Genomic DNA, 54441 nt, shown 5'->3' with positions numbered 1-54441 from the left:
GCCACTGCCGTTACCGTGTGCGCCAGTCCTGCCACCCGAGGCGATTCAGCTGCTGCGGCAGGGCCCGTCACAGGGTCGGGGGGTCGACGGGATGGTTGCACCGGACAGCCGGTCCGCCACGCGGGAGCGCGGCCGCGCGACCGATGTCGCCGGCGTTGTCGTCCTCAGCGGGTGCGCCGTGTGGTCGCTGATCAGCGCGACCGGACGCGAGGCACGGCCCGAGGGCGTCCTGCTCGCTGTGTTCGCCGTCGCCGCCGGCTATGCCTGCGGCCGTATCTGCGGCACGCTCCTGCCGGTGGCGGCCGCCTCGGCCGCCGCGCTGGCCGCGCTCGGCCTGGCGATCGCCTCACGCCAGGGTGTGCCCGGCGCGATCGCCGGGACGTCCATCCAGCCGGGGCACACGGGTGCGGCTGCGGCGCTGCTGGTCCTCGGTGCCGGTGCAGCCTGCTGCGCCGCCGCGGCAGCCCGTCCGGCCGCGCTGCGCCTCGCGCTGCGGATGCTCGCTCTCGCCGTCGCCTGCACCGCGGCGGCGATCGGTTCCGTCGCCGGGGCCGCGGCGGCCGTCGGCATACTGCTCTGCTCCCTCGCAGCGGTCCGGATGCGTCATCGGACAGTGGCGCTCGCCGGCCTCGCCCTTGCCACCGGTCTGGTGGTTGCCGCCTCATGGGGCGTGGCCGAGGACACCCTTCCGGACGGGCTGTCGGTCTCGCTGCAGGGCCAGCTCACCCAGAACCGGGTGGCTCTGTGGCGGGACGCGATCACTCTCGCCGAGGACGATCCGGTACGGGGTGTGGGCCCCGGCCGGTTCGGCAAGCTCAGCGCCACCGCGTACGAGTCGCTGGGGTCCGACGGCAAGCCGCACTCGGCATCGCTGCAGCAGGCGGCCGAGCAGGGCGCGGTGGGCGTGGCCCTGCTCGGTGCGGCGTTCGGCTGGATGCTGTACGGCTTGTGGCGCTCGCCGCGCTCCACCCAGGTCGTGCTGAGCGCGGGAGCCGCGCTCACGGCGCTGGCGGTCCTGGCGAGCGTCGGCAACGCGCTGAGCTTCACGCCTGTTACTGCGGGCGCAGGGCTGCTCGCGGGACTGGCGACGGCGCGTGCGGCGGGAGAGGGCTCGACAGAGCGCGGTGCGCACACAGACCGGTGGGCGGACACGGCGAACAGCCGGTAGGCGTGCCCCGGAGGGAACGCCGGCTCAGAGGGCCGGAGGGAACGGTGGCTCAGAGGGAACGGTGGCTCAGATCCCGACGGTCTTATTGCTCCCCGCGAGTCCGAGCCGACCGCGGATGGCTCGTACGGCGGCCTCCGCGTCGTCCACGGTCACGGTGAAGGTCCTGCCGTCGCCCAGCGTGACGACGATGCCCTCACCCCGGCGCACGACAACGGCTGTGCCTCGCTCCGGACGCCAGCGGTAGCCCCAGCCGCCCCACTGTCGCGGGGTGACCTTCGGAGCGAACTCGGCGCCCACCACATGGTCGAGCGGGATACGCCGGCGCGGCAGACCGATATGACCGCAGCGCACCTCGACCGCGTCGCTGTCGACCCTGACCGCCACATGGACGAAGGCGAGGGTCCCGAAGAGGATCAGCAGGCCGGCTGCCACGCAGCCGATCACCGACATCAGCAGCGGAGCGATGCCCGAGGTCCAGGCGGAGTCGACGGCGAGCTCGATGCCGAGCGCCAGGCAAGCGGCGCCCACAGCGGCGAGCAGCCACTGAGCACGGTTGGTCGCCCGGCCGGTCCAGACGGCGGGAAGGGGCTCTGCGGCGTGCCCCTCGACGCGGAAGTGGTCCCTCATGGCTAGCAGCGTACTCACGTTCCGCCTGCTGGGTATGGTCCCGGCCACAAGGATCAACCGTAGGGATCGTGCCTGCCGCCGGGTCCGCCGACCGGGCGTGGCAGGGGCTGGAGCCGCTCAGAGCGCCGGGCTGACAGCCTGGAGCAGGCGGCCTTCGGCATAGCTGAGGGCCTGATCGGGCAGAGCGGAATCACGGCCGCTGAGCAGCACCGTGAGCCGGGGGCTCGGCTCGGCGTCGGGGGCGGGCAGCTCGCCGATACGGCGCAGCGCCTGGGCGGCGACCGCCCCGGCCGAACCGTGCAGCACCACCGGTGGCAGACCGGGCGGCTGCACTGCGGCGCGGATACGTTCGGCGACCAGCTCGTAATGGGTGCAGCCCAGGACAACGGCCCTTACATCGTGTGGTGTGAGGGCGGCCGCCGCGGCCAGGGCACGGTCGATGGCAGCCTCGTCGGCCTGCTGAACGGCGTCCGCGAGACCGGGGCAGGGAACCTCGGTGACGGCGACCGAGTCGGCGAAGTCCCGGATGAGGCCGCGCTGGTAGGGGCTGCCGGTGGTGGCGGGAGTGGCCCAGATGGCGACGGGCCCGCCGCCGGCCGAGGCCGGTTTGATCGCGGGGACCGTACCTATGACCGCGAGACCGGGCTCCAGCTCCGCACGGAGCGTGGCCAGCGCGTGCACCGATGCGGTGTTGCAGGCGACGATCAGCGCGTCGGGGCGGTGCGCGGCGGCCGCGCGGGCGGCGGCGAGCGCGCGGGCGGTGACATCGTCCGGCGTACGCGGCCCCCACGGCATGCCGTCGGGGTCGGAGGAGAGAACGAGATCCGCGTCCGGCCGCAGCCGACGTACCGCGGCGGCCGCCGCCAGCAGGCCGATTCCGGAGTCCATGAGCGCGATCTTCACCCGGTCACCATAGTCGACTGCCCTTGCGGTACCGGTGCGGTGGGGCAGACTGCGGCGAATGAGCGCCCTTGCCTGGATCGCCCTCGGATCGCTGGCCGCATGGGGATGGCTGCTGCTGGGACAGGGCTTCTTCTGGCGTACGGACCAGCGGCTGCCCCGGCGTGAAGCTCCCTCGAAGTGGCCGGATGTGGCCATTGTCGTGCCCGCCAGGGACGAGGCCGAGGTACTGCCGGTCAGCCTGCCCTCGCTGCTTGCGCAGGACTATCCGGGCCGGGCGGAGATCGTGCTCGTCGACGACGGCAGCAGCGACGGCACGGCAGAGCTGGCGCGTGCACTGGCCGCACGGCACGGTGGGCTGCCGCTTCGGGTGGTCTCCCCCGGCGAGCCGGAGCCCGGCTGGACCGGAAAGCTGTGGGCGCTGCGGCACGGCGTCGCGCTCGCCCGGGCGCGCGGGCCGGAGTATCTGCTGCTGACCGACGCCGACATCGCGCACAAGCCGGACAGCCTGCGCGAGTTGGTGGCCGCGGCCCGCACCAACGGGCTGGACCTTGTCTCACAAATGGCGCGGCTGCGGGTCGTCGGCGGCTGGGAGCGGCTGGTCGTGCCGGCGTTCGTCTACTTCTTCTCGCAGCTCTACCCCTTCCGGTGGGTCAACCGGCCGGCGGCACGCACGGCGGCCGCGGCGGGCGGCTGTGTGCTGCTGCACGCGGAGGCCGCCGAGCGGGCGGGCGTACCGGAGTCGATCCGAGAGGCAGTGATCGATGATGTGTCACTGGCGCGCGCGGTGCAGCGGACCGGCGGCAGGATCTGGCTGGGGCTGGCGGAGCGGGTGGACAGTGTGCGTCCGTATCCACGACTGGCGGACCTGTGGCGGATGGTGTCGCGCAGTGCGTACGCGCAGCTGCTGCACAGTCCTCTGCTGCTCGCCGGCACGGTAATGGGGCTCTCGCTGGTGTATCTCGCGCCGCCCGCCACGCTGTGCGCCGGTGTGCTGACCCAGGACACGGCCGCCGCCTGGGCCGGAGGTCTGGCATGGGCGGTGATGACCGGGACGTATCTGCCCATGCTGCGCTACTACCGGCAGCCGCCGCTCCTCGCGCCCCTGTTGCCGTTCACCGCTCTCCTCTATCTCTTGATGACGGTCGATTCGGCGGTGCAGCACTACCGCGGCCGCGGCGCGGCGTGGAAGGGGCGTACGTACGCCCGTCCGGAGGCCGCGCCGGACCGCTGACGTCATCGCCGGGGACGTCCACCCGGGATGCGGCCAGGGACGTCACTTCCTGCCAGGTGTCCAGTTCATGCCCCAGCCGTAGGCATAGTCGACGGTGCGCTGCGGGCTCACGCCGCGCTCGGGCACGAGGAAACGGGCCTCGCGCTGGACGACGAGGTCGGAGCCGGTGTTGGTGATCAGCGCCAGCGCGCAGACGGTGGACGGCACAGTGCACTCACCGAGCGAGAAGTCGATGGCGGCGCCGTGCTGCGGCTGCAGGGTGACGGTCGCGTCCAGGTCGGCAAAACTGCGCGCGCCTTCGTAGATGGTGACGAAGATGACGACCCGGCGAATCCGGTCCTTGTGGTCCAGGTTGATGGAGAGGTTCTCGCCGGATGTTCCACCGGTGCGGTCGTCGCCGTCCAGGTGGATGTACGGGGGCTGCTGGAGCGCGCCGAAAGCGTTGCCGAGTGCCTGGACGACCCCCTTGCGGCCGTCGGTGAGTTCGTAGAGCGCGCACAGGTCGAGATCGAGGTCACCGTGCATGGCGACGGCGCGGCCCAGTTTGGCGCCCCAGCCCTGGAACTGCTTGCGCACCTGCCAGCTGAGGTTGACGCGCATGGCACCGGAGGTGCCGCCCTGCTTGCTGAGGGAGACGGACGGGGTGTCCTTCGTCAGCGTCACCTTGGTGAGGCGCACGGGCGCGGACGGCGCGGCCGTGGGGCGGGGCGGGGGCGCCGAGGGCGTCATGAGCACGGCAGCGGCCGGAGCGGATACGGGGGCCGGTGGGGCGGCCTGTACCGGGGCCGGCTTCTGCGGTTCGTCGACTGTGATGCCGAAGTCCGTCGCGAGGCCCCCGAGTCCGGTGCTGTAGCCCTGCCCCACCGCCCGGAACTTCCAGGCGCCCTGGCGCCGGTAGAGCTCGCCGAGCACGAAGGCCGTCTCGACCGTCGCGTCCTGGCTCTCGTACCGGGCGATCTCCGCTCCGGACGCCGCGTCGAGCACGCTGATGTACAGCCCCGGTACCTGCCCGAAGCTGCCTGCGTCCGCCGACGCGGCCAGCACGATCCGCTCGATCGCGGGCTCCACGCGCGCGAGGTCGACCGAAACCTCGTCCGTCACGCCGCCCGCCGCTGTCCGCTTGCCTTCGTGGCGTACCGCGCCCGAGGCGTGCGCCGGCTGGTTGTAGAAGACGAAGTCCGCGTCGGAGCGGACCTTTCCTGATGCCAGGAGGAGCGCCGAGGCGTCGACATCCGGCACCCCGGGGCCTGAACGCCATCCCAACTCGACGCGCACCTGCCGCGCCGGCACCGGAGTATTGGCTCCTTTAAGCATGGACATGCTCGCCCCCATCGCGAGTCGGGGTGCCCTGAAAGTTCACCGTGCGGCCAACCTAATCCTCCGGAAGCCTCCGGCGCCCTGGCCGACCCGTCGGTAACCCGCTCTCAGCTTGCCCTTTACCGGATCTGAACGCTGCGCGGCGACCGTTTTCCCCAGATTCGCTCACATTGGGGATCCGTGGTCACTCGCATCTCCCGAAACAACCCTCTTATCGGGCTCCCCAACCAGCACATCGTGGGCTTAACTTATGTGCCATGACCTCCCCCCGCGCCACCTACGGCGGCGGTTACTACTCCGCTCCGTCGTTCCCCGACACCCCTATCTACGACTCCCTGGTCGCGGAGCGGGGCACGCCTCAGATCGCTCCGATCCGAGTGCCTTCCGCGTATGACACCGGCAGCAGCTACGGCGGCAGCTACACCGCCAACAGCTACCTGCCGGCGCTCCCCGCGGCACTGCCCGCACTGCCGGCAGCTCCCTCGCAGTCCGGCCCTTCCTACGGAAACCCCTCCTACGGAAATCCCTCCTACGGCTACCCGCAGCAGATGCAGCAGCCCATGCCGCTGCAGCACGCGCCCGCGCCGTACATCCCGCAGCAGACCGCCGTGCCGCGCGGCTACCCGGGCCCTCAGCCCCAGGCCCAGCCGCAGCGTCCGGTTGCCACCGGCTACGAGGCGATGCGCCCCGCGGCGGCACGTCCCGCGCCTGCGCCCGCCGCGTACGAGGACCCGTACAACCGCCCGTACCAGAGCCGGGGGTACTGAAAGGCCGGATGTCATCGGTGGCTGGCACTATGGCTTCATGCCAAACCCAGTTCTCCGTTCCATCCATGTCCACCCGGTCAAATCGGTGGCGGGGTATGCACCCGGCGAGGTGGCTGTGGAGCCGTGGGGGCTTGCCGGGGACCGTCGGTGGACACTGATCGACTCCTCGGCCAAGGTGGTCACACAACGCCAGCAGCCACGGCTGGCGTTGGCGCGCGCCGAGACACTGCCGGACGGCGCGATCCGGCTCACCACGCCCGGGCGTGAGCCACAGAGTGTCGCCGTCCCGGAGCCGGTGAGCACCACGCCGGTGGAGATCTTCCGGGACAAGATCGAGGCGGTGCCCGTCGACGGGCCCGTGAACGCCTGGTTCAGCGACTACCTCGGCGCCGACGTGCGGCTCGTCCATCTCGACGACCCGGCCCACCGGCGCCCCATCGACCCGGATCACGCGCTCCCCGGAGAGACCGTCAATCTCGGCGACGGCTTTCCGCTGCTCGTCACCACCCTCGCCTCGCTGGACGCACTGAACTCCCTCATCGCGCAGGGCGATCATGCCGACGAGGGCCCGCTGCCCATGACCCGGTTCCGGCCGAATGTCGTCGTGGACGGCGCGGCTCCCTGGGCCGAGGACGACTGGAAGCGGATCGCGATCGGCGAAGCCACCTTTCGGGTGGCCAAGCCCTGCGGGCGCTGTGTCATCACCACCACCGACCAGCGCACCGCCGAGCGCGGCAAGGAGCCGCTGCGCACCCTCGCCCGTCATCGCCGCTTCGGCGACCAGCTGGTGTTCGGTCAGTACCTCGTGCCGGAGCGGACCGGCTTCATCCGGGTCGGCGACGCCGTGACCGTCGTCGAGTAGCCGGGACCGTCGTCGAATAGCCGGGACCGTCGTCGAGCAGCCGGGACTGTCGTCGAGCAGCCGGGGCCGGACAGGATCCGCCCGTTCGTCCTTCTCCACCGGGAACCTGGCGTGCCCGCAGGCGCGTTGGACAGATCACCGGGGTGCACGGCGGAGCGAATGGCGGGCGAATGGCAGGAGTGGCGTTCCTCTCTCTTCGTGCCACCCGCGCTCATGCCGTGCCGTACAGGGCTATGACGGACGCGGAAGGGGGTGCGGGAAAGTGCGAGCAGCCAAAGGAGTCTGGCGCTGGCGCCACAATCCCCTGCGCCGTGCGACCGATCTCTTCGAGGCCTGGGTGGCGCTCGTCGCCGCGCTCCTCCTCGTCACCGCCGCGCCGGCCGTGGGCTGGGCAGCCGGCACCCTGACCGACGAGTCGTTGCGAGCGGCGGTGCGCATCCAGCGCCAGCAGCGCCATCCGGTCACCGCGACGGTGCTCGAACCGGCTCCGGCGCCGAAGCCCGCCCCGTACGATCCCGAGTCCTCGGCCGCCCATGACAAACGCCGGCCGGTCGTCGCGAGATGGACCGCGGTGGACGGCAGTCGGCACACCGGCACGGTCTCCACCGTGCGGCGGACCACGCGCGCCGGGGACCCCATCACCATCTGGACCGACCGTGCCGGCCGGGTCGTCAGCCACCCCTTGGACGCGGCGACCGCCCGGGTGCACGCCGTCCTCGCGGGCATCGGCGCCGCACTCACCGCGGCGGGACTCATCACCTGCGCCAGACGGCTGGTCGTCCGGCGCCTCGTACGACGCAGATACGCGCGTCTGGACGAGGCCTGGGCCGCGGCCGGTCCCGACTGGGGACGTACGGGCGCGGGCAGCTGACCGGTCTCGTCCCGTCAACGTGCGGCGCTCGCTCGCGCTACGGTGGTGCGACTCCCCCGGGGGTCAGGGGGCGTCCCCCGCAGAGGCGCGGCGGAACAGAATCACGAGGTGGGGGCAGAGCAGCACGATGGCACAGGGCACGGTCCAGGTGACGCACACCGGCACGTCGCGGTGGCGGCGCCGCACAGGCGAGTATCCCTCCCTCGCCGCAGCCCTGGAGGCCGCAGGCGACGGCGACATCCTCACGGTCGCTCCGGGGACGTACCGCGAGAACCTCATCGTCCAGCGGGCGGTCACCCTGCGCGGCGCGGAGGGCGCGGTCGGCTCGGTGCGCATCGCGCCCGCCGACGGTGTGCCGCTCACCGTGCGCGCCTCGGCCACCGTCCAGGACCTCCATGTGGAGGGCCAGGACACGGCCGCTCCCGCTCTCCTGGTCGAGGACGGGACTCCCGAGCTGATCGATCTGCGGATCGTCACGCGCTCCGCGGCCGGTCTGGAGGTGCGCGGTGCGGCCCGTCCCACCGTCCGCCGCTGCACCGTCGACAATCCGGCGGGCGTCGGAATCGCCGTACTGGACGGCGCCGGCGGCGTGTTCGAGGAGTGTGAGGTGGTGGCGGCGGGCCAGTCGGGCGTCTCCGTCCGCGGCGGCGGCCATCCGCGGCTGGAACGCTGCCGGGTGCACCACGCCTCGGGCGCGGGCCTGTCCGTCACCGGCGAGGGCAGTGGCCTCGAGGCCATCGGCTGCGAGGTGTACGAGATCAAGGGCGCCGGTGTGCAGATCGCCGCGCGCGCCTCGGCGCATCTCTCCGACTCCACCGTGCACCGCACTTCGGCGGACGGCATCACCCTCGACACCGACGCGGTGCTGACCCTCTCCGACTGCGACATCTACGAGATCCCCGAGAACGCGGTCGATCTGCGCTCACGGTCCGTACTGACCCTCACCCGGTCCACGGTGCGCCGCTTCGGGCGCAATGGCCTGTCCGTCTGGGACCCGGGCACGCGCGTGGACGCCAACCAGTGCGAGATCCACGACAGTACGGGCGACTATCCGGCCGTGTGGGTCAGCGACGGAGCGACCGCCGTCCTCGACTCGTGCCGCGTCCACGACGTCCCGGACGCGCTCTTCGTCCTCGACCGCGGCTCCCGCGTCGATGTCGTCGACAGCGATCTCTCCCAGGTCCGCAACACCGCGGTGTCGGTGAGCGACGGCGCGACGGCGCAGCTCGACGACTGCCGGATCCGGGAAGCCTCCACCGGCGCCTGGTTCCGCGACCACGGCAGTGGCGGCACGCTGAACGGCTGCACCATCGACGCCGCGCAGACCGGAGTGATCGTCACCAAGGGCGCCGATCCGGTGATCGAGCGCTGCACGGTCACTTCGCCGGCCGAGGCCGGTTTCTACGTCTCGGCGGAGGGCCGGGGCACCTTCCGCGGCTGCCGGGTCACGGGCAGCGGCGGCTACGGCTTCCACGTGATGGACGGCTGCCGTACGACACTGAGCCGCTGCCGGACCGAGCGCTGTGCGCGTGGCGGCTACGAGTTGGGCGAGGACAACGGTCCGGTCGTCGAGGACTGCACCAGTGACGAGAGCGGCGTACGGCCCAAGGGCGAGCGGACCGCGGCCGTACTGACCGCGGCCCAGTCCCCCGGGCTGCTCTCCGCGGTCCCCGGACAGCGCCCCGCCGAAGCCGGGCCGGCCTCCGCCGCGGAGCCCGTACGCACCTCCGTCGCCGTCCTCGGTGAACTGGACGCGCTGGTCGGCCTGGACAGCGTCAAACGCGAGGTCCGCACGCTCACCAACATGATCGAGGTCGGCAGGCGCCGCCAGGAGGCGGGCCTGAAGGCCGCCTCCGCCCGCCGCCATCTGGTCTTCACCGGCTCACCCGGCACCGGCAAGACGACCGTGGCCCGGCTCTACGGCGAGATCCTCGCCTCCCTCGGAGTTCTGGAGCGCGGCCATCTCGTCGAGGTCTCCCGGGTGGACCTGGTCGGCGAGCACATCGGCTCCACCGCGATCCGCACCCAGGAGGCCTTCGACCGGGCGCGCGGCGGGGTGCTCTTCATCGACGAGGCCTATGCCCTGTCCCCCGAGGATTCCGGCCGGGACTTCGGCAAGGAGGCCATCGACACACTGGTGAAGCTGATGGAGGACCACCGGGAGGCGGTGGTGGTGATCGTCGCCGGCTACACCGCGGAGATGGAGCGGTTCCTTTCGGTCAACCCCGGTGTGGCGTCCCGTTTCTCACGGACCATCACCTTCAGTGACTATGTGCCCGAGGAACTGCTGCGGATCGTGGAGCAGCAGGCCGATGACCATGAGTACCGGCTGGGCACGGGCACGGGTGAGGCACTGCTGAAGTACTTCACCGCGCTGCCGAAGGGACCCGCGTTCGGCAACGGCCGTACCGCTCGCCAGACTTTCGAGTCGATGGTCGAGCGGCACGCGGGCCGCGTCGCGGAGCTCACCGAGACGAACACCGACGACCTGACACTGCTGTACCCGGACGATCTGCCGGATCTGCCCTGACCCGGGCCGGACCGCCCGGACTCGCGCCGCACCTGACCCGGGCCGACTGGACCGCCCTGAACCGGACCGGACCGCTCGGTACCACCCGTACCCCGCGCTTACCCCGAACTGCCCCGCACCTGCCGCGGAACGGCCGGGCTGAGCCGGTCGAGGAGTTCCCTGCGTTCCGTGGCGAAGGCCGGGTCGGCCTGGTAATCGGAGTGCCCGAGGATCGGTTCCGGCAGCGGGTGGCGCCCCGAACGTCCGTACACCACAGGGTCTTTGAGCGCGTCCCGGTCCACCTCTGGATGGTCCCCCTCGGCGGGGATCAGCACCGGCCCGCCGATCGGATCGGTACGCCGCCACAGATTGCGCCAGCAGTGCACCTCGCTGCGGAGTTCGCTCAGGGCGACGGGCCCGAAGTACCCGGGGAACCACCGCCCGTACAGCCGCTCCAGCGGGGATCCGTACGTCAGGAGCGCCACGCGGCGACGGGTGGCCGCCGGCAGCTGCCAGACGGCGGCCGCGGCCAGCACACTGCCCTGCGAGTGACCCGAGATGACGAGCCGCCGCCCGGGGGTCTCCGCGGTCCAGGTGCACATCCGCCAGGTCAGATCGGGGACGGCACGCTCCGCGTAACAAGGAGGCGCGAAGGGATGCGCGGCGCGCGGCCAGAAAGTGCCGACGTCCCAGAGGATGCCGATGGTGCGCCGGGCCGAGGCGTCGCGGTAGGCGCGGCGGCCCCAGGTGACGAAGAGTATGAAACCTAAGCCGATCAGCCAGGAGCCGATCCCCTGCGCTGTCTCCGCAGCGGACGCGACGAAGTCATGGCTGTCGCCGAACGCCTCGCCCGGTACCTCACCGCTCGCCCACGCGCCCGCGACCGCGCCGGCACCGAGGACAAGGGTGGCGCCGGAGACGATGCCGACGATCCAGGGAGCGACATCGGTGAGGGCGGCGCGGGCCCGAGTGCCCGCTATGCGCCTCGTACGGACGGAATCCGGGCGCCCCTCCGCGTAGTCCGCCTCGACCGGTTCCGCGAGCCGGCGGGTGGCCAGCCAGGTCCGTACGGCAAGGACGACGGCCGGGCCCAACAGGACGATCAGCAGCACCGGAATGACGGAGGCCTGCCAGCTCAGCAGCACCGGGGGCCCCGGAATGGAGCCTTCGCCGTCCATGCCCGGAGTGCCGGGGCCGTCGAGCCAGTCGGCAACGCGCTGGGCCACACCGCCGGTCATCACCCCTCCCAGGGCGCAGGCGAGCATCGCGACGGCGGGCCCGCCGAGGCCCGCCAGAGCCGTACGCACATGGGGCGCACGACGGTGGAGCAGGCACGCGGCGACGGCGAGTGCGATGACCAGGGCGCCCTGGGCGAGTGCGATGACGCGGAAGGTGACATCGCCGGGGAGGGTGGCGGTGGAGACCCAGTCGGGGCGGGACCAGGAGGCGTAGAGCATCGAGAGGCCGAGCAGCGCGAGCGCGGCGCCGGGCAGACAGCGGACGGCCGCACGGTCGAGGCGGGCGTCGATCCGCTGCTCGCTGCGGCCCCTGCGGTAGACCACCCACACCACGGCTGAGCCGCCCGCGAGGAGTGATACCTCGAGGAGCCGGCCGCAGATCTCCAGCGGGGCGCTGGTGGCGCCCCGGTCGTGACGGGCGGCGGCCCCGGCGACCGCGGCGGCGACGGTCAGGAAACCGGCCGCCGTGTGTGCGGCACGAAGCCGGGCGACGAGCCGGCGGCCGTACCAGAAGCCCGGCCTGCCGAGGGCGGGCCGCACGGTCTGCTTCTTCGGACCTTCGGTCTCCTCCTCGTCGTCCTCGGTGGCCCCGTCCCCCTCCGGCCCGTCCGCGCCGGTCGGCGGCCGCTGGGACTCGTACGCGCTCCAGGTGCGGTTGGAGAGGTACCAGAGCAGGCCGACGAGCGCGGCCGGCACCACCGCGGCGAGCGAAAGGCGTCGGCCGGGCTGCGACCACCAGCCGTGCTGAGCGCTCGACATGAAGCCGAGCCAGGACCTGTCCCGGGTGCATGCGGGCGAGCCGGCGCACTGCCATGCCACCAGGTCGAGCGCGACCTCGCAGGCGGCGGCCGTCAGCAGCACGGTGAGGCTGAGTGCGACGAGCCGCACCAGCACTCCGTACAGCCGGGTGGTCCCTGAGCGGCCCTTGGCCCGGGGACGCATCCAGTGCGCGAGGTTGACGACCATGAAGGGGAGGAGCAGCAGCCACAGGGCCCGTGCGCCGTTGCCCGAGGTGAGGTTGGACCAGCAGTACGCCTCCGGAATGGGCCGGTCCTGATAGCGCTCGGGGTGGAGTTCCGCCTCCGCGTCCTCGGTGCGGCGGAACACCGCGGCCTTCTCGTCACCGGTGATCCGGACCGTTCTGGGGTCGCCGAGCATGTCCTGCGGGGTGGCTCCGCCGACGCCGTGGACGAGCAGCTCGAGCGCGGGTCCTCCGCTCTGCGGGACCGGTGTGCCAGGGGACACTTCAGTGGCTTTCTCTCGATGGGAGGATCGGTCGGCGCGGGGTCGCGCGGCGGTGCAGGACCAGAATCCCGGATCAAGGCTGTCCGCCGCACGGCTCTCACGGAATCTCCTCGAGCCGTGTTCCGCCGGGCCCGTGCGAGGATGAGAAACCCTTGGTGGCAGGCGGTGTACGACGACGGTGGACGACGACATGGAAGGACCGGCCCCGGCAGTGAGCGACAACCAGAACCTGCTCGCGGAGCAGCGGCGTGCCCTGATCCTCGACGAGGTGCGCAGGCGCGGCGGAGTGCGGGTCAATGAGCTCACCCGCAAGCTCAATGTCTCCGATATGACCGTGCGCCGGGATCTGGACGCCCTGGCCCGGCAGGGGGTCGTCGAGAAGGTCCACGGCGGCGCCGTGCCGGTGGTCGAGGCGAGCACGCACGAGCCGGGGTTCGAGGCCAAGTCGGCGCTGGAGCTGAGCGCCAAGGAGGACATCGCACGGGCGGCGGCGCGTATGGCGGTGCCCGGCAGCGCGATCGCGCTCTCCGGCGGGACCACGACCTATGCTCTGGCACACCATCTGCTGGAGGTGCCGGATCTGACGGTGGTCACCAACTCGGTGCGGGTCGCGGATGTTTTCCACGCGGCGCAGCGGGCGGGTGCGGCGGGCAGTCAGCGTCCGGGTGCGGCCACGGTGGTCCTGACCGGCGGGGTGCGTACTCCGTCCGACTCGCTGGTCGGACCGGTGGCCGACCAGGCGATCCGGTCGTTGCACTTCGATGTGCTCTTCCTCGGCGTGCACGGAATCTCGGTGGAGGCCGGGCTCTCCACTCCGAATCTGGCGGAGGCCGAGACGAACCGCCGGTTTGTGCAGGCCGCGCGCCGGGTGGTGGTGGTCGCCGACCACACCAAGTGGGGGACGGTTGGCCTCAGTTCCTTCGCGCGGCTGGCCGAGGTCGACACTCTGGTGACGGACGCGGGGCTCTCGGCGGAGGCACGCGAGCAGATCGCGGAACATCTGCCGGGGCTGGTCGTGGCGGGCGGTCCGGAAAACGCCGGCGGGCAGGACGGCTGACGCCGGGTGGCCGTCATCCGGATCACGCGGGCAGTCCCGCGGCCCGCCGAGGAGGTCTGGCCGCGCGTCACCGACTGGCCCGCGCATGCCGCGCAGGTGCCGCTGACGTCGATCACTGTGGTCACGCCGTCTCCCGCGGGCGTGGGGACGGTGTTCGTCGCGCGGACCGGGCTGGGCCGCGTCGGCTTCGACGATCCGATGGAGGTGGTCCGCTGGGAGCCGCCCGTGGAGGGCGGGACCGGACGCCTTCGACTGGAGAAGCGCGGCCGGGTCATCAGGGGCTGGGCCGAGATCGAGGTGCGCCCGGAAGGCTCGGGCTCCGTGGTGGTCTGGGTGGAGGAGCTGCGGATCCGCCTGCTGCCGCGGCTGTTCGATCCGCTCGTCCGCCGGGTGGGCCGGCTGGTGTTCGGCCGTGCGCTGGACGGACTCCTCGCGGGGCGCACGAGAAAGCGGTGAAACCGGAGGCGGCTACGGACAACTGACGGCACGCCAGCTATGGTGTGCGGGCCCCGCTCCACCCCTCCCAGCCGGAGGTACGGTCCCATGGCACGCCGACTGAGCCCTGTGGAGCTCGATTTCGTCGAGTCCGCCCCGCTGCGTCTGGTCTTCTCGGCCGAGGTGACGGCCTCCCCGGGGGCGGTGTACCGGGCGCTAGCCGAGGATGTGGCGGGCTGGCCCAGCTGGTTCACCGCCGTCACCTCGGCCACGTCCACCGGCGGGGGCGCGGGCCGCGAGATCAGGCTCAGGGGCGGCATCTTCTTCACCGAGAAGATCATGGCGGCCGAGCCGGACGAGCGCTTCGCCTACCGTGCCGATGAGACCAACGCCCCCGGTCTGCGGGCCCTGTTGGAGGAGTGGCGCCTGACGCCCACCGCTACCGGCACCCGGGTGCGGTGGACCTTCGCGGCGGACACCCCCGCGCCCATGCGTATTGCTCTGCGGCTGGGCCGGGCGGGCCTGGGCGCCTCGTTCCGGGGCGCGGTGCGCCATCTGGACCGCCGGCTCGCGCGGTCCGGCGCGCAGTAGAGCTCGCGCGGTCCGCCGCGCAGTGGCGCTCGCGCGTTCCGTGCCCGCCCGGTCCGCGGTCGTGCTCGCAGGTCCGCCGTGCAGTGGTGGTCAGCCGGGCCAGACGCCGTTGGTGAGGAACTCCTCGATCGTCGCGCTGTACGGGGCGATGTCGAGGCCCTGCTCGTCCAGCCACGCGTCGGAGTAGTACTTGTCGAGATAGCGGTCCCCCGGGTCGCAGATCAGAGTGACGACGCTGCCCTTCTGCCCGTTGGCCACCATCTCGGCGATGATCTTCAGCGCGCTCCACAGGCCGGTTCCGGTGGAGCCGCCCGCCTTGCGGCCGATGGCCTTGTCCAGGGCGCGTACGGCGGCGACGCTCGCCGCGTCGGGCACCTTCATCATCCGGTCGATGGCGCCGGGCACGAAGCTCGGTTCCATGCGCGGCCGGCCGATGCCCTCGATACGGGAGCTGCAGTCGCTGTCGGCGAGAGGGTCACCCCGGGTCCAGCCCTCGAAGAAGCAGGAGTTCTCCGGGTCGGGGACACAGACACGGGTGTCGTGCTGCATGTAGTGAACGTAGCGGGCGATGGTCGCCGAGGTGCCGCCGGTGCCCGCCGTCGCGACGATCCAGGCGGGCTCCGGATACCGCTCCAACCGCAGCTGCTGGTACATCGATTCGGCGATGTTGTTGTTGCCGCGCCAGTCGGTGGCCCGCTCCGCGTAGGTGAACTGGTCCATGTAGTGGCCGCCGGTCCGTTCCGCGAGTGCGGCCGACTCCTGGTACATCTTCCGCGAGTCGTCCACGAAGTGGCACTGCCCGCCGTGGAATTCGATCAGCCGGCACTTCTCGGCGCTCGTGGTGCGCGGCATCACGGCGATGAACGGGACACCGATCAGCTTGGCGAAGTACGCCTCGGAGACCGCGGTCGAACCGCTGGACGCCTCGATGACAGGCTTGCCCGGCCGGATCCAGCCATTGCACAGGCCGTAGAGGAACAGCGACCTGGCGAGCCGGTGCTTGAGGCTGCCGGTCGGATGGGTGGACTCGTCCTTGAGGTAGAGGTCGATGCCCCACTCCTCGGGCAGCGGGAATCGCAGCAGGTGGGTGTCGGCGGAACGGTTGGCGTCGGCCTGCACCTTGCGCACCGCCTCCTTCAGCCATGCCCGGTAAACCGGATCGCTGCGGTCCACATCGATGGTGGCAATCGCCTCACCCGCCACTGGCTTCTCACTCGTGCTCATGCGCCGTTCCCTGTCCTGTCGAAATGCGGACCCCACTGGCAACAGTAAGCCCCCCACCTGCACAAACGTTCACTTTGGGAACCCATAGGGGTCACTTGTGGGCCGGGACTTGCGCCGGTAGGACCGTACGTACTGGTGTATGCGGCCGTAGTTGTGCAGACTGCCAACAGGAAACGGTGCGAAGGGGGCAGCGACACGATGGGGATGGCAGAGCCCGAATTCAGCGCTACAGGCGTACGGATCGAGCGCTGGCCACGCTCACTCACGAGGGCCGGACAAGTGCTGATCAAAGACGGCAGGCTGGCGCTCCTGACCAGCTACGGCCGAGTGATCGAGAGCGCTCCGGTCCGCGCGGTCAGGGCCGGTAAGCCCTGGTTCGCCGACGATGCGAGCACGGTGGCGACGCTCAATGGCAAGCGCTACCGGCTGACGATGGGGCAGCGCAGCCGCAGGCCGGAGGGCCGGGCGGTGGCCGGGCGCTTCCTGGAAGCGGTGCGCGGGGCCGGCGGCCGTCGGAGCTGAGAGTAGTCACCCGGGTGCTGCAAGTTGCGGAGCCGTGGTCGGTGGTTCACGCTTGTCTCACATCACTCAGGGTGCACCGGCGGTAACGCTGTGATCCAGCCCGCCGGACAAATCAGCAGCCAGCCAACTGCTGGATCCGATCTTCGTCTTCTTCCGGACCTCATTCGGGGAGTCGCAGCCGTGATCAGCCAGCCAAGCAGGCACTGCACGGTGGAGCTCCAGGCCCTGCCGTCGCGGATCGGTCAGGTCCGCAGAATCCTTTCGGCGCAATTGCGCTACTGGCATCTCGATCCCTTGATCGACCAGGCAGCGCTGGGCGTCACCGAGTTGCTGACCAACGTTCACCGGCACGCCGAGCCGGACAAAATGTGCACGGTGGAGATCGAGTTGCTGCTCGACCGGCTCACGGTCTCTGTCCATGACAACGACCCACGTCTCCCGGCAGTGGGGGACGCAGATCTCTTCGCCACTTCCGGGCGCGGGCTCGGGCTGATAGCGGCGGTGAGTGACAGCTGGGGTGTACGGCCCGAGGGCGAGACGGGCAAAATCGTCTGGTTCACGCTCTCCACACCATCCCCCGCGGCTCTGCCGCCGTATCCGGTGGTGTACGGGTCGACGGTCGACGAGCCCTTCACCAGTACGGCGAGTTCGGCGACTGCGCAGAACGGGACGCGTCAACGTGCCTCCGCCCGGTCGGCCGTTGCGCGCTGACCGGGCGGACACCTCGTAACCTCTACTCGGTGGCGATGGCGCGCAGTACGTCCAGACGTGCGGCGCGGCGCGCGGGCCGCCAGCCCGCGACCGCACCGGCCACCAGGCCGACCAGCGCGACCACCAGGAGCCGCACCGGCGGTACGGCGAACGCGAAGGCGGTGTCGCCCGCGGCCCCGGACGCCTTGACGAGCACCCAGCCGAGCAGTCCGCCGAGCACCAGACCGCCCGCCGTGCCGAATGCGGCGACCAGTACCGACTCCCAGCGCACCATGGCGCGCAGTTGGTTTCTGGTCTGTCCGACGGCACGCAACAGGCCCAGTTCCCTGGTGCGTTCGTGGATGGCGAGAGTGAGCGTGTTGGCGATGCCCAGCAGCGCGATCACCACGGCGAGGGCGAGCAGGGCATAGACGAGGGTGAGCATCATGTCGATGGCTCCGGCCGCGGTCCGCGCGTACTCGTCGCGGGTCTGCACCTCGGGATTGCCGTACGCCGCCGCGGTCTTCTCGACCGCTGCCGTGCCCTCGGCTGTGGACACGCCGTCCTTGAAGCTGACGGCGACGAGGGTGTCGGAATCCTGTCCGCGGTGCGGGGCCCAGGCCTCGCGGGTGATGACATAGTCGCCGGCCGGCTCGGACCGTTCGAAGACGGCACGGACCGTGAACATCTGCTTCTTGCCGTCGGTGAAGGCGAGTTCGGCGGTGGAGCCGGGTTTCCAGCCCCGCTTGCCGGCCTCCGTGTCCGCCACTGCCATGCCGCCCGCGCCCAGTCCGCCGAGCGATCCCTGTACGGTGCCGAGGTCGAAGACCTTGGCCAGCGCCGCCGGGTCGGTGATGGTCAGCTCGCGTCCCGCGCCGTCGACTTCCGCGACTCCCTTGCCGAGGCCAACCGCGGTCTCCACCTCGGGCTGTGCGGCGATGGCAGGGGCGAGCTCCGGACTGAGCCCGCTGCCGCCCGCGCCGAACGCCGGGACGCTCACCGCGACATCGCCCGCGAAGGAACGGGAGACCGTCTGGTCCATGGTCGCCTTCAGCGAGGCGCCGAAGACGGTGAAGAGGGACACGACGGCGACGCCGGTCATCAATGCGGTGGCGGTGGCCGCGGTCCGCTTGGGGCTGCGCAGTGCGTTGCGCTTGGCCAGGCTGCCGGAGACGCCGCGCAGCCGGTCGAGCGGCCGGCCCAGGATCCGTACGGCGTGCGAGGACGCGACGGGTCCGAGCACCACGAAGGCCACCAGGGCCAGTACCGCGCCGGCCGCACTGAGCCAGATCGGCCCACTGGCCACGACGCCGGCCAGAATGAGGCCGGTTCCGGCCAGGGCCACGCCCGTGCCGGCATACGCACGCGTCCGCGAGGCCGCGGAGTGGTCCACGGCCGCTTCGCGCAGCGCGGCGAGCGGCGCGGTGCGCCCGGCGCGTACGGCGGGCAGCAGCGCGGAGCCGAGGCAGACGACCACACCGACGGCGAGCGGCAGCAGCATCGAGACGCCGCTGATCACCAGGCTGCCCTCAGGGAAGGGGAATCCGATGAGCGGGAAGAGCGTCTGCAGTCCGGCGGCGACGCCGATGCCGCCGAGCAGTCCGGCCACGGACGCGGCCAGGGCGACGACGACCGCCTCGATGAGCGTCGAGGAGACGACCTGGCGGCGGGCGGCGCCGAGTGCGCGCAGCAGCGCGTTCTCACGGGTGCGCTGGGCGATGACGATCGCGAACGTGTTGTGGATCGAGAAGGTCGCGACCAGCAGCACGATGCCGGAGAAGACCAGCAGCAGCGTGGTGAAGAGATTCAGGAACTGACCGGAGATCATGTCCTGGTTCTCCTGGGTGGACTCCTGTCCGGTGATCGCCTCGACCCCCTTGGGGAGTACGGGCATCAGGGCGTCCACGAGCTCCTGTTGGCCGGTCCCCGGACCTGCCCGCACCTGGATGGACGCCGCCTCGCCCGGTTTCGGGGTGAGGTACTTCTCGGCATCCGCCCGGGTCATACCGGTGAAGGTGACCTGGCCCATGCCGTCCGCGCCGCCGAAGGTGGCGAGGCCGACGACGGTGACCCCGACCGGGTCGGGGGTGCGCAGCACGGTCCGGTCCCCGACCTTCAGACCGCCCTTGTCGGCGGCGCCGCGGTTGATCACGACCTCACCGGACGCGGCCGGGACGCGCCCTTCGGCGAGCCGGTACGGGTTGAGCTCCGGGTCGTCGATCCAGTTGCCGGCCACGGTGGGCGGGCCCTGCCCGCCGACGGGTTTGCCGTCCGAGCCGACGAGCTGTCCGGCGCCCTGGATGTTGGGCACGGCGGCGGCGACGCCGGGCATCTTCTCGATCCGGCTGACGAGATCCGTCCGTACGGGCTGACGGGTGCCCTGGCCCTCGCCGGAGACGGTGACCACGTTGGAGCTGCGGACGACGGCATCGGTACCGCTGTTGGCACCGGCGAACATGGCGTCGAAACTGCCGCGCAGTGTGTCGCCCATGACGAGCGTGCCCGCCAGGAAGGCCACGCCGAGCAGTACGGCGGTGAAGGTCCCGGCGAAGCGCCGTTTGTGGGCGCGCAGCGAATTGAGGCTGATACGCAGCGATGCCCGGCCGCCGCTCACGCCGTCGCCCCGTGGCCGTCGAAGGCCTTCAGGCGGTCCAGGACGCGCTCGGCGGTCGGGGCCTCCATCCGGTCGACGAGCCGTCCGTCGGCGAGGAAGACGACCTCGTCGGCGTGGGCGGCGGCGACGGGGTCGTGAGTGACCATGACGACCGTGCGGTCCGTCTGGCGTACGGCGCGGCCGAGCAGCCGCAGCACCTCCTCCCCGGAGCGGGAGTCGAGATTGCCGGTCGGCTCGTCGGCGAAGACGACGTCGGGCCGGCCGGCGAAAGCGCGGACCACGGCGACACGCTGCTGCTGGCCGCCGGACAGCTCGCTGGGCCGGTGGTGCAGCCGGTCCCGCAGCCCGACGGTGTCGACGAGCGCGTCGAACCACTCACGGTCGGCCCGCTCCCCCGCCAGGTCCATCGGAAGCGTGATGTTCTCGGCGACGGTGAGGGTGGGGATGAGGTTGAACGCCTGGAAGACGAAGCCGACGCGTTCGCGGCGCAGCAGGGTGAGCCTGCGGTCGTCGAGTGTGCCGAGGTCGGTGTCGCCGATGAGGGCCGAGCCCGAGGTGAGGGTGTCGAGCCCGGCGGCGCAGTGCATCAATGTGGACTTGCCCGAGCCCGAGGGCCCCATGATCGCGGTGAAGCGGCCGACCGGGAAGTCGACGCTCACCCCGTCCAGGGCCCTCACTTCGGTATCGCCCCTGCCGTAGACCTTCACGGCGTCGACGACACGGGCCGCGGTGCGGGCCGTGGTCGTCGTGGTGGTGGTCATGCGGCACCGTCCTTGCCGATACGGCCGAACTGCTCGTCCAGGACGGACAGCCGTCGCCAGTACTCTTCTTCGTCGATGTCTCCGGCGGCGAAGCGACGGCCGAGCATCGCGATCGGCGAGCTCTCGCCGTGCGTCGCGCGGGTCGGATGCCAGGGACCGCGGCGGCCGCGCCACACGGTGCGGCGCAGGACGGAGACGACGCCGATGACGACGGCCGCCCAGATCAGCGGGAAGAACAGAATCCACGGGCCGGGCCCGTCGTAGGCAAGTGTGTTCATCTCGGTTCAGCTCCTCGGTGGCGATGGTGGTGGGTGGTTCCTTGTCGCTTCCGAGGCTCCCGCCGACCGGGGCCCACGTCGTCGTACGGCCAGCGGCAGTGCGCGTACCACATGGGGAGTACGCGGGGTTTCCGCGGCTGCTCCCGGCCTCCTGGATTCTGTACCTACTAGTATGTACAGTGGCTTCATGAGCACTCCTGAACGGCTGATCGAAGCCACCCGCGAGCTGCTGTGGGAGCGCGGCTATGTGGGCACCAGCCCCAAGGCGATCCAGCAGCAGGCGGGCGCCGGCCAGGGCAGCATGTACCACCACTTCGCGGGCAAGCCCGATCTGGCGCTGGCCGCGATCCGGCGCACGGCCCACGAGATGCGCGCGACCGCCGTAGTGCCGCTCGCCGGCGACGGCACGGCGTACGAGCGGATCAGCGCGTATCTGCTGCGCGAGCGTGATGTACTGCGCGGCTGCCCGGTCGGGCGCCTCACGATGGACCCGGAGGTCATCGCCAGCGACGAGATGCGCGCCCCGGTCGAGGAGACGCTCGACTGGCTGCGCGGACGCCTGGCCGGGATCGTCCAGGAGGGCCTGGACGCGGGCGAGTTCGCGGCCCCGGTCGATCCGGCCGGTACTGCGGCGGCGATCGTCGCCACGGTGCAGGGCGGCTATGTGCTGGCCCGTGCGTCCGGCTCGCCGGACGCCTTCGACACAGCGGTTGGAGGGCTGCTCGCGCTGCTCGCCGCTCGTCACACCACTGTCGCGTAAGGGGATCGGCCGAAGCCGCGCATCGGCGGCGATCGCCGCGCCGGCCAGAGAGGTCCTGAGGAGTCGTCACCGTCCGATGCGGCTCGATCCGAGCGGATGCCCACGTCCGGACCGGGCCCGGCGAACGGCACAGGCGCGGGGGGCCGCACGACGCGTCTTCACGCTGATACCGCGTACCGAGGAGTCCTTGATGCATGTCATGCAGTACGAGATCACTCTGCCCACCGATTACGACATGGAGATCATCCGCAAGCGGGTGGCGACGAAGGGCCATCTGCTCGACGGCTTTCCCGGCCTCGGTCTGAAGGCCTATCTGATGCGCGAACGCGCCGATGGCTCGCCGGTCAACCAGTACGCGCCGCTGTATCTGTGGGCCACGCCGGAAGGCATGAACTCCTTCCTTCGGGGGCCCGGATTCCAGGGCATCGTCAACGACTTCGGGCGTCCCGTGGTCCAGCACTGGACAGGGCTGGCGTATGAGGAGGGTCCGGCCGCCGCGGCCGTGCCCCGGTCCGCCACGCGTCGCCGGATACGGATACCCGAGGACGAGCCTCCCGCTTTCGCCGTGGAGAAGGCACTGGCCGCGCATCGGCAGCTCGCGCACGCGAACGGCGTGGTCGCGGCCGCCGTCGCCATCGATCCGCGGCACTGGGAGCTGCTGCACTTCGCGCTGTGGGCCCAGGATGCGCCCGGGGCGAGCGGTGACCTGTTCCAGGTGCTGCATCTCAGTGCCCCGCACCGTGCGGAGCTGCCTCGGGGGCAGCAGTGGTGAACCTCGTCCGTACCGTCCTCGGCGACGTCCCGGCAAGCGGGTTGGGGGTCTGAGTGGCGCCTGCACGACGATCTGGCGGCCCTCGTGGACGCGGGTTACGCGGATCAGCTGTTGCTGGGCGGCGACATGACGACGCCGGAAGCCCCGGGTCTGCCGTATCTGCTGCGCAGACTGCGGCTGCGGCTCGAACCGGTTCTCCGCAAGGACGTCATGGACCGGATCTTCGTACGGAATCCGGCCCGCGCCTTCACCGTCGGCCGGTCCTAGACCAGGTGTTCCAGCTCGTGTTCCAGCCGTCGGCGTACGCGCGCTTCATGAATGAGGCGTCCCACGAGCGCGCCCCCGTAGACGACGAAGCCGACGCCCACGAGCCAGGACTGGAGGACGAGCACGGTCCCGAACGGGCCGTAGGTGACGGCGTTGGAGGCGATCAGCGGCGAGAAGACAAGCTGTGAGAAGACCCGCAGACCGAGCATGCCCACGGCCGTGGCCACCGCCCCGGGCAGCAGGGCGCGCCAGCGGACCCGGCCGCCGAGCAGAACGCGCTGGGAAAGCCAGAAGAACAGAATGGTGCCGATCAGGTCGCCCAGGCCGCCGAACACCGTGGCCGCGACGGAGTCGCCCGGCAGTGGCGAACTGACGAAGGCCAGGAGCGCGCCGACGAGCAGGGCCAGCCAGACGACATGCCGCCACATGGTGTGCCAGCGGGCCGTCGGCAGGTCCCACACCTTCTCGTAACCGGTCTGAACGGCCGACCCGAAGGTCAGACCGAACACGGTGAGAGCGGCGAGGCCGAACGCGGTCGTGCGCTGCAGTGCCGTGCCGGGCAGGCCGAACAGCCGCTCGACCTCGTCCTGGGATGCTTCCGAGACCCCCAGTGCCTGTCCCAGCCAGCGGGCGAAGCCCTGTCCACTCGCCGGGTCCGCCGCCGCGACGACGACCAGAAGGGGGACGAGTGTCAGAAAGCCCAGTGCGGCGAAGCCCATGGCGCGGTGCATCAGTTCCAGCTCACGGCCGCGCTCCCAGGCCAGGCCGATGGGAGACGCGTAAAACCTGCGGAACAGGTCCTGAAGCCGGTGCGCATGGTGATCCGCGCCGGAGGGCTTGTGGGTCATAGGTTGTCGATTACCCGAAAGTGCACGGTGAGGTGTCCATTGTGCCCCCGGACGGGTGTCGCCGCCCGTGCCGTGGGCCGGTCGTCGAGCCGGCTCCGCCGATCGGTGGAGGCCGTCCCTGCCGACCGGTCGACGCCTGCCCCCCGCCCCCGCCCGTCGTCTTATGAGCCGGTCACGCCGACGCCCGGTCCGCCGGGCGATACGCGGGCCGCCGTCAGCTGAGCGCACCCAGCGGGTCGTCGAGTACCGGCTGCCACGCCAACTCGGCCGCGCCCACCAGGCTGTTGTGGTCGAGCGTGCAGGCGAGGATCGGAACACTGCCGCTGCGCCCCCACAGGCTGCGTTCGGCAACCACGGCGCGCAGCCGTTCGGGATCGGCGTCGAGCAGCTCGCGGTGCAGTCCGCCGAGGATGATGCGGTCGGGGTTGAGGATGTTGACGAGTCCGGCGAGCCCGAGGCCGAGCCGGTCGATGAGCTCCTCGCCCGCGTTCCGCACGGCCGGGTCGTCGTACTCCGTACGCAGCAGATCCCGGGACTGCTGCAGCAGCGAGACTTCGGGGCCCGGCCGGCGGCCCGCGGCGGTGAGGAAGGCGAGCGGGTCGGTCTCGACGTCGAGGCAGCCGCGGCCGCCGCAGTGGCAGGGCCGGCCCTCGGGATTGACGGTGAGATGCCCGACCTCGAGGGCGAGGCCCGAACTGCCGGTGTGCAGGCGACCGTCGAGGACGAGCGCGCCGCCGACGCCGCGGTGGCCGGTGGCGACGCAGAGCAGGTGCTGGGCGCCGCGGCCCGCGCCGTGGCGGTGCTCGGCGAGCGCCGCGAGGTTGACATCGTTGCCGGTGAAGGCGGGGCCCTGGATGCCCGCCGCGCGGACGCGTTCGGCGAAGATGTCGCGGACGGGAGCCCCGGCCGGCCAGGCGAGGTGCAGCGGGTTGAGGGCGGTGCCTTCCGGTTCGGCGACGGCGGAGGGCACGGCGAGACCCGCGCCCACGCATCGCCGACCGCTCTCGCGCAGCAGGGTCGCGCCCGCTTCGACGACCTCGCCGAGCACCTGCGCCGGGTCTTCGGAGACGGTGACGCAGCCGGGTGCGGTCGCGACGGTGCGGCCGCCGAGTCCGACGAGCGCGGCGCGGAACCCGTCGGCGTGCACCTGCGCGGCGAGGACGACGGGGCCCGCGTCGTCGACGGAGAGGCGGTGCGAGGGCCGACCCTGCGAGCCGGCGGCGGCGCCCGGGCGCGAGTCGACGCGGATCAGCCCGAGCGCTTCGAGTTCGGCGGCCACCGCGCCGGCGGTGGCGCGGGTGACTCCGAGCTCCGCGGTGAGCACGGCGCGGGTGGGCGCCCGGCCCGTATGAACCAGTTCCAGCGCGGGGCCGAGCGCGCTGCGACCTCTCTCCAGCCTCGTCCTGATGGTCATCGCCTTGCCGTTCATGCTGGCGAGTCTCCCATGATCCGGAGGCTGAGCTGCCGTCTTGTACGGATCGGGGCCGACCCCTATCCTGAGTTTGTGCCGCTTCTAAACAAACTACGGACGGCCGTACCGGGGGGACCTGGCGGAAACACCGCCCCGCCCTCCCTGTCCCCCCTCCGTACCGCGCTGACCCTGTTCTTCGCCCTCGACGGCTTCATCTTCGCCGGCTGGGTGGTCCGCATCCCCGCCATCAAGGAGCAGACCGGCTCGTCCGCGAGCGATCTGGGCCTCGCTCTGCTCGGAGTCTCGGCGGGCGCGGTGGTGACGATGACGCTCACCGGCCGGCTCTGCCGCCGCTTCGGCAGCCATCCGGTGACGGTCGCCAGTGGCGCACTGCTGGCGCTGAGCATCGCGCTCCCGCCACTGACGCATTCGGCGCTCACCCTCGGCCTTGTGCTGCTGGCCTTCGGTGCGGCGTACGGCGGGATCAATGTCGCCATGAACAGCGCCGCGGTCGATCTGGTCGCGGCAATGCGGCGGCCGGTGATGCCCAGCTTCCACGCCGCCTTCAGCCTCGGCGGGATGATCGGCGCAGGCCTCGGCGGCCTGGTCGCCGGCGGCCTCTCCCCCACCGCGCACCTGCTCGGCCTCACCGGCATCGGCCTGCTAGTCACGGCAGCCGCCGGGCGCGTACTGCTGCGCCATGCCGCACCCGTCACCGGACGCACCACGACGGCGCCCGGCCCGCGCCGTCTTCAGGGCCGCACCCGCCAACTCGTCGTTCTCTTCGGCATGATCGCGCTCTGCACGGCGTACGGCGAAGGGGCGATGGCCGACTGGGGAGCGCTCCATCTCGAGCAGGATCTGCACGCCCACCCGGGCATCGCCGCCGCCGGGTACTCCCTCTTCGCCCTGGCCATGACGGCCGGCCGGCTCTCCGGTACGGCTCTGCTGGAGCGGCTCGGCCAGACCCGCACGCTCGTCGCGGGCGGTACGACGGCGGCGGCCGGCATGCTGCTCGGCGCGCTCGCGCCGACGGCGTGGCTCGCGCTGCTCGGCTTCGCCGTGGCCGGTCTGGGGCTCGCGAACATCTTCCCGGTGGCGGTGGCCAGGGCGGGCGCGCTCGCCGGTCCGGGCGGGGTCGCAGCCGCGTCGACGCTCGGCTACGGCGGGATGCTGCTGGGGCCCCCGACGATCGGGTTCCTCGCCGACTGGTTCTCGCTGCCGGTGGCGCTGACGACGGTGGCGGCGCTGGCGGGTGGCGCGGCGCTCATCGGGTACTCGGCCCGGAACGCCTCCGTACCCCGAGGCGACTGAGCACCCGTACGCGGGCGGATCTGCCGCCGGTCGGGCCGCGCTGGCACAATCTCCCGCATGGAGACCGCTGAGCTGATCAAGTCCCTTGTCCGTGAGGGTCAATTGCTGGCCGCGGCCGCCGCCGGGGCGGGCCCCGAGGCGACCGTGCCGACCTGCCCCGGCTGGCAGGTGCGGGACCTGCTCCGGCACGTCGGCGTGGTTCACCGCTGGGCGACCGCCTTCATCACCGAGGGCTACACGGACTTCCGTGCCGCCGACGACCAGCCCGAGCTCGACGGAGACGAGTTGCTGGAGTGGTTCCGGGAGGGACACGGTCTGCTGGTGGCCGCGCTGAGCGAGGCACCCGTGGATGTGGAGTGCTGGACCTTTCTGCCCGCGCCCTCGCCGGTGGCGTTCTGGGCCAGGCGGCAGGCACACGAGACGGCCGTCCACCGCACGGACGCCGAGTCGGCGCTCGGCGGGAAGCCGGGGCCGGTCGCCGCGGACTTCGCGCTGGACGGCATCGACGAGCTGCTCGGCGCCTTTCACGCCCGCTCCCGGAGCCGGGTGCGCACCGCGGAGCCGCGCGTCCTGCGCGTACGGACCGTCGACACGGACGACGTGTGGACCGTACGGCTGTCGGCCGACGCTCCGCGCACGGAGCGTACCGAAGAGGGCCCCGCGGACTGTGAGTTGAGCGGGACGGCGGAGCAGCTCTATCTGACGCTGTGGAACCGGCTGCCGCTCACCACCGTGTCCGTCACCGGCGACGCGGAGCTCGCGCGGCTGTGGCGCGAGCTGTCCGCCATCACCTGGTCCTAGCCACTCCTGCGGAGGCCCACGGCATACGGAGGCCACGACATACGGGGGCCCACGGAGATCTACTTGGAGGGGCCCGACAGCATTCTGGAGAGCACCGCGCGCTGCAGCGGCTGCACCTCGGCATGGCGGGCCCGGCCGGCGTCGGTGAGCGCCACCCGCACTCCCCGCCGGTCCTCGCTGCACATCCCGCGGGTGACAAGCCCGTCCTTCTCCAGCCGCGCCACCAGGCGCGACAGCGCGCTCTGGCTCAGGTGGACCCGGGACGCCAGCTCCTGGACGCGGAAGGAACAGTCGCCGCCGTCCGACGTCTCTTCGGCGAGTACGTCGAGGACCTCGAAGTCACTGGCGCCGAGCCCGTGCTGATGCAGCTCGCGGTCGAGCTCGCAGATCGTACGGGCATGCAGCGCAAGGACGTCCCGCCACTCCTCGACGAGCACTCGCTCGGACTTCTTCGCCGCCATGACCGCACGTTAGCAGAGAAGACGCACTTTGTTGCACCGGAATTAAATGCACTTGCACTCAATGCATGTGCATGTATTGTCCTGCTCATGACCTCTCCGCTCAACGTCCCCGTAGCGCAGGAGCGCTGGACCCCGCGGCTGTGGGGCACTCTCCTGGTGCTCTGTGCCGCGATGTTCCTCGACGCCCTCGACGTCTCGATGGTCGGCGTCGCCCTGCCCTCGATCGCGACCGACCTCCATCTGACCACCTCGACCCTGCAGTGGATCGTCAGCGGCTACATCCTCGGCTACGGCGGCCTGCTGCTCCTCGGCGGCCGTGCGGCGGACCTCCTCGGCCGGCGCCGGGTCTTCCTGATCGCACTCGCCGTCTTCGCGCTCGCCTCGCTGCTCGGCGGGCTGGTCAACTCCGGTCCGCTGCTGATCGCCAGCCGCTTCATCAAGGGGCTGAGTGCCGCGTTCACCGCGCCCGCCGGGCTCTCCATCATCACCACGACCTTCAAGGAGGGCCCTCAGCGCAACCGCGCGCTGGCGATCTACACCACCTGCGCCGCCACCGGCTTCTCGATGGGCCTGGTCCTCTCCGGACTGCTCACCGAGGTGAGCTGGCGCCTGACGATGCTGCTGCCGGCGCCCATCGCCCTGATCGCGCTGCTGGCCGGCATCAGGCTCATCCCGCGGAGCAGCCGTGAGGACTCGGGGAAGGGGTACGACCTGCCGGGCGCCGTCACCGGCACGGCCTCGATGCTGCTGCTCGTCTTCACCGTCGTCCAGGCCCCCGAGGTGGGCTGGGTCTCGGCGCGCACCCTGCTCTCCTTCCTTGCCGTCGCCGCGCTGCTCACCGTGTTCGTCACCATCGAACGGCGCAGCTCGCACCCGCTGATCCGGCTGGGTGTGCTGCGCTCGGGCAGCCAGATCCGCGCCAACCTCGGCGCGGCCTTCTTCTTCGGCTCGTACGTCGGCTTCCAGTTCCTCGTCACGCAGTACATGCAGTCCCTGCTCGGCTGGTCGGCTCTCCAGACGGCGCTGGCCTTCCTTCCGGCGGGCGCTCTGGTGGCGCTCTCCTCGACGAAGATCGGCTCGGTCGTGGACCGGTTCGGCACTCCGCGTGTGATAGCCGGCGGCTTCACGCTGCTGGTGATCGGGTACGCGCTCTTCCTCCAGATCGACCTCACGCCGAGCTACGCCGCCGTGATCCTGCCGTCGATGCTGCTACTCGGCGCGGCCTGCGCGCTGATCTTCCCTTCGCTCAACATCCAGGCCACCAACGGGGTGGAGGACCACGAGCAGGGCATGGTCTCCGGCTTGCTGAACACCTCGATCCAGGTCGGTGGCGCGATCTTCCTGGCGGTCGTCACCGCGGTTATCACAGCGGGCGGTGACACGGGCCGCTCACCGCAGGAGGTGCTCGACAGCTTCCGGCCGGGCCTGGTGGTGGTGACCGTGGTCGCGGCAGCAGGACTGCTGATCACGCTGACCGGGCTGCGCGCCCGCCGTGCCGAGCCGAGCGTCCTGGTCGCGAAGTCTGCCGGACTGCCGGTTCGGGAAGAGCCCGAGCGGGTGGCGGTCGGCGACTGACCCACAGCCGGCTCTCTCCAGGGGGACGGCGGCCGACGGGCTCCTTGCCCGCCGGCCGCCGCACTGTGACACTTCGGACATGGGGCGACGTACACAGGCGGAGCGGGACGCCTTGACCATCGAGACCGGATACGCGCTCATCAGCGCGGTCCTGGTCGCGGCGGTCGCTTTCGGAGTGGTCGCGGGACCGAAGCTGATGTTCGCCTTGCCGTACGCCGCCGAGCGCGGGCTGCTCATCGCGGGCGTCGCGGCGGCCGTGGTCGCCTTCGTAGCGCGCGTCGTTACTGTGCTGTGGCGCTTTCCGCGTACGCCGCCTCAGCCGAGCCAGCCGGGCCGTACCAGCCCCGACTCATAGGCCAGCACGACGAGTTGGGCCCGGTCACGGGCGCCGAGCTTCACCATCGTGCGGCTCACATGCGTCTTGGCGGTGAGCGGGCTGACGACGAGCCGGCGGGCGATCTCCTCGTTGGAGAGGCCGATGCCCACCAGAGCCATCACCTCCCGCTCCCGTTCGGTGAGTTCGGCGAGGCCCGCGGCGTCCGTGGGCGCTTTGGAGCGGGCCGCGAACTCCGCGATCAGACGCCGCGTCACTCCCGGCGACAGCAACGCGTCCCCGTGCACCACCGCCCGTACCGCACGCAGCAGTTCCTCCGGCTCGGTGTCCTTGACCAGGAAGCCCGAAGCACCGGAGCGGATGGCCTCGAAGACGTACTCGTCGAGCTCGAAGGTGGTGAGCATGACCACCTTCACCCCGTTCAGCCGCTCGTCCTCGGTGATCCGGCGGGTGGCGGCGAGACCGTCGAGCACTGGCATACGGATGTCCATCAGCACCACGTCGGGGCTCAGTTCGCGTACCCGCCGCACCGCCTCCTCGCCATCAGCGGCCTCGCCCGCCACAACGATGTCCGGCTGAGCGTCGAGCAACGCCCGGAATCCTGCCCTGACCAGCAGCTGGTCATCGGCGAGCAGTACGCGGATCACATCGTCTCCTTCGGCTGCACAGGGAGGTCGGCTCGTACCCCGAAGCCGCCGTCAGGGCGCGGGCCCGCCTCGATCGTGCCACCGAGGGCTGCGGCACGCTCCCGCATTCCGACGAGGCCGTTGCCGCTGCCGCCCGCGTCCGAACCGGTGGCCGGTCCTTCGTCGTCGATCCGGAGGTCGAGGCGGCCGGGCGCATAGCCGATCCGTACCCGTGCGGTGCGCGAGCCCGAGTGCCGTACGACGTTGGTCAGTGCCTCCTGGACGATCCGGAAGGCGGCGAGATCCGTACCGGGCGGGAGCGCGATCCGGTCGCCGTCCGTCTCGACCTCGACGCTCAGTCCGGCGCCCGCGGCCTGTTCGACGAGTTCGGGCAGCCGGTCGAGGCCGGGCGCGGGCGTGCGTGGGGCGTCCCCCGGCGTACGCAGCGTGTCGAGGACCTGCCGCACCTCGCCCAGTGCCTCCTTGCTGGCCGCCTTGATGGTGGTGAGCGCGGTGCGGGCCTGCTCGGGGTTGCTGTCGAGCAGCGCGAGGCCCACGCCCGCCTGGACGTTGATGACCGAGATGGAGTGCGCGAGGACGTCGTGCAGCTCGCGGGCGATCCGCAGTCGCTCCTCGTCGGTGCGGCGTTTCTCGGCGGCGGCGCGCTCCACACGCTCACGGGCCCAGACCTCGCGTCGGATGCGTACGAGCTCCGAGGCCGCGAGGACGGCCACCACCCAGGCGGCGACGACCAGCTCCTGCCCCCAGGGCGCGGCCTTGTCTCCGTGCGGCGGCAGATCGGCGTACAGCCAGTGGGCGATCAGCAGATGCCCCACCCAGAGGCCGCCGACGGCCCACCAGGCGGCACGCCGGTGCCCGGAGGTGATGGCGGCGAAAGCACCGACCGCGACGGTGAGGAAGACCGGGCCGTACGGATAGCCCACAACGAAGTAGACCAGCGCTGTCGCGGCCGTGCCGAAGACGGCGACGACGGGCCACCGGTTGCGCAGCAGCAGGAACGCCGGTCCCGCGAGCAGCAACACCTGCGCGAAGGCGTCGAGCGGCTCACGGTGCTGGCCGTGGGCGGCGAAATTCGACCCCACCAGCACGAACACGGCCAGCACGAGGGTCGAGGGCCAGGGCACCCTTGCGTTGTTCCGCCGTGCCTCCCAGTGACGCAGCGGCGGCGGTCCGCCGCGCGGCCAGGGGGGACCACCGCAGTTTCGGGTGCGCTGCTCTTCCATACGGCAACGCTAGACCGGGGCCGGGGCGGGGGGCGTCAGCCAGGCGTGGCGATCACACGTACTCCCTGCGCAGTACGGCATCGGGAGCCGGCGCCTCCCGGAGCCCGACGCGGGCGTGCAGCCGCCGCGGCGATCCGGGCGCCCACCGGTCGGGGCGGCCCGCGACGCGCATGGCCACCGTGGCGTGCACGGCGAAGGTGAGGGAGAGGATTCCGGCCGCGGCGGTGACCTCAGCGGTGCCGCAGGCCGACCTCGTGCGCGAGACGGGCGGCGGCGTGGCCGAAGAAGGCGTCCCGATCCTCGACGACCCGGTTGAACTGGCCGAAGAGCTCGAAGGAGATGAGGCCGAAGAGCTGGGACCAGGCGGCCACCAGAGCCACCACGACGGCCGGCGGCAGATCGGGAGCGATATCGGCGGTGAGCCGGTGTGCTTCGGGGCGCAGTTCCTCGGCGAGCGGCGGTAGCGCGAGGCCGCCCGAGCGGTGGGCGTCGCGGCTGACGGAGATCAGCGCGAGGCCGACACGGGAGGCGGGTCCGACGGTGTCCTGGGGCGCGGTGTAGCCGGGTACCGGAGAGCCGTAGATCAGGGCGTACTCATGGGGGTGGGCGAGGGCCCAGATGCGTACGGCCGAACAGACGGCGGTCCAGCGGGCGGGGTGGTCGGCGGGGTCGCGGGCAGCGGCGAGGGCGGTCTCGGCCGCGGCGCCGACCGCGTCGTAGGCATCGACGATGAGGGCGGTCAGCAGATCGTCACGGCTCGGGAAGTAGCGGTAGAGGGCCGAGGACACCATGCCGAGCTCGCGGGCGACGGCGCGCAGCGAGAGCTTCGCCGCGCCCTCGGCGGCGAGCTGTCGGCGAGCCTCGTCCTTGATGGCTGCGGTGACTTCGATACGGGCCCGTTCCCTGGCCCCACGGATCGTGGTCATGGGGTGCAGTCTTTCACGTTTCGGAGCACTGACCAACAACGAGAGCAGTGCTCTTGCTTTGGATCACCGATCCGATGCACACTGCTCTCAAGCGAGAGCACTGCTCTCTCAACGACTCTCTCGACCAGTGGAGATCACCATGTCGCAGGCGCACTACATGAAACCCGGCCGCTTCGACAACATCCTCAACGGCGCCATCGGCTGGCTGGCCCGCCGCGGCGTCAGCCTGATGGGCACCGCGGAGCTCTCCGTGCGCGGCCGCACCAGCGGCGAGTGGCGACGCATCCCGGTCAACCCGCTCCCCTACGAGGGCGGCCCATATCTGATCTCCGCCCGCGGCCACTCCCAGTGGGTCCGCAATCTGCGCGCCGCGGGCGGCGGGCAGCTCCAAGTCGGCCGCAAGACCCAGCAGTTCACCGCGGTGGAGCTGACCGACGAAGAGAAGCCCACGCTGCTGCGCACCTACCTCGAGCGCTGGGGCTGGGAGGTCGGCCGGTTCTTCGGCGACGTCAACGCCAAGTCCACGGACGAGGAGCTGCTCGCCGCGGCGCACAAGCACCCCGTCTTCCGGATCACTGTGACCAAGTGACACCGGGCCCGGGCACGACGGCGACGCGGAGCGGCATCGTGGCGACGCAGTGCCGGGCGACATCGTGATCCACGGCCGGGCGACATCGTGACGCAAGGCAAACATCGCGACCCAGGGCTGGCGACATCGTGACGCAAGGCCGGGCGACACCCCGGCCCGGGCAGCCAGGACGGCCCGGCCGGCCCGGCCGGCCCGCTAGGCCCGCCGGTCCATCATTTCCAGCGCCCTCCGCGCCACCGCATGCGTACGCACCAGACCGGCCAGCGTCGTCGATCCGCGCGTTATGTCCGCGAACGCCTTCCACGCGGGCCGGAAACCGGTGATCGCCGCATGCAGCAGCCCCGGCCGGCGCTCGAAGATCGCGAGCATCCGCCGCCCGACCCCCATCTCCACACCCAGCCCGGCCTTGATCGCGAACGCGTAGTTCAGCGCCTGCCTGCGGGCGTCCACGGCATCGTGGGCCTCCGAGATCCGTACGGCCCACTCCCCCGCGAGCCGCCCCGACCGCAGGGCGAAGGAGATGCCCTCCCGGGTCCACGGCTCGAGCAGCCCGGCCGCGTCCCCGCACACCAGCACCCGCCCGCGCGACAGCGGCGAGTCGTCGCTGCGGCACCGGGTCAGATGCCCCGAGGAGATCGCCGGCTCGAATCCAGCGAGACCCAGGCGGGCGATGAAGTCCTCCAGATAGCGCTTGGTCGCCGTCCCCTCGCCGCGGGCCGAGATCACTCCGACCGTCAGTGTCCGTCCCTTGGGGAACACCCAGCCATAACTCCCGGGCATCGGCCCCCAGTCGATGAGCACCCGGCCCGCCCAGTCATCGGCCACCGTCGCCGGCACCGGGATCTCCACCTCCAGGCCGAGATCGACCTGGTCGAGCTTCACGCCGACATGTGCGCCTATCCGGCCCGCGCTGCCGTCCGCGCCGACGACCGCCCGCGCCAGCACGGTTTCGCCGTCGGAGAGTACGACGGCGACCGTGCGCCGGTCCGGGACGGCAGGTCCGTGCTGCTCGACGCGGGACACGGTCGCGCCGGTACGCAGCACGGCGCCGGCCTTCTGCGCCTGCTCCACAAGACCGGCGTCGAACTCGGGTCGGTTGATGAGCCCGAAGAGCATCCTCTTGGAGCGGCGGGTACGGGCCAGCTTGCCGTTGAGCGAGAAGGTGACGGCGTGCACCCTGTCCAGCAGCGGCAGTTCGAAGCCCGGCGGGAGGCTGTCGCGCGAGGGGCCGATGATCCCTCCGCCACAGGTCTTGTAGCGGGGCAGCTCCGACTTTTCCAACAGGAGCACCTGACGGCCCGCGGCCGCCGCCGCATAGGCCGCCGAAGCTCCCGCGGGCCCGCCGCCGACCACGACGACGTCCCACACCGGCTCGCCGTGCTCACCTACGGCATCTGCGTTCTCGCTGCTCACGATCTGCTTATGCTCCCGATCCGACGCGTGATCCATATTCTCGACGGCATCCTACGGCGCGGTCACTTACCGCCCCTGTGCGAGGATCAATCACACATTCGCCGTACACACACGGCACAACGTCGCACCCACGAGGAGCGTGCCCATGACCGCCAATCCGATCGCCGAGACCATTGTCTCTTTGATGCCCCGCGCCCAGGCGGAGCTGACGGAGCTGGTGGCCTTCCAATCGGTGGCGGACGAGGCCGTGGCGCCGAAGAGCGAGTGCGAGGCCGCCGCGAACTGGGTGGCCGGTGCGCTCCGCGCGGAGGGATTCCAGGACGTCGCGCTCCTGGACACCCCCGACGGCTCGCAGTCGGTGTACGGGCTGCTGCCGGGCCCGGAGGGTGCGCCGACGGTGCTGCTCTACGCGCACTACGACGTGCAGCCGAAGCTGGACGAGTCCGCGTGGGTGACCCCGCCGTTCGAGCTGACCGAGCGGGACGGCCGCTGGTACGGGCGTGGCGCCGCCGACTGCAAGGGCGGCTTCATCATGCATCTGCTCGCCCTGCGCGCCCTCAAGGCGAATGGCGGCGTGCCGGTGAGCGTCAAGGTGATCGTGGAGGGCTCCGAGGAGCAGGGCACCGGAGGTCTCGAGCAGTACGCCGAGGCGCACCCGGAGCTGCTGAGGGCCGACGCCGTCGTGATCGGCGACACCGGGAACTTCCGGGTGGGTCTGCCGACGGTGACGGCGACGCTGCGCGGTATGACGATGATCCGGGTCCGGGTCGACACGCTCCAGGGAAATCTGCACTCGGGCCAGTTCGGCGGCGCCGCGCCCGACGCGCTGGCCGCGCTCATCCGCGTACTGGATTCGCTGCGTGCCGAGGACGGCTCGACGGTGGTCGACGGGCTCGGCGCGGACTCGGCCTGGGACGGACTGCAGTACCCGGAGGGCGAGTTCCGCAAGGACGCCAAGGTCCTCGACGGTGTCTCGCTGATCGGCAGCGGCACGGTCGCCGACCGTATCTGGGCCCGTCCCGCCGTCACCGTGGTCGGCATCGACTGCCACCCGGTGGCCGGTGCGACCCCCTCCATCCCGGCGAGTGCCCGGGCGCAGATCAGCCTGCGGGTGCCGCCCGGCCAGGACGCGGCCGAGGCGACGAAGCTGCTGTTCGCGCACATCGAGAAGCACACGCCGTGGAACGCCCGGGTCACACTCGAGCAGGTGGGCCAGGGCCAGCCGTTCCAGGCGGACGTCTCCAGCCCGGCGTACACCTCGATGGCCGACGCGATGCGCATCGCGTATCCGGGCGAGGAGATGCAGTCCGCCGGCATGGGAGGCTCGATCCCGCTGTGCAACACGCTCGCCGAGCTCTACCCCGAGGCCGAGATCCTGCTGATCGGCCTGAGCGAGCCCGAGGCACAGATCCACGCGGTGAACGAGTCGGTCTCGCCCGAGGAGCTGGAGCGGCTGTCCATCGCCGAGGCGCTCTTCCTGGTCAACTACGCCGAGTCCAAGAAGGCTTGAGCGCTCGGCGGAGATCGCGGCAGAGGAACTCCGCGGCCGTGCCGCTCCGCGTCAGCCGACGGGGATACCGGCCTCGAGGTTGAGCACGGTCCCGCGCTCGCGTGCGCGCAGGGCCCAGCGCAGCCGTTCGTAGCGGGGAGGCGGCAGCAGTTCCGCCGCCTCCTCCTCGCCGACGAACCGCCAGCCGCGCAGCTCCGATCCGGGCAGCAGCACCCGCCGCGCCTCACCGCTCGGCAGCCGCCCGCCGTCGAAGAGCAGCCGCAGCCCGCCGAATCCCGGCGGCCGCGGGGGCTCCCAGTCGACAACCAACAGCCTGGGCACCTTCCCGAGTTCGATACCCAGCTCTTCGGTGACCTCGCGCATCCCGGCACGTGCGGGCGCCTCGCCGCGCTCCACCACTCCGCCGGGGAACTCCCAGCCCGGCTTGTAGGTGGGGTCGACGAGCAGCACCCGGTCCGCCTCGTCGAAGAGCAGCACTCCGGCGGCGAGGGTTTCGGCGCTCGGCTCGGGCGTCTGGACGATCTCGCAGGCCGCGGCGGCCCCCGTCTTCACGGCTTCGGCGATCCGTCGCGCCGTCTCCTGCGGATCGAGCCTGCTGGTGTCGATGACGTGAGCGTCCGCGCGGATCCAGTCGAGGGCCGCGAGATAGGGCTCGATGTGTTCGTACGCCCATTGTCTGACGCGCTGGTCGGCGTCGGGGATGTCCGGCTCCTCGCGGTTGGCTATCCGCTCGCGCAGGATCGTTTCATCCGGGGAGAGCAGCACATGCCGCACCGCGATCCTGCGGGAGGCGAGACCGCCGAAGATCTCGTCGCGGTACTCCTGGCGCAGCAGCGTCATCGGCACCACCAGCACGCCGCCCAGCTCGGCGAGCAGCGCCGCGGCGGTGTCCACCACGAGCCGCCGCCAGATCGGCAGATCCTGGTAGTCGCTCACCTCGGCGAGCCGCTTCTGGGGCAGCTGGCACCCCAGAGAGCCGCCGATCAGTTCGGGGTCGTAGAGCGTGCTGTTCGGGATCAGATCGATCAGTTCGCGTGCGGTACTGGTCTTGCCCGCTCCGAACGCACCGTTGATCCAGACAATCACGGTTCCCCCTCTGCCGTAGCCCTCAGTGGATTGCCCGCAACACCCTGCCACGGAAACCCGTTGCAGGAACCGGGCCGTTGATCACGTGCACAACTGTGGCCGTGCTGTTGCCGGTTCACCACTACCGTCCCGCGCCCGGACGCGTCTCACCATACGAACGGATGCCCCCGCCGGGCCGTGACACCCGGGCGCGGAGCGTCGTTGGAACGGAAGAGACAAGGGGGTGCGGGATGCGCCGTACGGTGTTGGAGAAGTTTCCCGCCGGGGGCCCGCGCGGCAGCTGGCCGGCCGAGGAGTTCGCACGGGCACGCCAGGACGAGGGTCTGGCGGCGGAGGTCGTGATGGACCTCGATTCGGACGCCTTCCTGGTGGTCGTTCCGCAGCGGACCGCGGAGGCGGTCGGCTAGAACGCGCCCGGGACGCGGGCCGACGCCCGCGCCGGGCCGGGAGGGGCGGCGGCGGCGGCCCTGCGTCTCAGCCTTTGGTGGAGCCGAGAGTGAGCCCGGCGATGAAGTGGCGCTGGAGCAGCAGGAAGACCACCAGCGTCGGCAGTGCCACGATCACCGAACCCGCCGCCAGCAGGTTGTAGTCCGTGAAGAACTGGCCGCGGAGGTTGTTCAGCGCCGAGGTGATGGGGAGCTTGTCGCCGTCGGAGATGAAGACGAGCGCCCAGAGGAAGTCGTTGTACATCCAGGTGAACTGCAGTGTGCCGAGCGCCGCGAGGGCGGGTCGGCAGAGCGGCAGCGTGATGCGCCAGTACTGCGTCCACACACTCGCGCCGTCCACGATCGCCGCCTCCAGGATCTCCTGCGGCAGGGTGCGCATGAAGTTGGCGAGGACGAAGACACAGAACCCGATCTGAAAGCCGACCTGGACGGCGATGACGGCCCAGTACGAGTCGAACATCGTCATCGAGTCGGACATCCAGTACGGCAGCGGGATCCGGTTGAACAGGACGTACAGCGGAGTCACGATCACCTGCTGGGGCAGCAGATTGCCCGCGGTGAAGAGCATCAGCAGCACGATCGAGCCGCGCATCCTCAGCCGCGACACGGCGAAGGCGACGAAGGAGGCGAAGAACAGCGCGAGCAGCACTCCCGGCACCGCGATGATCAGGGTGTTGATGAAGTACTTCATCATCCCCGAGTCGCTGAAGGCCTGTTGGTAGTAGTCGAAGGAGAGCTTCCTCGGCCACGAGAAGTAGCCGTGCTCGGAGGTCTCGTCGTACGGCCGCAGCGACGCGTACACCGCGAGCAGCAGGGGCGCCAGGAAGGCCAGCGAGACAGCCATCAGAAAGGCGTGCACGCCGAGCCGGCCGGGACGTACGGCACGCTTTCGGGGCGGTGGGGCCGCGGCCGCTGTGGTGGCGGGCGCCGGGGCGGTGTCGAGCGTCATCGGTTCTTCTCCCCACGGATCTCCTGGACCAGATACGTCACGACGAATCCCATGGAGACGAGCAGCAGCACCACGGCGATCGCGGAGCCGAAGCCGATCCGGCTGGCTTCGCCGATGATGTTGTCGGTGACGAGGACCGAGAGCAGCTCCAGGCCGTTTCTGCCCTTGTTCACGGCGTAGACGATGTCGAAGGCGCGCAGCGCCTCGATGACGGTGATGACGCCGACGATGACATTGACGGGCCGCAGGGTCGGGAAGACGACGCGGAAGAACGTCTGCCGCTCACTCGCGCCGTCGATGGCGGCGGCTTCCTTCAGCGAGGGGTCGACGGCTTTGAGGCCGGCCAGGTAGAGGATCATCACATACCCGGTGTGCCGCCAGGCCGCGGCCAGCAGGATCATCCAGATGTTCAGGTCGGGATCGCCGAGCCAGTCGGTGGGATTCCCGGTGTCCGCGAGGATCGCGTTCAGCGCGCCCTGGTCGCGGGAGAAGATCAGCTGGGCGATGAAGCCGACGACCGCGAGCGAGAGCACCACCGGCATGTAGAGCGTCGACTGGTAGAAGCGGCTGAACCGTACGCCCCTGTCGACGAGGACGGCCAGCAGCAGTCCGAACGGGGTCGCGATCAGTCCCAGGAAGGCCAGCCAGAGCAGGTTGTGGCGGGCGGCGGGCCAGAACTGCGGATAGTTCGTGAAGAGGTTCTCGTAGTTCTTCGTGCCGACCCAGTGGATGTCCCCGATGCCGTCCCAGCTGGTGAAGGAGAGCACGATGGAAGCGAGGGTGGGCCCCCACACGATGACCACGTCGAGCAGGATCGGTATGCCCAGCAGCACGCCGAGTACGGCGAGGTCGCGGCGGGTGAACCGCCGCGGGCCTCGTCGTGGGGCCCGCCGTGGGGTGCTCACTCTCGTTCGCCCCGCGGTGTCGTCCGGGGTGCCCCGGCCGGCCCGCGTCTCCGGCCCGGCGGTCCCCCCGGGCCCGGCGGCCCGACGGGGAGGGTCCGGGGGTTGTCCCCCGGGAGATTGAAGCAGCGGCACGGGTGGTCGCTCCAAGTCGGTTTCGGCCGGTGGCAGTCAGTCTTCGGAGGCGAAGATGGTCTTCTTCTGCCTCTCGATGCTGTTGACCAACCCATCCACGTCCTTCGGCTTGTTGATGAAGGTCTGAATGGCCGGGATCATCACCGTCGAGGAGAAGTCCGGCCTTGTGTCGCGGTCCAGGAACTGCGAGATCTGCTTGGCGCCGGAGACGAGTTCGACGGCCTTCTTCTGCAGCGGGGAGTACTTCGAGATGTCGGCCTGGTCGCTCACGGCGATGTTGTTGGGGTCACTGGCCAGGTAGATGTCCTCAGCCTTGCCCGTGGCCAGCCACTTCAGCAGGTCCTTGGCGCTCTCCAGGCTCTTGTCGTTCTTGAGGTCCTTCGCCTTCTTCGCGAGCAGGAAACCGTCGATGGGCGCCTCGACCGCGTCCTGTCCGTACTCGGGGTTGATCACCGGGAACGGGAAGAAGTCGATGTCGGCCTGCTCTCCCTTGGGGAACTGGGCGCCCGGGTGCGGGAGTCCGAAGACCGCCATGCCCGCTTCCTTCTTCTGCAGGCTGGTCGCGGCCTCCTGCCAGGTGCGGCCGTTGGCTCCGGGCTGGCAGTACGGGAGGATGCTGCGCCAGGTGTCGAAGACGTCCTTGACGCGCTTGTCGGTCCAGGCCTCCTTGCCCGCCATCAGGTTCTTGTGGAACTCGTATCCGTTGCTGCGCATGTTGATGTAATCGAACGTGCCCATCGCCGGCCAGCCGTCCTTGTCGCAGAACGCGATGGGGACGAGCTTGTCCTTCTGCATCTGCTTGGCGAGCGCTATGTACTCGTCGAGGGTCTTGGGAGCCTGGTAGCCGTACTGCTCGAAGACGCTCTTCCGGTGGAAGACGGCCCACGGGTAGTAGTAGTACGGCGTGAGGTACTGCTTGCCGTCCTCACCCGTCGACTGGGCCTTCAGCGCCGGGGAGAAGCCCTGGTAGGCCGCCCAGTTGTCGCTGATGTCGTGCAGCAGACCCTTCTTGGCGAAGAACTGCATGCGGTAGCCCGCGAACCACATGAAGACGGAGTCCGGCTTACCCTGCAGGTAGCGGTTGATGTTCTCCTGGAAGGTGTTGTGGTCAACGGTGTTGACCTTGACCTTCCGTCCGTCCTTCGACTGCTTGCCGTACGCGGAGAACGCGTCGGCGAAGGCCTTCTTCGGCACCGGGTCGGACGAGTTGGACCCCAGAGTGATGGTCTTGCCGTCCCCGCCGGGCCCACCGCCGCATGCGGCGAGCAACGAGGGCAGCGCGACCGCACCCGCACCCGCCGCTGCGCCACGCAGCAGATTCCGCCGGGACATCCGATGTCCTGCCACGCTCCCGGGCGCGGCAGAACCGTTGAACGATGACTGCGCCATGTCCCCTCCTCCGGGGTGCAACCCAACACAACCAAACGCAAGGATTGGATCACACTCCCAGAAAGTGGTGCAGTCAAGGGTTTTGGCGAGACATCGAACAACCGTTACCGCATCTCTTCCAACAGACTCCAACACGGCCTACCGTAAACGCTCGCGACAGACACATGCATGCAGCCATCCCAAAATGCGCGAGTACGGAGGAATGTAACGAGGCGTCACCTTCCCACCCGCAGTACCCGCCGCAGAGTCGTCGGAGCGCTGGCCGCCGCGCTGCTCGGCGCGGCGGGGCTGGGCACACCTGCTCCGGCCGCCGGCACCGATGCCGCGCCGGCGGGCCCGCGGCGAACTGCTGCGCGTCGCCGTACCTGACGCCGCTGCCGCCCACCGTCGAAGTGAGCGCCGCCGAGGGCTTCGGTGTGCACGCCGCGAGCGCGTTGGAGTACTTCGCGGACGGCAGGTGCACCACCGTCACCGCGCGGGTCGGCCCGGACGACGAGAAGGGGTCGAAGGGCCCGGTCGTCTTCGAGATCCGGGCGGACGGGAAGAGGGCCGCCTCGGCGGACGTACTGACCAACGCCATGCCCGCACAGCCGATTTCGGCGGATGCCGGTGGTGCGAAGGTCGTACGTCCGGTGGCCACCGATCGCGGTGACGGAGTCGACTCCGACCATGCGGACCGGGCCGGCCTCAGGATCGGCTGCTGACAACCGCTGCCGTCTCGCCGTCACGGCCGAGCGAGGCGGCGGCGGCCGCACCCACCAGACCGGCGTCCGTGCCCGTCAGGGCCGGAGCCACCCTGAGCCGCTGCACGAAGGAGAGCGTGGCGTAGTCGCGCAGCGCACGGCGCAGCGGCGCGAAGAGCACATCGCCCGCGCCCGCCACGCCTCCGCCGATGACGGCAATCTCGATCTCGACGAGGGTCGCCGTGGCGGCGATCCCGGCGGCGAGGGCCTGGGCCGCGCGCTCGAAGGAGGCGATGGCGACCGGGTGTCCGGCCCGGGCGGCGGCGGCCACGGCGGCGGCCGAGGCATCACCGTCGGGGCCGGGCTGCCAGCCGTTCTCCCGTGCCCGGCGCGCGATGTTCGGGCCGCTGGCGATCCGCTCCACGCAGCCGCGCGCGCCGCACGGACAGAGATCCCCGTCCAGGTCGACGCTGATGTGGCCGATGTGCCCGGCGTTGCCTGTGGGTCCCGGGTGGAGCTTCCCGCCGAGGACGAGTCCACCGCCGACACCGGTCGAGACGACCATGCACAGGGCGTTGTCGTAGCCGCGGGCCGCACCCTGCCAGTGCTCGGCCGCGGTCATCGCGACGCCGTCGCCGACCAGCGTGACGGCCAGCCCGTCGGCGGCCCGGCGCACCCGCCCGACCAGTGGGAAGTCTCGCCAGCCCGGGACATTGACCGGGCTGACCGTGCCGGCGGAGGCATCCACGGGACCGGCGCTGCCGATGCCGACGGCCGAGGCCCGCGCCCAGAGCGGGGATGCGGCGAGCTCGGCCAGAACCGCCTCGACGGCGCGCATCACTGTCTCGCCGTCCTCACGGGAGGGTGTCGGGCGCTGCGCCCGCACCACAATTCCGCCACTGCCGTCCACCAACGCGCCTGCGATCTTGGTGCCGCCGATATCGAGCGCGGCGACGAGGTCGGTATGCATCGGTGTGGGATCCCCCGGGGAGCTGTCGGACCTGCGGATTCGGTTAACAGTCTCCATTCCCCTGACAACGTTGTCCAGGGCCTATGCTCGACGCCACACCCTCGCACACCGGACGACGACAGGACAGCGCACTGTGGCCGAGACCGACCGTCACCCGCCGACGGCGGGCCGCACCCGAGGCCCCGAGCCCCGCTACGGCAATCGGCCCACCATGAAGGACGTCGCCGCGCGGGCCGGCGTCGGCCTGAAAACCGTCTCCCGGGTGGTCAACGGCGAAGCCGGCGTCACGCCGGACACCGAGCGCCGGGTGCAGGAGGCCATCGAGTCCCTCGGCTTCCGCCGCAACGACAGCGCACGGGTGCTGCGCAAGGGCCGCACCGCCTCGATCGGGCTGGTGCTCGAAGATCTCGCCGACCCCTTCTACGGCCCGCTGAACCGCGCCGTGGAGGAGGTCGCCCGCGCCCATGGCGCCCTGCTCATCAACGGTTCGAGCGCCGAGGACCCGGAGCGCGAGCAGGAGTTGGTGCTCGCGCTCTGCGCCCGCCGGGTGGACGGGCTGATCGTCATCCCGGCCGGCCACGACCACCGCTATCTGGAGCCCGAGATAAAGGCGGGCGTCGCCACGGTGTTCGTGGACCGCCCGGCCGGGCAGATCGACGCGGACGTGGTGCTCTCCGACAGCTTCGGCGGCGCCCGCAAGGGCGTGGCGCATCTGATCGCGCACGGCCACCGCCGTATCGGTTTCATCGGCGACCAGCCGCGTATCCACACCGCCGTCGAGCGGGTACGTGGCTACCGCGCCGCCATGGAGGACGCCGGGCTCGCGGTGGACGACAGCTGGGTGTCGCTGGGGTCCACAGCGCCGGAGCGGGTGCGGGCGGCGGTCGAGGCGATGCTGGCGGGGCCCGAGCCGGTCACCGCGCTGTTCGCCGGCAACAACCGGGTGACGGTGACGGCCGTACGAGTCCTGGCGGAGCGCGACCGGCCGGTCGCGCTGGTCGGGTTCGACGACATCGAACTCGCCGACCTGCTCGGCATCACGGTCATCGCCCAGGATGCCGCGACGCTGGGGCGTACCGCCGCCGAGCGGCTGTTCCGCCGTCTCGACGGCGTGGACGACGAGCCCACGCAGGTGGCGCTGGAGACGGTGCTGATCCCGCGCGGCTCGGGCGAGCTCCCGCCGCCCGCGGACCGGTAGACCGGGCACCGGCACGGCTACTTGGCTGTGGCCGTGAGGTCGCCGCGGCGAGGCGAGGCGAACCGCTCGAGATCCGCGCGGGTGAGACCGGTGAGCCCGACGACCTCGGCGGTGTCCAGGGCTCCGCAGTCGATTCCGCGCAGCAGATAGCCGCTGAGTGCCTTGGCGGTGGCGGGCTCGTCCATGACATCGCCGCCCGCGTGGTTGGCGTACGCGGACAGCCGGGCGGCGGCCTGCTCGAAACCCTCGCGGTAGAAGGCGAAGACGGCGGCGTAGCGGGTCGGGAGATGGCCCGGGTGCATGTCCCAGCCCTGGTAGTAGGCGCGGGCCAGCGCGCGGCGGGTGAGCCCGTAGTGCAGCCGCCAGGCGTCGTGCACCTTCTCGGTCGTGCCGACCGGCAGCACGTTGGTGGAGCCGTCGGAGACGCGCACGCCGGTGCCCGCGGCCGCGACCTGCATGACGGCCTTGGCATAGTCGGCGGCAGGGTGGTCGCTCGCCTGGTACGCGGCGCTGACGCCGAGGCAGGCGCTGTAGTCGAAGGTGCCGTAGTGCAGTCCCGTGGCCCGGCCCTGGGCGGCGTCGATCATCCGGGCCACGGCGGCAGTGCCGTCGGCGGCGAGGATGGACTGGCTGGTCTCGATCTGGATCTCGAAGCCGATCCGGCCGGCCTCCAGGCCGCGCGCCTTCTCGAACTCCTCGACGAGCCGCACCATCGCGGTGACCTGCTCGGCGTAGGTGACCTTGGGGAGCGTCAGGACGAGTCCGCCGGGCAGACCGCCGGACTCCATCAGCCCGGTGAGGAAGATGTCGAGGGTACGGATGCCGCGGTCGCGTACGGCTGCTTCCATGCACTTCATGCGGATGCCCATGTAGGGGGCCGCGGTGCCTCCCCCGGCCTCCGGCCGGGAGGTGTCCCGCGCGTACGCCTCATTGATCAGACGGGCGGCACGGGCCGCGTCGGCGTCCTCGTCGGCGTCGCCGCGGCCGCCGTAGCCGTCCTCGAAGTCGACGCGCAGGTCCTCGACGGGCTCGCGCTCCAGCTTGGCCCGGACGCGGTCGTACACCGGTGCCGCGAGCTCGTCACCGATGCCGAGGACGGCGGCGAAGGACGCGGCGTCCGGGGCGTGCTCGTCGAGCGCCGCCAGCGCCCGGTCGCCCCAGGAGCGGATCGTGTCGGCGGCGAAGACGTCACCGGGTACGTAGACGGTGTGGACGGGCTGGCGGGTGCCGGGGTCTCCCGGGTACCGGCGGGCGAGTTCCTCGTCCACCGGCGCGAGGGAGGCGCTGATGCCCTCGCTGACCGCTCCGGCGAGGCTCGTTGCCACCTTCTCCTGCTGACCCATCCTGGACCCTCCGGTTTTCCGCTCCACGGAATCAACAATCCGTATAGCGAAGTTAATAGGCGGTCGCGACCTGCGTCAATGGTCACCCGAAAGCGTGCGGGGCCGCGCGGTGGTGTTCACCGCGCGGCCCCGGGCCGTAGAAGACTTACGCAGGTCAGCCCTTGCGGGTCTGCACCTCTGCGGTGAGCTGGGGGACGACCTCGAAGAGGTCGCCGACCACGCCGTAGTCGACCAGGTCGAAGATCGGGGCCTCGGCGTCCTTGTTGATGGCGACGATCGTCTTCGAGGTCTGCATGCCGGCCCGGTGCTGGATCGCGCCGGAGATGCCGGAGGCGATGTACAGCTGCGGGGAGACCGACTTGCCGGTCTGGCCGACCTGGTTGGAGTGCGGGTACCAGCCGGCGTCCACGGCGGCGCGCGAGGCACCGACAGCGGCACCGAGCGAGTCGGCCAGCGACTCGATGATGTGGAAGTTCTCGGCACCGTTGACGCCACGGCCGCCGGAGACCACGATCGCGGCCTCGGTCAGCTCGGGGCGGCCGGTCGACTCACGCGGGGTGCGCGAGACGACCTTGGTGCCGGTGGCCGCCTCGGAGAAGGTGACGGCCAGGGCCTCGACGGCGCCCGCGGCCGGAGCGGCCTCCACGGCGGCCGAGTTCGGCTTGACGGTGATGACCGGAGTGCCCTTGGAGACACGGGACTTGGTGGTGAAGGAGGCGGCGAACGCGGACTGCGTGGCCACCGGGCCCTCGTCGCCGGCCTCGAGGTCGACGGCGTCGGTGATGATGCCGGAGCCGATACGGACCGCCAGGCGGGCCGCGATCTCCTTGCCCTCGGCGGAGGACGGGACGAGCACGGCGGCCGGGGAGACGGCCTCGTACGCGGCCTGCAACGCGTCCACCTTCGGGACCACGAGGTAGTCGGCGAACTCGGGCGCGTCGGCGGTGAGGACCTTGACCGCGCCGTGCTCGGCGAGCGCGGGCGCGGTGGCCTCGGCGCCGGCGCCGAGGGCGACGGCGACGGGCTCGCCGATGCGGCGGGCCAGCGTCAGCAGTTCAAGGGTGGGCTTGCGGACGGCGCCGTCCACGTGGTCGACAAAGACGAGAACTTCAGCCATGGGATTGCTCTCCTGCGAATGCGAAGTATCTGGGGGCAGTTGGGGGCAGTGAGCCTTAGATGAACTTCTGGCTCGCAAGGAACTCGGCCAGCTGCTTGCCGCCCTCGCCCTCGTCCTTGACGATCGTGCCGGCACTGCGGGCCGGACGCTCGGCGGCCGAGTCGACCGCGGTCCAGGCGCCCTCGAGGCCGACCTCGTCGGCGTCGATCTCGAGGTCCTCCAGGTCCAGCGACTCCACCGGCTTCTTCTTGGCGGCCATGATGCCCTTGAAGGACGGGTAGCGGGCCTCGCCCGACTGGTCCGTCACCGAGACGACGGCAGGCAGCGACGCCTCGAGCTGCTCGGACGCGGTGTCGCCGTCACGGCGGCCCTTGACGACGCCGTCCTCGACCGAGACCTCGGAGAGCAGCGTGACCTGCGGAACGCCCAGGCGCTCGGCGAGGATCGCGGGGAGCACGCCCATGGTGCCGTCGGTGGAGGCCATACCGGCGATGACCAGGTCGTAGCCGGTCTTCTCGATGGCCTTGGCGAGCACCAGCGAGGTGCCCATGACGTCGGTGCCGTGCAGATCGTCGTCCTCGACGTGGACGGCCTTGTCGGCGCCCATGGAGAGCGCCTTGCGCAGTGCGTCCTTGGCGTCCTCGGGGCCCACCGTCAGCACGGTGATCTCCGCGTCGTCCGCCTCGTCGGCGATCTGCAGCGCCTGCTCGACCGCGTACTCGTCGAGCTCCGACAGCAGGCCGTCGACGTCTTCGCGGTCGACAGTCAGGTCATCGGCGAAGTGCCGGTCGCCGGTGGCGTCGGGCACGTACTTCACACAGACAACGATCCTCAAGCTCACGCCGGCTCTCCTACTGCATCGTCTCTATTGAGCTGCCTTCTGTTGGCAGCATAGGCGCCTTACTGGGCGGATCCCGGTCGGGGCGGCCCGCGCTCCGAACGAAATATTACTCGTCAGTACAGCGAGCTCTTTCCCTATATGCAAGCGCTTAGGCCTGTGACCTTGCCAACGCTCCGTAACCGGCGGCTTGCGGGAACTCTCAGTCGCGCAGAGCGTTGAAGCGCCCCTGGTGGTAGAGGAGCGGACGGCCGGCCCCCGCGGGGTCTCCGACGACGGCCTCGGCGATCACGATGCGGTGGTCCCCCGCCTGGACGCGGCCGACGACACGGCACACCAGCCAGGCCAGTACGCCGTCGAGTACCGGGACGCCCTCCGGACCGGTGCTCCACCGGGTGGGCTGCGCGAAACGGTCGGCGCCCCTGCGCGCGAAGGTCGCGGCCAGCTCCTGCTGGTGCTCGCCGAGTATGTGCACGCCGACGTGCTCGGCCCTGGCTATGACCGGCCAGCTGGACGAGGACGTACCCACGCCGAACGAGATCAAGGGCGGTTCGGCGGCTACGGAGTTGAGGGAGGTGGCGGTGAATCCGACGGGGTTGTCGCCCTGGGCGGTGATCACCGCGACGCCCGCGGCGTGCTGCCGGAAGACGGAGCGGAGCAGGTCGGGGGAGGCCAGCTGAGCGGTGCCGAGATCGGGCGAAGCCGTCATGGAGTTGTCCTTCTGCGGTGGATACGAACGGGGCGGCCGTGGCTGCTCAGAGAGCCGGACAGCGCGCACTCGCGTTTCGGACGAGGTCCACATGGGGCCGCCCGTGGAGAAGGAGGTCTTGAGGCACAGCGTCAGCGTGACGATTGATGGCTGGTGCAGTCAAGCGTGTCCCAGGATGTGCGACACGGGTCACGGGACGTCACACCGCCTGTCCGAGCGCGGCGATCACATCCGCCTTGCGGGGCTGGCCCGAGGCCCTGGTGACGATGCGGCCGCTCGCGTCGAGCACCAGCACCGTGGGCGTCTTGAGGATGTTCAGGTCACGGACCAGAGCGAGCCGCTCCTCCGCGTCGATCTCCACATGCGACACGCCGTCAATCATGTCCGAGACTTCGGCGAGAGTGCGCCGGGTCGCCCGGCACGGCCGGCAGAACGCGCTGGAGAACTGGACAAGCGTCGCCCGTCGGCCCAGCTCCACGCCCAACTCGGCCGCACCGAGCTGTCTCTCCGCGTCCCGACCGCGCACCTTCAGCCTCCCGCCGCTCCGCTGCCGCCAGAGCCCAAAGGCGCTCGCCGCCGCGAGCACCACCGCACACACCACGAGTCCTGTCATCCCCGGATGCAGCGTTCACAGGACCGCAAAGATTCCCGGTCCCGCACGCGGATCTTCTGCGCGATGCTGTCGGGCATGGACATCGACGCAAGGGGCCCCCGCTTCGGAGCCGCCGTCACCACGCTCGTACTCGCCGCGGCTCTCGTCACGGGCAGCGGCATCCTGCTCGCCTGGCAGGCCCTCTGCTTCGCCGCGGGAGCGGTGTTCGGCGTGCCGCGTTCTCCGTACGGATGGGTGTTCCGCACCGCGGTACGGCCGCGCGTCGGGCCGCCGGCCGAGTTCGAGTCGCCGGCTCCGCCGCGGTTCGCGCAGGCCGTTGGCCTGGCGTTCGCCCTGCTCGGACTGGTCGGCTATTTCTGGGGGCCGTCGTGGCTCGCTCTCGCCGCCACCGGATGCGCCCTGGCCGCCGCGTTCCTCAACGCCGTATTCGGGTACTGCTTGGGGTGCGAGCTGTACCTGCTCTTCCGCCGCGCCACCACGGCCCGGTCATGACGGGACAGGTAAACACGTGACAAGAATCTCGCCCGCCCGAGCCGCCAGGGCTGGTCAGTACGCCGCGTATGGGGCACGATCTGCCCAATGCCGAAAACCTACGGCTGCGTAACTTCCGCCGGGAGAACCCTCCCCGGGCACAACAGAAGGGCCTTCTCCAGATGGCAGAGCTCGTCTATCGGCCGGTCATCGGCGCCGCTCGAACCCTGTTCAAGGCGCTGGACCTGAAGATCGACACTCAGGGTTCGGAGAACATCCCGCGCTCGGGCGGCGCTGTGCTCGTCAGCAATCACATCAGCTACCTGGACTTCATCTTCACCGGACTCGCGGCGCTCCCCCAGAAGCGCCTGGTGCGCTTCATGGCGAAGGAATCCGTCTTCCGGCACAAGATCTCCGGCCCGCTGATGCGCGGAATGAAGCACATCCCGGTGGACCGCACGCAGGGTGAGACGGCGTACGCGCACGCGCTCGACTCGCTGCGCTCGGGCCAGATCATCGGCGTCTTCCCGGAGGCGACGATCTCGCAGTCGTTCACACTCAAGAGTTTCAAGTCGGGTGCGGCACGACTGGCCCAGGAGGCCGGCGTACCGCTGATCCCGATGGCTCTGTGGGGCACCCAGCGCATCTGGACCAAGGGCCGGCCGCGCAACTTCAGGCGCAGCCACATCCCCATCACCATCCGCGTCGGCGAGCCGGTCGAGGCCCCCGCCGACCAGTACGCGGGCGCGATCACCCGGCGGCTGCGCGAGCGTTGCCAGGAGCTGCTGGAAGCGGCCCAGCGCGCCTATCCCGTACGCCCCAAGGACGCGAGCGACACCTGGTGGGTGCCCGCGCACCTCGGGGGTACGGCGCCGACTCCGGCCGAGGTCCGCGAGGCGGGCTGAAACCTCACGAGCCGTTACTGGGGCGGCGGACGCTGATCCGCGCCCCGGGGCTCAACTTCTCCAGTGACTCGGCGAGTTCGGCGGCTGCGGCCTCGAGCTCGCCGTTCGTCATGGGGGCCATGCCCTCGAGCAGGAAGAGCGCGTTCACCGACTCCTCGGTGAGCCGAGTGCGTACGCCCTGGCGCCAGTTCCAGCGCCGGCAGGTGACGCCTTCGTCGTCGCACCAGATCACCTCGCCGGACTCGGGACGCTCGACCGTCTCCTCGCCCCCTGCGAGGGTGACGAACGGCTCCTCGCCCGTGGCCCGTACGAGCCGCATTCCGCCCTGGATGTGGTCGGTGTCCTCACCACCGACCGGGATCAGATGGGCCACGCTGATCGCGTTGTAGAGATCGACCAGCCGGTTGATACGCGGCAGCCCGCCGTCGGCAAGCGCCCGCCTGGCCAGCGCCTCGGCGGAATTGCGCGTACGGGACGGCTTGGCACCGAAGGCGGAGTACGCCGCGCGCCAGGCCACCATGTGCGGGTCCTCGTGCGGGGCGCGCCCGTCCAGGCGTTCGGCGAGCCGGCGCGCGGCATCGTCCAGCAGTGCCGAACTGTCGGCGTTGCTCTCCCCGTTGACCAGGCCGCGCGCCTCGACGGCGAGATGGGTGAAGCCGGGCGCGATCTCCCGGACCTCGTCGGAGACGGTGAGCGTGAGCGTCATGGTTCTTCGTGCCTCACAGTTCGGCCGGGTACAGGGTCCAGAGGGTCTCCTGGTCGGGCGCCGCCCTGAGGGCGGCGAGCACGGCCGGATGAGGTGCATCATAGAGCACTGGGTAGTCCATCCCATTGGACTCCTGGCGTACATCGAAGGCGAGGCGCTCCTTCACCAGCGAGAACTGCGCATCGATCCCGGGCTTATTGCCGCGCGGATCCAGCCGCGCCCACTCCTCCCTGCCCGGAAGCTTCAGCGCGACCAGGCCATGGACGACATTCAGGCGCTGGTAGCAGAAAGCGGCGGGGATGGATCCGGCGCGCAGCAGGGCGACGAGCGCATGGGACTTCGCGCAGCAGATGCCGGTGCGCTGCGCGAGAACGTCGGAAGCGCGCCACGGGACCCGCACATCCCCCGTGTCGCTGGAGTGCGGGATGGTGTCGCGCACGAATTCAAAGGCCGCTTTGGCGTATGCGTATGCATCGCGACTGTCGCGACGGAGACGGACGGCCGTCTCCCGCACCAGCGGGTGCTTGTGGTCGACGACCTCGTCGGCGACGAGATACGCGGACAGTTCGGGGTTCTGCTGGATCAGCTCCATGCCCGCCGACCCTAAGGATGCGGCCGACCGGAAGTCAATCACTTTCCGATCAGCCGCATACCTATGCAGAGGCTACTTCGCCATCTCTTCCTTCAGCGCCTGGACGAAGGCGTCGACATCGTCCTCGGTGGTGTCGAAGGAGCACATCCAGCGAACGTCGCCCGCCGCCTCGTCCCAGAAGTAGAAGCGGAAACGCTTCTGCAGACGCTCGCTCACATCGTGCGGGAGGCGCGCGAAGACGGCGTTGGCCTGGACGGGGTGAAGGATCTCCACACCGTCGACCGCACGTACGCCCTGTGCGAGACGCTGGGCCATGGCATTCGAGTGCTGGGCGTTGCGCAGCCACAGATCGCGCGCCAGCAGCGCCTCCAACTGCACGGATACGAAACGCATCTTGGAGGCGAGCTGCATCGACAGCTTGCGCAGATGCTTCATGTGGCTGACGGCGTCCGGGTTGAGGACGATGACGGCCTCGCCGAAGAGCATGCCGTTCTTGGTGCCGCCGAAGGAGAGGACATCGATGCCGACGGCGTTGGTGAACGTCCGCATCGGGACGTTCAGCGACGCGGCGGCGTTGGATATCCGGGCCCCGTCGAGATGGACCTTCATCCCCCGCTCGTGCGCGTGCTCGCAGATGGCACGGATCTCGTCGGGCGTGTAGACCGTGCCGAGCTCGGTGTTCTGAGTGATCGAGACGACCTGCGGCATCGCCCGGTGCTCGTCGTCCCAGCCGAACGCCTGGCGGTCGATGAGCTCGGGCGTCAGCTTGCCGTCCGGAGTCGGTACGGTCAGCAGCTTCAGCCCGCCCATCCGCTCCGGCGCGCCGCCCTCGTCGACGTTGATGTGCGCGGACTCGGCGCAGATCACGGCGCCCCAGCGGTCGGTGAGCGCCTGGAGGGCCGTCACATTGGCGCCGGTGCCGTTGAAGACCGGGAAGGCTTCCGCCGTCGGGCCGAAGTGGCTGTGCATGACCCGCTGGAGGTGCTCGGTGTACTCGTCCTCGCCGTAGGCGATCTGGTGACCGCCGTTGGCGACGGAGAGCGCCGCGAGGACCTCCGGGTGAGCGCCCGCGTAATTGTCGCTCGCGAAGCCCCTTACGGACGGATCGTGGTGGCGTCGGGCATCGGTCTTCGGCGGTGTCACGGCTTGGGGGTCAGCCACAGGCGCTGTCCATTCGCTTCCTGGGCGGGCCGGTCCCAGACTCCGGTGATGGCTTCGGCCAGTTCCGTCACGTCCGTGAAGCCCGCGAATTTCGCATTCGGGCGCTCGGCACGCATGGCGTCGTGCACGAGAGCCTTGACCACCAGGATGGCAGCCGCGGCCTTCGGCCCCTCCTCGCCCCCCGCCTTGCGGAAGGAGTCGGCGAGCGCGAGCGTCCAGGCCTCGGCCGCGGCCTTGGAGGCGGCGTACGCGGCGTTGCCCGCGGTCGGCTTGCTGGCGCCGGCCGCGCTGATCAGCAGGTAGCGGCCGCGGTCGCTGCGCAGCAGCCCGTCGTGGAAGGCGAGCGAGGTGTGCTGGACGGTACGGATCAGCAGCTTCTCGAGAAGCTGCCAGTCGGCAAGCTCGGTCTCGGGGAAGGAGGCGCTGCCGCGCCAGCCCCCGACGAGGTGGACCAGGCCATCGATCCGGCCGAACTCCTTCTCGGTCCTGTCCGCCCACTCCCGTGTGGCTTTCAGGTCGAGAAGATCGACGGTGTCCCCGGTGACGGTCGCACCGCCGTGCGCGTACCGGGCGGCGTCGACCGCCTCGGCGAGACGCGCTGCGTCGGCATCGGAGGCGACGACTGTCGCGCCGGCCTCCGCCAGGCGCAGCAGGGCGGCCCGGCCGGCCGGGCCCGCGGCTCCGGCCACCGCGACCACGGCGCCCTCCAGCGAACCGCTGCCGTTTGTCTTCATGATCGTCGCCTCCTCCGCGCCCGCGCTCACGCGGACACCCGCTCGGCACTCGCCGCGGTGATCCCCCTGGTGGAGGCAATCACATTCTTCAGCTTCTTGGAGAGCGCCTCATAGAACATGCTGAGCGGAAACTCGTCCGGAAGCACGTCGTCCACGAGTTTGCGGGGCGGCTGGGACAGATCGAGGGCGTCGGGGCCCTTGGCCCAGCGGGAGCCGGGGTGCGGTGCGAGATAGGTCGAGACCAGGTCGTACGCGGCGAACCAGTGGACCAGCTTGGGCCGGTCGATACCGTCGCGGTAGAGCTTCTCGATCTCGGCGCAGAGCTCGTTGGTGACCTTCGGGGCCCGGTCCCAGTCGATCTTCAGAGTGTTGTCGGTCCAGCGCACCACATCGTGCTTGTGGAGGTAGGAGAAGAGCAGCTGGCCGCCGAGGCCGTCATAGTTGCGCACGCGGTCACCGCTGACCGGGAAGCGGAACATCCGGTCGAAGAGCACGGCGTACTGCACGTCGCGGCCGTGAGCGTTGCCCTCGGCCTCGAGCTTCACGGCCTCCTTGAAGGCGGTGAGGTCGCAGCGCAGCTCCTCCAGGCCGTACATCCAGAACGGCTGCCTCTGCTTGATCATGAAGGGGTCGAAGGGCAGGTCGCCGTGGCTGTGGGTGCGGTCGTGGACCATGTCCCAGAGCACGAAGGCCTGCTCGCAGCGGGCCTGGTCGCCGACCATCTCCTCGATGTCCTTGGGGAGTTCGAGGCCGAGGACGCGTACCGCCTCGTCGGTCACGCGGCGAAAGCGGGCGGCCTCGCGGTCGCAGAAGATACCGCCCCAGGTGAAGCGCTCGGGGGCCTCACGCACCGCGATGGTCTCCGGGAAGAGCACCGCGGAGTTGGTGTCGTAGCCGGCGGTGAAGTCCTCGAAGGTGATGCCGCAGAAGAGAGGATTGTCGTAGCGGGTGCGCTCCAGCTCCGAGAGCCACTCGGGCCAGACCATGCGCAGCACGACCGCTTCGAGATTGCGGTCCGGGTTGCCGTTCTGCGTGTACATCGGGAAGACGGCCAGGTGCTGCAGTCCGTCCACGCGGTTCGCGGCGGGCTGGAAGGCGAGCAGCGAGTCCAGGAAGTCGGGGACCCCGAAGGCGCTGTCGGCCCACTTGTGCAGATCGGCGACGAGCGCGCGGTGGTACGCGGCGTCGTGCGGGAGGAGCGGGGAGAGTTCCTCCACCGCGTCGATCACGCGATCGAGCGCGGCCTCCACGACGACACGGGTCGGGGCGCCCTCGGCGCCCAGATCTATGGAGCCGTCCTTGGACTGCCACGGCCGGATCTGCTCGACGGCATCCTTGAGCGTCGGCCAGGCCGCGTGCTCGATCACCCGGGCAGCCGGGGATATGCCCCCTGCGGCAATGTCCTGCACAAGAATTTCCGTCATGTCACTTCCTCTACGGGAGAACCTCGCGTCAAGACACCGTATCCATGCGAGGTTCCTCCGTACAAGTAGAGCCTTGGGAAATTATCCTGCCCCACCCCATGGTCACCGAAAGTTTTGCGGTCGGCTCGGGTATGTGCGATGGCTTCCGTCAGTCCCCTCCGTGCCTGCCGCGCTCAGCCACGGCCCCCCGCGCCCGCGGCCGGCCGGCCGCGGGGGGCGGCGCGCGCGGGCGTGTGGCGGGCCCGGGGGGGGGCCCGCCCGAAAACAGCGCCCGCGCCCCCCCCCCGCGGAGGCGGCGCCCCGCGCCCC

Annotated in this window: 57 protein-coding genes; 25 read left to right on the top strand and 32 right to left on the bottom strand. The window is 70.7% G+C overall.

The window, feature by feature from the left end; translation table 11 throughout:
- Positions 1-91 precede the first annotated feature (91 nt).
- On the top strand, positions 92-1168 hold the full coding sequence (locus tag ACWDZ6_RS24995; RefSeq protein WP_451504596.1) for an O-antigen ligase family protein: 1077 nt from the start codon (positions 92-94) through the stop codon (positions 1166-1168).
- Between the two features lie 66 nt (positions 1169-1234).
- Here the strand turns inward: ACWDZ6_RS24995 and ACWDZ6_RS24990 are convergent, their stop codons facing one another.
- Together ACWDZ6_RS24990 and ACWDZ6_RS24985 are read right to left on the bottom strand one after the other, a co-directional pair.
- A complete protein-coding gene (locus ACWDZ6_RS24990) occupies positions 1235-1795 on the bottom strand; it encodes a hypothetical protein (RefSeq protein ID WP_451504595.1) in 561 nt (186 codons plus the stop codon).
- Positions 1796-1912: 117 nt separating this feature from the next.
- Positions 1913-2698 carry a glutamate racemase gene (locus tag ACWDZ6_RS24985; protein ID WP_451504594.1) on the bottom strand — a complete coding sequence of 262 codons (786 nt, stop codon included), beginning with the start codon at positions 2696-2698 and terminating at the stop codon, positions 1913-1915.
- Positions 2699-2756: 58 nt separating this feature from the next.
- Here ACWDZ6_RS24985 and ACWDZ6_RS24980 point away from each other — a divergent pair, with 58 nt between their 5' ends.
- Positions 2757-3929 (top strand): glycosyltransferase, encoded by a 1173-nt coding sequence (locus ACWDZ6_RS24980; protein ID WP_451504593.1) that lies wholly within the window; start codon positions 2757-2759, stop codon positions 3927-3929.
- Positions 3930-3971: 42 nt separating this feature from the next.
- Here ACWDZ6_RS24980 and ACWDZ6_RS24975 read toward each other — a convergent pair whose 3' ends face one another.
- Entirely contained in the window at positions 3972-5249 is a 1278-nt protein-coding gene (locus tag ACWDZ6_RS24975; RefSeq protein WP_451504592.1) for a TerD family protein, read from the bottom strand.
- A 254-nt stretch (positions 5250-5503) separates the two neighbouring features.
- Here ACWDZ6_RS24975 and ACWDZ6_RS24970 point away from each other — a divergent pair, with 254 nt between their 5' ends.
- The 4 genes from ACWDZ6_RS24970 (at position 5504) to ACWDZ6_RS24955 (ending at position 10276) form a co-directional block, all read left to right on the top strand.
- Positions 5504-6013 carry a DUF6643 family protein gene (locus ACWDZ6_RS24970; protein ID WP_451504591.1) on the top strand — a complete coding sequence of 170 codons (510 nt, stop codon included), beginning with the start codon at positions 5504-5506 and terminating at the stop codon, positions 6011-6013.
- Positions 6014-6050: 37 nt separating this feature from the next.
- Positions 6051-6875, top strand: a complete 825-nt coding sequence (locus tag ACWDZ6_RS24965) for an MOSC domain-containing protein (RefSeq protein WP_451504590.1) — start codon at positions 6051-6053, stop codon at positions 6873-6875.
- A 262-nt stretch (positions 6876-7137) separates the two neighbouring features.
- On the top strand, positions 7138-7746 hold the full coding sequence (locus ACWDZ6_RS24960) for an Rv1733c family protein (protein WP_451504589.1): 609 nt from the start codon (positions 7138-7140) through the stop codon (positions 7744-7746).
- A 127-nt stretch (positions 7747-7873) separates the two neighbouring features.
- Complete coding sequence (locus ACWDZ6_RS24955; protein ID WP_451504588.1) at positions 7874-10276, top strand: right-handed parallel beta-helix repeat-containing protein; 2403 nt, start codon at positions 7874-7876, stop codon at positions 10274-10276.
- 98 nt (positions 10277-10374) lie between these two features.
- On the opposite strand, the gene ACWDZ6_RS24950 is transcribed toward ACWDZ6_RS24955, so the two are convergent.
- On the bottom strand, positions 10375-12738 hold the full coding sequence (locus ACWDZ6_RS24950; protein WP_451504587.1) for a hypothetical protein: 2364 nt from the start codon (positions 12736-12738) through the stop codon (positions 10375-10377).
- 211 nt (positions 12739-12949) lie between these two features.
- On the opposite strand from ACWDZ6_RS24950, the gene ACWDZ6_RS24945 reads away from it, so the two are divergent.
- The 3 genes from ACWDZ6_RS24945 (at position 12950) to ACWDZ6_RS24935 (ending at position 14821) form a co-directional block, all read left to right on the top strand.
- Positions 12950-13795: a DeoR/GlpR family DNA-binding transcription regulator gene (locus tag ACWDZ6_RS24945; RefSeq protein ID WP_451504586.1), complete on the top strand. Its 846-nt coding sequence runs from the start codon at positions 12950-12952 to the stop codon at positions 13793-13795.
- A 6-nt stretch (positions 13796-13801) separates the two neighbouring features.
- Positions 13802-14251 carry an SRPBCC family protein gene (locus ACWDZ6_RS24940; protein ID WP_451504585.1) on the top strand — a complete coding sequence of 150 codons (450 nt, stop codon included), beginning with the start codon at positions 13802-13804 and terminating at the stop codon, positions 14249-14251.
- An 87-nt stretch (positions 14252-14338) separates the two neighbouring features.
- Positions 14339-14821 carry an SRPBCC family protein gene (locus ACWDZ6_RS24935; RefSeq protein WP_451504584.1) on the top strand — a complete coding sequence of 161 codons (483 nt, stop codon included), beginning with the start codon at positions 14339-14341 and terminating at the stop codon, positions 14819-14821.
- 90 nt (positions 14822-14911) lie between these two features.
- Here the strand turns inward: ACWDZ6_RS24935 and ACWDZ6_RS24930 are convergent, their stop codons facing one another.
- Entirely contained in the window at positions 14912-16045 is a 1134-nt protein-coding gene (locus ACWDZ6_RS24930) for a PLP-dependent cysteine synthase family protein (protein WP_451504583.1), read from the bottom strand.
- A 198-nt stretch (positions 16046-16243) separates the two neighbouring features.
- Here ACWDZ6_RS24930 and ACWDZ6_RS24925 point away from each other — a divergent pair, with 198 nt between their 5' ends.
- Positions 16244-16567, top strand: coding sequence for a hypothetical protein (locus tag ACWDZ6_RS24925; RefSeq protein WP_326648190.1), 324 nt, complete (start codon positions 16244-16246; stop codon positions 16565-16567).
- 180 nt (positions 16568-16747) lie between these two features.
- Positions 16748-17278: an ATP-binding protein gene (locus tag ACWDZ6_RS24920; protein ID WP_451504582.1), complete on the top strand. Its 531-nt coding sequence runs from the start codon at positions 16748-16750 to the stop codon at positions 17276-17278.
- A 22-nt stretch (positions 17279-17300) separates the two neighbouring features.
- Here ACWDZ6_RS24920 and ACWDZ6_RS24915 read toward each other — a convergent pair whose 3' ends face one another.
- Genes ACWDZ6_RS24915 through ACWDZ6_RS24905 form a run of 3 tightly spaced genes read right to left on the bottom strand, consistent with a single transcriptional unit; the run spans position 17301 to position 20910 of the window.
- Positions 17301-19871, bottom strand: coding sequence for an ABC transporter permease (locus ACWDZ6_RS24915; protein ID WP_451504581.1), 2571 nt, complete (start codon positions 19869-19871; stop codon positions 17301-17303).
- Complete coding sequence (locus ACWDZ6_RS24910) at positions 19868-20632, bottom strand: ABC transporter ATP-binding protein (RefSeq protein WP_451504580.1); 765 nt, start codon at positions 20630-20632, stop codon at positions 19868-19870. Before ACWDZ6_RS24910 ends, ACWDZ6_RS24915 begins: the two co-directional genes overlap by 4 nt.
- Complete coding sequence (locus tag ACWDZ6_RS24905; RefSeq protein WP_326648194.1) at positions 20629-20910, bottom strand: SHOCT domain-containing protein; 282 nt, start codon at positions 20908-20910, stop codon at positions 20629-20631. The genes ACWDZ6_RS24910 and ACWDZ6_RS24905 overlap by 4 nt, the downstream gene beginning before the upstream one ends.
- 172 nt (positions 20911-21082) lie before the next feature.
- On the opposite strand from ACWDZ6_RS24905, the gene ACWDZ6_RS24900 reads away from it, so the two are divergent.
- From ACWDZ6_RS24900 to ACWDZ6_RS24890, 3 genes are all read left to right on the top strand, one after another.
- Positions 21083-21670, top strand: coding sequence for a TetR/AcrR family transcriptional regulator (locus tag ACWDZ6_RS24900; RefSeq protein ID WP_451504579.1), 588 nt, complete (start codon positions 21083-21085; stop codon positions 21668-21670).
- A gap of 190 nt (positions 21671-21860) precedes the next feature.
- Positions 21861-22442, top strand: a complete 582-nt coding sequence (locus ACWDZ6_RS24895) for a DUF4865 family protein (RefSeq protein ID WP_451504578.1) — start codon at positions 21861-21863, stop codon at positions 22440-22442.
- A gap of 84 nt (positions 22443-22526) precedes the next feature.
- Positions 22527-22709, top strand: a complete 183-nt coding sequence (locus tag ACWDZ6_RS24890; RefSeq protein ID WP_451504577.1) for a hypothetical protein — start codon at positions 22527-22529, stop codon at positions 22707-22709.
- Here ACWDZ6_RS24890 and ACWDZ6_RS24885 read toward each other — a convergent pair.
- Positions 22706-23557: a YhjD/YihY/BrkB family envelope integrity protein gene (locus ACWDZ6_RS24885; protein WP_451504576.1), complete on the bottom strand. Its 852-nt coding sequence runs from the start codon at positions 23555-23557 to the stop codon at positions 22706-22708. The genes ACWDZ6_RS24890 and ACWDZ6_RS24885 overlap by 4 nt on opposite strands.
- Positions 23558-23771: 214 nt before the next feature.
- Entirely contained in the window at positions 23772-24986 is a 1215-nt protein-coding gene (locus ACWDZ6_RS24880; RefSeq protein WP_451504575.1) for an ROK family protein, read from the bottom strand.
- Between the two features lie 75 nt (positions 24987-25061).
- Here ACWDZ6_RS24880 and ACWDZ6_RS24875 point away from each other — a divergent pair, with 75 nt between their 5' ends.
- Entirely contained in the window at positions 25062-26282 is a 1221-nt protein-coding gene (locus ACWDZ6_RS24875) for an MFS transporter (RefSeq protein ID WP_451504574.1), read from the top strand.
- A gap of 57 nt (positions 26283-26339) precedes the next feature.
- Positions 26340-27083 (top strand): maleylpyruvate isomerase family mycothiol-dependent enzyme, encoded by a 744-nt coding sequence (locus tag ACWDZ6_RS24870; RefSeq protein WP_451504573.1) that lies wholly within the window; start codon positions 26340-26342, stop codon positions 27081-27083.
- A 59-nt stretch (positions 27084-27142) separates the two neighbouring features.
- Here ACWDZ6_RS24870 and ACWDZ6_RS24865 read toward each other — a convergent pair whose 3' ends face one another.
- Positions 27143-27544 (bottom strand): MarR family winged helix-turn-helix transcriptional regulator, encoded by a 402-nt coding sequence (locus tag ACWDZ6_RS24865; RefSeq protein ID WP_366732471.1) that lies wholly within the window; start codon positions 27542-27544, stop codon positions 27143-27145.
- Between the two features lie 87 nt (positions 27545-27631).
- On the opposite strand from ACWDZ6_RS24865, the gene ACWDZ6_RS24860 reads away from it, so the two are divergent.
- Both ACWDZ6_RS24860 and ACWDZ6_RS24855 read left to right on the top strand, forming a co-directional pair.
- Positions 27632-29119, top strand: coding sequence for an MFS transporter (locus ACWDZ6_RS24860; protein ID WP_451504572.1), 1488 nt, complete (start codon positions 27632-27634; stop codon positions 29117-29119).
- A 79-nt stretch (positions 29120-29198) separates the two neighbouring features.
- Positions 29199-29474, top strand: coding sequence for a DUF6332 family protein (locus tag ACWDZ6_RS24855; protein WP_451504571.1), 276 nt, complete (start codon positions 29199-29201; stop codon positions 29472-29474).
- On the opposite strand, the gene ACWDZ6_RS24850 is transcribed toward ACWDZ6_RS24855, so the two are convergent.
- From ACWDZ6_RS24850 to ACWDZ6_RS24835, 4 genes are read right to left on the bottom strand one after another with little or no spacing between them, the layout of a single operon-like run.
- Positions 29435-30100, bottom strand: a complete 666-nt coding sequence (locus ACWDZ6_RS24850) for a response regulator (protein WP_451504570.1) — start codon at positions 30098-30100, stop codon at positions 29435-29437. The genes ACWDZ6_RS24855 and ACWDZ6_RS24850 overlap by 40 nt on opposite strands.
- The gene (locus tag ACWDZ6_RS24845) at positions 30097-31323 is read right to left on the bottom strand and encodes a sensor histidine kinase (protein WP_451504569.1); all 1227 of its coding nucleotides are present in this window, start codon (positions 31321-31323) and stop codon (positions 30097-30099) included. Before ACWDZ6_RS24845 ends, ACWDZ6_RS24850 begins: the two co-directional genes overlap by 4 nt.
- A gap of 52 nt (positions 31324-31375) precedes the next feature.
- On the bottom strand, positions 31376-31513 hold the full coding sequence (locus tag ACWDZ6_RS24840) for a hypothetical protein (RefSeq protein WP_451504568.1): 138 nt from the start codon (positions 31511-31513) through the stop codon (positions 31376-31378).
- Between the two features lie 40 nt (positions 31514-31553).
- The gene (locus ACWDZ6_RS24835; RefSeq protein WP_451504567.1) at positions 31554-32249 is read right to left on the bottom strand and encodes a TetR/AcrR family transcriptional regulator; all 696 of its coding nucleotides are present in this window, start codon (positions 32247-32249) and stop codon (positions 31554-31556) included.
- A gap of 139 nt (positions 32250-32388) precedes the next feature.
- Here ACWDZ6_RS24835 and ACWDZ6_RS24830 point away from each other — a divergent pair, with 139 nt between their 5' ends.
- A complete protein-coding gene (locus tag ACWDZ6_RS24830; protein ID WP_451504566.1) occupies positions 32389-32838 on the top strand; it encodes a nitroreductase family deazaflavin-dependent oxidoreductase in 450 nt (149 codons plus the stop codon).
- Positions 32839-33033: 195 nt separating this feature from the next.
- Here the strand turns inward: ACWDZ6_RS24830 and ACWDZ6_RS24825 are convergent, their stop codons facing one another.
- Positions 33034-34287 carry a geranylgeranyl reductase family protein gene (locus ACWDZ6_RS24825; protein WP_451504565.1) on the bottom strand — a complete coding sequence of 418 codons (1254 nt, stop codon included), beginning with the start codon at positions 34285-34287 and terminating at the stop codon, positions 33034-33036.
- Positions 34288-34396: 109 nt separating this feature from the next.
- Here ACWDZ6_RS24825 and ACWDZ6_RS24820 point away from each other — a divergent pair, with 109 nt between their 5' ends.
- On the top strand, positions 34397-35761 hold the full coding sequence (locus ACWDZ6_RS24820; RefSeq protein WP_451504564.1) for a M20/M25/M40 family metallo-hydrolase: 1365 nt from the start codon (positions 34397-34399) through the stop codon (positions 35759-35761).
- Between the two features lie 51 nt (positions 35762-35812).
- On the opposite strand, the gene ACWDZ6_RS24815 is transcribed toward ACWDZ6_RS24820, so the two are convergent.
- Positions 35813-36847: an NUDIX hydrolase gene (locus ACWDZ6_RS24815; RefSeq protein WP_366732479.1), complete on the bottom strand. Its 1035-nt coding sequence runs from the start codon at positions 36845-36847 to the stop codon at positions 35813-35815.
- 230 nt (positions 36848-37077) lie between these two features.
- On the opposite strand from ACWDZ6_RS24815, the gene ACWDZ6_RS24810 reads away from it, so the two are divergent.
- A complete protein-coding gene (locus ACWDZ6_RS24810) occupies positions 37078-37254 on the top strand; it encodes a hypothetical protein (RefSeq protein ID WP_326648213.1) in 177 nt (58 codons plus the stop codon).
- Between the two features lie 67 nt (positions 37255-37321).
- Here the strand turns inward: ACWDZ6_RS24810 and ACWDZ6_RS24805 are convergent, their stop codons facing one another.
- The 3 genes from ACWDZ6_RS24805 to ACWDZ6_RS24795 form a co-directional block, all read right to left on the bottom strand.
- Positions 37322-38242, bottom strand: a complete 921-nt coding sequence (locus ACWDZ6_RS24805; RefSeq protein ID WP_366732480.1) for a carbohydrate ABC transporter permease — start codon at positions 38240-38242, stop codon at positions 37322-37324.
- Positions 38239-39147, bottom strand: coding sequence for a carbohydrate ABC transporter permease (locus ACWDZ6_RS24800; RefSeq protein WP_451504563.1), 909 nt, complete (start codon positions 39145-39147; stop codon positions 38239-38241). Before ACWDZ6_RS24800 ends, ACWDZ6_RS24805 begins: the two co-directional genes overlap by 4 nt.
- Before the next feature lie 168 nt (positions 39148-39315).
- Complete coding sequence (locus ACWDZ6_RS24795; protein ID WP_451504633.1) at positions 39316-40611, bottom strand: ABC transporter substrate-binding protein; 1296 nt, start codon at positions 40609-40611, stop codon at positions 39316-39318.
- 449 nt (positions 40612-41060) lie between these two features.
- Between ACWDZ6_RS24795 and ACWDZ6_RS24790 the strand changes: the two genes are divergently transcribed.
- Entirely contained in the window at positions 41061-41372 is a 312-nt protein-coding gene (locus ACWDZ6_RS24790; protein ID WP_451504562.1) for an NPCBM/NEW2 domain-containing protein, read from the top strand.
- Here ACWDZ6_RS24790 and ACWDZ6_RS24785 read toward each other — a convergent pair.
- Entirely contained in the window at positions 41356-42321 is a 966-nt protein-coding gene (locus ACWDZ6_RS24785; protein WP_451504561.1) for an ROK family protein, read from the bottom strand. The genes ACWDZ6_RS24790 and ACWDZ6_RS24785 overlap by 17 nt on opposite strands.
- 211 nt (positions 42322-42532) lie before the next feature.
- Here ACWDZ6_RS24785 and ACWDZ6_RS24780 point away from each other — a divergent pair, with 211 nt between their 5' ends.
- Positions 42533-43519 carry a LacI family DNA-binding transcriptional regulator gene (locus tag ACWDZ6_RS24780; RefSeq protein WP_451504632.1) on the top strand — a complete coding sequence of 329 codons (987 nt, stop codon included), beginning with the start codon at positions 42533-42535 and terminating at the stop codon, positions 43517-43519.
- Between the two features lie 17 nt (positions 43520-43536).
- Here ACWDZ6_RS24780 and ACWDZ6_RS24775 read toward each other — a convergent pair whose 3' ends face one another.
- The 6 genes from ACWDZ6_RS24775 to ACWDZ6_RS24750 all read right to left on the bottom strand — a co-directional run bounded on the left by ACWDZ6_RS24775 (position 43537) and on the right by ACWDZ6_RS24750 (position 48139).
- Complete coding sequence (locus tag ACWDZ6_RS24775) at positions 43537-44862, bottom strand: DUF6986 family protein (protein WP_451504560.1); 1326 nt, start codon at positions 44860-44862, stop codon at positions 43537-43539.
- A 154-nt stretch (positions 44863-45016) separates the two neighbouring features.
- On the bottom strand, positions 45017-45979 hold the full coding sequence (locus ACWDZ6_RS24770; RefSeq protein WP_451504559.1) for an electron transfer flavoprotein subunit alpha/FixB family protein: 963 nt from the start codon (positions 45977-45979) through the stop codon (positions 45017-45019).
- A gap of 55 nt (positions 45980-46034) precedes the next feature.
- A complete protein-coding gene (locus ACWDZ6_RS24765; RefSeq protein ID WP_366732485.1) occupies positions 46035-46820 on the bottom strand; it encodes an electron transfer flavoprotein subunit beta/FixA family protein in 786 nt (261 codons plus the stop codon).
- 199 nt (positions 46821-47019) lie between these two features.
- A complete protein-coding gene (locus ACWDZ6_RS24760; protein WP_326648220.1) occupies positions 47020-47526 on the bottom strand; it encodes a flavin reductase family protein in 507 nt (168 codons plus the stop codon).
- 46 nt (positions 47527-47572) lie between these two features.
- A complete protein-coding gene (locus ACWDZ6_RS24755) occupies positions 47573-47617 on the bottom strand; it encodes a hypothetical protein (RefSeq protein WP_451504631.1) in 45 nt (14 codons plus the stop codon).
- Positions 47618-47725: 108 nt separating this feature from the next.
- Positions 47726-48139, bottom strand: a complete 414-nt coding sequence (locus tag ACWDZ6_RS24750) for a TlpA family protein disulfide reductase (protein WP_366732488.1) — start codon at positions 48137-48139, stop codon at positions 47726-47728.
- A 75-nt stretch (positions 48140-48214) separates the two neighbouring features.
- Between ACWDZ6_RS24750 and ACWDZ6_RS24745 the strand changes: the two genes are divergently transcribed.
- Positions 48215-48631 (top strand): DUF4395 domain-containing protein, encoded by a 417-nt coding sequence (locus tag ACWDZ6_RS24745; RefSeq protein ID WP_451504630.1) that lies wholly within the window; start codon positions 48215-48217, stop codon positions 48629-48631.
- A gap of 161 nt (positions 48632-48792) precedes the next feature.
- Positions 48793-49515 (top strand): lysophospholipid acyltransferase family protein, encoded by a 723-nt coding sequence (locus ACWDZ6_RS24740; protein WP_351449664.1) that lies wholly within the window; start codon positions 48793-48795, stop codon positions 49513-49515.
- A 4-nt stretch (positions 49516-49519) separates the two neighbouring features.
- Here ACWDZ6_RS24740 and ACWDZ6_RS24735 read toward each other — a convergent pair whose 3' ends face one another.
- The 5 genes from ACWDZ6_RS24735 to ACWDZ6_RS24715 form a co-directional block, all read right to left on the bottom strand.
- On the bottom strand, positions 49520-50221 hold the full coding sequence (locus tag ACWDZ6_RS24735; protein ID WP_451504558.1) for a B3/B4 domain-containing protein: 702 nt from the start codon (positions 50219-50221) through the stop codon (positions 49520-49522).
- A 13-nt stretch (positions 50222-50234) separates the two neighbouring features.
- Complete coding sequence (locus ACWDZ6_RS24730) at positions 50235-50813, bottom strand: transglutaminase-like domain-containing protein (protein WP_451504557.1); 579 nt, start codon at positions 50811-50813, stop codon at positions 50235-50237.
- 72 nt (positions 50814-50885) lie between these two features.
- Positions 50886-51974 carry a threonine aldolase family protein gene (locus ACWDZ6_RS24725; RefSeq protein ID WP_366736154.1) on the bottom strand — a complete coding sequence of 363 codons (1089 nt, stop codon included), beginning with the start codon at positions 51972-51974 and terminating at the stop codon, positions 50886-50888.
- Positions 51953-52708 carry an SDR family oxidoreductase gene (locus ACWDZ6_RS24720; RefSeq protein WP_366736153.1) on the bottom strand — a complete coding sequence of 252 codons (756 nt, stop codon included), beginning with the start codon at positions 52706-52708 and terminating at the stop codon, positions 51953-51955. Before ACWDZ6_RS24720 ends, ACWDZ6_RS24725 begins: the two co-directional genes overlap by 22 nt.
- A 26-nt stretch (positions 52709-52734) precedes the next feature.
- The gene (locus ACWDZ6_RS24715) at positions 52735-54132 is read right to left on the bottom strand and encodes a DUF6421 family protein (protein ID WP_389184443.1); all 1398 of its coding nucleotides are present in this window, start codon (positions 54130-54132) and stop codon (positions 52735-52737) included.
- Positions 54133-54441 lie beyond the last annotated feature (309 nt).

The sequence above is a fragment of the Streptomyces sp. NPDC002926 genome (assembly GCF_053591755.1).
This window is presented reverse-complemented; position numbering and strand designations above follow the sequence as displayed.

Bases quoted from the DNA above. Each gene is read 5' to 3' on its own strand.
- ACWDZ6_RS24995 (WP_451504596.1), top strand. From the start codon at position 92: ATGGTTGCACCGGACAGCCGGTCCGCCACGCGGGAGCGCGGCCGCGCG.
- ACWDZ6_RS24990 (WP_451504595.1), bottom strand. From the start codon at position 1,795: ATGAGGGACCACTTCCGCGTCGAGGGGCACGCCGCAGAGCCCCTTCCC.
- ACWDZ6_RS24980 (WP_451504593.1), top strand. From the start codon at position 2,757: ATGAGCGCCCTTGCCTGGATCGCCCTCGGATCGCTGGCCGCATGGGGA.
- ACWDZ6_RS24975 (WP_451504592.1), bottom strand. From the start codon at position 5,249: ATGTCCATGCTTAAAGGAGCCAATACTCCGGTGCCGGCGCGGCAGGTG.
- ACWDZ6_RS24970 (WP_451504591.1), top strand. From the start codon at position 5,504: ATGACCTCCCCCCGCGCCACCTACGGCGGCGGTTACTACTCCGCTCCG.
- ACWDZ6_RS24965 (WP_451504590.1), top strand. From the start codon at position 6,051: ATGCCAAACCCAGTTCTCCGTTCCATCCATGTCCACCCGGTCAAATCG.
- ACWDZ6_RS24955 (WP_451504588.1), top strand. From the start codon at position 7,874: ATGGCACAGGGCACGGTCCAGGTGACGCACACCGGCACGTCGCGGTGG.
- ACWDZ6_RS24935 (WP_451504584.1), top strand. From the start codon at position 14,339: ATGGCACGCCGACTGAGCCCTGTGGAGCTCGATTTCGTCGAGTCCGCC.
- ACWDZ6_RS24930 (WP_451504583.1), bottom strand. From the start codon at position 16,045: ATGAGCACGAGTGAGAAGCCAGTGGCGGGTGAGGCGATTGCCACCATC.
- ACWDZ6_RS24925 (WP_326648190.1), top strand. From the start codon at position 16,244: ATGGGGATGGCAGAGCCCGAATTCAGCGCTACAGGCGTACGGATCGAG.
- ACWDZ6_RS24910 (WP_451504580.1), bottom strand. From the start codon at position 20,632: ATGACCACCACCACGACGACCACGGCCCGCACCGCGGCCCGTGTCGTC.
- ACWDZ6_RS24905 (WP_326648194.1), bottom strand. From the start codon at position 20,910: ATGAACACACTTGCCTACGACGGGCCCGGCCCGTGGATTCTGTTCTTC.
- ACWDZ6_RS24900 (WP_451504579.1), top strand. From the start codon at position 21,083: ATGTACAGTGGCTTCATGAGCACTCCTGAACGGCTGATCGAAGCCACC.
- ACWDZ6_RS24895 (WP_451504578.1), top strand. From the start codon at position 21,861: ATGCATGTCATGCAGTACGAGATCACTCTGCCCACCGATTACGACATG.
- ACWDZ6_RS24885 (WP_451504576.1), bottom strand. From the start codon at position 23,557: ATGACCCACAAGCCCTCCGGCGCGGATCACCATGCGCACCGGCTTCAG.
- ACWDZ6_RS24880 (WP_451504575.1), bottom strand. From the start codon at position 24,986: ATGAACGGCAAGGCGATGACCATCAGGACGAGGCTGGAGAGAGGTCGC.
- ACWDZ6_RS24870 (WP_451504573.1), top strand. From the start codon at position 26,340: ATGGAGACCGCTGAGCTGATCAAGTCCCTTGTCCGTGAGGGTCAATTG.
- ACWDZ6_RS24865 (WP_366732471.1), bottom strand. From the start codon at position 27,544: ATGGCGGCGAAGAAGTCCGAGCGAGTGCTCGTCGAGGAGTGGCGGGAC.
- ACWDZ6_RS24860 (WP_451504572.1), top strand. From the start codon at position 27,632: ATGACCTCTCCGCTCAACGTCCCCGTAGCGCAGGAGCGCTGGACCCCG.
- ACWDZ6_RS24855 (WP_451504571.1), top strand. From the start codon at position 29,199: ATGGGGCGACGTACACAGGCGGAGCGGGACGCCTTGACCATCGAGACC.
- ACWDZ6_RS24845 (WP_451504569.1), bottom strand. From the start codon at position 31,323: ATGGAAGAGCAGCGCACCCGAAACTGCGGTGGTCCCCCCTGGCCGCGC.
- ACWDZ6_RS24835 (WP_451504567.1), bottom strand. From the start codon at position 32,249: ATGACCACGATCCGTGGGGCCAGGGAACGGGCCCGTATCGAAGTCACC.
- ACWDZ6_RS24830 (WP_451504566.1), top strand. From the start codon at position 32,389: ATGTCGCAGGCGCACTACATGAAACCCGGCCGCTTCGACAACATCCTC.
- ACWDZ6_RS24825 (WP_451504565.1), bottom strand. From the start codon at position 34,287: ATGGATCACGCGTCGGATCGGGAGCATAAGCAGATCGTGAGCAGCGAG.
- ACWDZ6_RS24820 (WP_451504564.1), top strand. From the start codon at position 34,397: ATGACCGCCAATCCGATCGCCGAGACCATTGTCTCTTTGATGCCCCGC.
- ACWDZ6_RS24810 (WP_326648213.1), top strand. From the start codon at position 37,078: ATGCGCCGTACGGTGTTGGAGAAGTTTCCCGCCGGGGGCCCGCGCGGC.
- ACWDZ6_RS24805 (WP_366732480.1), bottom strand. From the start codon at position 38,242: ATGACGCTCGACACCGCCCCGGCGCCCGCCACCACAGCGGCCGCGGCC.
- ACWDZ6_RS24795 (WP_451504633.1), bottom strand. From the start codon at position 40,611: ATGTCCCGGCGGAATCTGCTGCGTGGCGCAGCGGCGGGTGCGGGTGCG.
- ACWDZ6_RS24785 (WP_451504561.1), bottom strand. From the start codon at position 42,321: ATGCATACCGACCTCGTCGCCGCGCTCGATATCGGCGGCACCAAGATC.
- ACWDZ6_RS24780 (WP_451504632.1), top strand. From the start codon at position 42,533: ATGAAGGACGTCGCCGCGCGGGCCGGCGTCGGCCTGAAAACCGTCTCC.
- ACWDZ6_RS24775 (WP_451504560.1), bottom strand. From the start codon at position 44,862: ATGGGTCAGCAGGAGAAGGTGGCAACGAGCCTCGCCGGAGCGGTCAGC.
- ACWDZ6_RS24770 (WP_451504559.1), bottom strand. From the start codon at position 45,979: ATGGCTGAAGTTCTCGTCTTTGTCGACCACGTGGACGGCGCCGTCCGC.
- ACWDZ6_RS24760 (WP_326648220.1), bottom strand. From the start codon at position 47,526: ATGACGGCTTCGCCCGATCTCGGCACCGCTCAGCTGGCCTCCCCCGAC.
- ACWDZ6_RS24750 (WP_366732488.1), bottom strand. From the start codon at position 48,139: ATGACAGGACTCGTGGTGTGTGCGGTGGTGCTCGCGGCGGCGAGCGCC.
- ACWDZ6_RS24745 (WP_451504630.1), top strand. From the start codon at position 48,215: ATGGACATCGACGCAAGGGGCCCCCGCTTCGGAGCCGCCGTCACCACG.
- ACWDZ6_RS24740 (WP_351449664.1), top strand. From the start codon at position 48,793: ATGGCAGAGCTCGTCTATCGGCCGGTCATCGGCGCCGCTCGAACCCTG.
- ACWDZ6_RS24735 (WP_451504558.1), bottom strand. From the start codon at position 50,221: ATGACGCTCACGCTCACCGTCTCCGACGAGGTCCGGGAGATCGCGCCC.
- ACWDZ6_RS24730 (WP_451504557.1), bottom strand. From the start codon at position 50,813: ATGGAGCTGATCCAGCAGAACCCCGAACTGTCCGCGTATCTCGTCGCC.
- ACWDZ6_RS24720 (WP_366736153.1), bottom strand. From the start codon at position 52,708: ATGAAGACAAACGGCAGCGGTTCGCTGGAGGGCGCCGTGGTCGCGGTG.
- ACWDZ6_RS24715 (WP_389184443.1), bottom strand. From the start codon at position 54,132: ATGACGGAAATTCTTGTGCAGGACATTGCCGCAGGGGGCATATCCCCG.